Below are 57,671 nucleotides of genomic sequence, written 5' to 3' on the forward strand. Positions count from 1 at the left end.
GCTCCCTTCATGTTGAAAACACACATATTCTTAGTATTGTTTATCTTTTCACCTTATTTATTAGCAAATAACATGCCAGAATCGTATCTATCTGATAATTAGAAACATTGAATAAACCAGACATGTCCGATAGTGGACAGTTGCCCGGTTTTGCTTATTGTATATCCGGCAACGCCATTTATATTGCAAATGGCGTGCCAAAATATACAAACACCTATTTATCAAACACATAAACATTATACACAAATCCTAATATGTCCAATTATTAGACACTGATGTACAAAATTTAGACAGTTATTACCTTACATCATATCTTGTAAAGAAATAAAAACAAGCCATAAACAGGACAGCAATTGTTATTATCATAGCAATCAGGTATCCGCTGATAAATTCGATACGCTGGCCGAACGATGCAATCTGTTCCTGATATTGCGGAATCTGGTCTACAGCGACGGACTTTTTACTGGTTGAATAATCTTCATAAGGATTATACCAGTGCGGACTACCTGAATCATTCGCATCTATATCTTTAAACCATTGCAGGAACCGTTCCTGAAAAGCATGCAGGTCATTCCAGTTCTTCTGAAAACGCAGGTAACCGCCTCCCAGGAAAGCTTCATTCATATAATCGAACTGGGCAATCGGCGAAAGCAACGTAAAATTACGGGTCTGCTCGAACTGACGGAACTGCTGCAAATAATAGGCATCATTAAACTTTTTATCGTTATTCATCAGGTTTGTCTGGTTCTTTGCACGTAACTCATGGCGAGGGAAAAACGCATCGCCACCATTGGACGACCAACTGCCCGGAGGCGCATTACGATTAATGTCGTCACTCGCTTCCCGGCGCTTACGGTCTACCTCTTCTGAAGCCGGTATGCCGAATAGTTTTTTTGCCCAGAACACAGATGTATTAGGAATAATAACCGCAGCAAACAACCAAAAGCAAAGAGATATGAGCAGACTGATATTGGAATAACGCGTTACGACCGACGATAACAGACCGAATACTGCGAAAGTAGTGATAAACAACAGACTGATCAACACAAACCCGCCCGTCTCCATCAAAAAGCTTCCGTTCAGCTGCACCTGTCCCGAAACAGCCAGAATAAGCAAACTGATTATTATACCGACCAACTCCATCATTCCCACGATCGTAACGATACTGAGCAATTTACTGCACAGGAAAGTACGCCGCGGCACAGCATTGGAAAAGACCAGTGCCAACGTCCTCTCCTCCTTCTCGCCCGATATCGCATCAAAAGCAAAAAGCAACGTGATAAAACTCAGAAACATAGAGACGATAAACGACCAGCTCAGGCTGTCCCCACGGCTTAATAACGGATTGTTGCTATCGTGACGCACCGAATAACCGAACACATTGTAAGCACTATATTCGATACGGTTAGGCAAATAGCTCTCTTTACAATCTGCAATTACACTGTTTTCACGCGGAGAAGTCACAAAACTACTCGGTTGAGTCGCTACCTTCGACACATTCTCGGCACGTTTAGCCAATGACTCCTGTTGAGCCTGGTTGTATTTGGCGTAATTATCGTGCATACCTTTAAAAGAAGAAACAAATGAAACACTTCCCAAACTAAAGACTAGCACAACAATTACAAAAGAAACCTGAAAACGCAGACTATATAAGTAGTTCTGCAATTCCCGTATATATAAAGTTGTAAACATAACTGTAATTATTTATTATCTGACATCATATTTCATAAACGACACGATTGTTCCGACCAACAATACGATCGCCAACCCCAGCAAGGCACATAAGCGTCCCAATGCATCGCCCAAAGCAGCAGAAAGTGCTACCGGCTGAGGGACATAACGAGGTACACCGCTGGTATCCAGATATGGAAATTCACTGTTTCCCCTTTCATATCTCCTATGGGCATCTTGATCTCCTGCATCCAATTCGGCACGGGTAGGAAAATCCTCCAGTTTCTGTCCCGTAAAGTAAGAGATAGATTCAAACAACTTATGATCCTTGAAATAAGTAATAAGGCTCTCCCGGTAATTGCGAAGACTCTCCATATATTTCAGGAAACTATTCGCATTGGTATGACACAAAGCATCTGTTGCCTGGCCAAACAATTCGGAAGGAGACAACCAGGCAATAACCTGTTGCAAATGTTGCTGCCGCATCAGTCCATCCAGGTAATCGCGTTGCAAAGCCCACTTCTTATCCGCATTATTCAACATGACAGGGGTTGACCAAATCTGCATTTGCTGATGGAATAAGGGAGTTTCGCGCGGTCCTCCTGCCAGTTCCAGATATTCCACACCATCTCCATTACAATTATTATAACTCAACCCACGCATATTGACCCGTTGGGCTGCACGCGGCCATTCTTCCCCATATTCTTTATAATACGTGTCATCATAATTATTCATCGCTGCCTGTACATTATCATACAGAGGTGCTTTAGAGATACTCTGAGAAAGATAAGTGGCAATATTAGGCATGAGGAAAAGAAACCAGATCCAGCACAGCAAGCTAATGATGATGGATGATGACGAATGCGTGACCCTGCTGGAGATAAACATACCCAACAAAAGAAATACCATCATATAAATAACAGATGTCAGGAAAAGCAATGCCACTCCGCCCCAATCGGATGCAGAAAAGGATATTCCCGGATTGACCACGATAATCAGGCAGGCCAACAGATAACAGAACAACAATATAGGAAGCAATATCAGCAACAGTCCCAACAACTTACCCATCAGGAAGGAAATACGGCTCACCTGTCCGGTAAATGTCAGTTTCATCGTCCCGTCTTCCCGTTCGCGGGTGATGGCATCGTACGAAAAGACAAGTGCCAACAACGAAATAAGGATAGCAATTACCTTTGAAAAGTCTATCGAGAAGAAGGCATTCAACGACGGATTATCACGGGTAATCGTATGGCCCGAAGGAAACAACGGATATTCCCAGAAGGCGATCTTTACCTTGTTTCCCACATTCGTCATTATACCCGTACTAAAAATACTCAGAGGTTCAGGCTCCTGTACGATGGTAGGACGTACCGCCGACCACACCCGGCTCTCTTTCAATTCCCGATCCGCCTGCGCCTGTTCGATCTTATAGACGCGAACCTGGTTCTCGTAATTATCCACACTGACGATGATCGTAAACGGGATCACCAGGAGGCAGAGCACAAACCCTATAATAAACCTGACTGACAACAAGTTCAGCAGGAAATCTTTCTTTGCTATTAACCAAATCATATTATTTATCGTATTAGACAGTTTGTACTCTTATTCTAAAATAGCTTCCTGCATATAATCCAGATAGATCCGTTCCAGATCATCCTGAAGGAACTCTTCCCGGCTACGGAGCATGACAAGACGCCCTTCCTTCATAATACCGACACGGTCGGCCACCGCTTTGGCACGGAAGAGGTCGTGGGTGCACATCAGGATACTTTTACCGGCATTGCGCAGGTTGATCAATATCTGCATCAGCTCGGCAGCACTCTTGGGATCGAGTCCGGTAGTCGGTTCGTCCATGACGATGTTGTTGGCATCTTTGATGATAGCGATGGCAAGACCTACTTTCTGGCGCATACCTTTGGAGAAGGTTTTCAACTTGCGTTCGAAGGCTTCTTCCTGAAGTCCGACACGGCGCATGACGTTATAATAATCGTCTTTTGTCAGATTCGTCTTCCCTCCCAGGCGGGCAAAGAAATCGAGATTCTGACGGGCGGTGAAGTTACCGTACAGCATGACGTTTTCAGAAACGAAAGCGACATGATTCTTGGTTTCCAACGGATTCTCCATCACGTCGATACCGTCGATCAGGGCATGGCCCGAAGTCGGTTCGATAAAGTTCAGGAAGATATTGATGGAGGTGGTCTTTCCGGCACCGTTAGCTCCCAACAGGAAGAAAATTTCTCCCGGTTTAATTTCCAGATTCAAGGCATCCAAAGCCAGGTTGCCGTCTTCGTATCTCTTTGTTAAATCGATTGCTTGTAACATAGTGTTCTTATTTATATTGTTATTATTATTTTATTTCTACTTAAGTGACTTAACCATTACAGGTTCATTTGCCGTCGGTTTTAACCGACGGTTTACAAATTGTTTCTCTTCTTCGGCTTTAGCCACATTCCTCTTAAATAGAGAGACTGTTTAAAATAGGACTAAAGTCCAAGAGATAGATCATTTACCAGTCCGTCAGCTAAAGCAGACGGCAAATAAACCTGTAACCAAGCATGTCCCATTTATAATTGATGCCCTATGCCCGGATAGGCTCAAATCTTTATAACTTACCGTTTACTAAGCTTCATCCCGAACCAGACAATTCCGCCTACAAAGCCAATTAGCAACAGGATTAAGAAGATTGTTCCGAAGATAGATGTAGCGGCGTTAACCTGGATGCGGACTGTCTTATCCTCTGTATCCACCTTGCGGTTATCCGCCATGGCTTCCGTCTTGATCTTTACTTCCTGGGCACCTACTCCACCGTCTTTCGGCGGGATGATGGTTACCTGTACGGTCATTTCCTTTTCCGGTTCCAGACTGCTGATCACATCCGGTTCGATGCGGGTATCCCAACCCAAAGGCCTCTCGGCAGTCAGCTTGATGTTATCCAGGCGACGGCTACCACCGTTACGTACGGTCACATCCATTGTCACTTCTTTTCCTACGGTTGTTTCGTGGTAGAGGTTGTTTGCACGCACTTCGATCTTTCCTTTTCCGCGAGGGATGATCTCCAGATTTTCGTTACCGGCCTTCTCGCCGTTAGAGGCAGAAACAGTCTGAACCTGGAACTTGATCGGTTTGTCAATCACTACTTGCTGGTCGTCGCGGTCAGGTAAATATACCTGCAAAGATAACTTCTTTATGTTTACGCCCTGCGCAAATTTGATCTGGGTCACTTTACTTTCTCCGTCCATAAAGTCGTAAGTGATCTGACGCGGCAGGTCGAGTACTTCCAAACGATATACATCGTCCGAAGTAGAGAAGCGTTCGAGTGTCAGATCATACGTGGCCTTACTGCTCAGGTCCGCTTCCTGGCTGAACTGCATGGAGGAAATATCGATCACATTCACACTGGCATCTTTCTTCAGATAGATATTCTTCTCATCCTTGCGGTTATTGTAGTTCAACGACACCGTAAGGTTCTCCGCATCTTTCAGCAATTCAAAATCGGCAGTCGCCACCTTTCCCAGTTCGATAAACGGCACACGGTACTCGTACGGCGAACCGATAATCGTCTTCGATTCGTTATCGACCAGCGATACATATATATTATATATTTTACCGGAACGCATCTCGGGCGTAAAAACATCGAAATGTTCTTTGAACTGGCTCAGATACTCTTCATTCCCTTCCAGCGCACTTTTCAGGGTGATCTTTACCTTGCGTTCGCCACGCTGGTCTTGATATTTCACGGCACGTTCCACCGTGATGTAACTCTGTTGCGAGATCAGCTTCAGGATCAGCTTCTGATAATCCACTTCCTTACTCAGCAGCTCATTCTTCGAACGGTTGAAATCATTAGCGGAGATGGCTTTCTCATTATACAACTTCGTGTCGTTCTGAAACTTCTGTTTCGCTACTTCATAGTCGGCACGTGTCTTCTTCAGGTCGAGTAACAAGGCTGCTTCGCTGTCACCTTCCGCCCGGACGGTAAAGGGCATCAGTAAAATGACCAGCAGTACCGTGATAAAACTTTTCATGTGTTCGTTCATTTGTTCTTCTTATTATTAGTTATTTCAATTTCGTTCCTAAGTTTCTTTTAATTTCCTGCAATGGAAACTGGAGTTTCTTCGGCAGGAAACTGTAATTTCCTCCGCAGGAAACCGGAGTTCCCCAGGCAGGAAACTGGAGTTTCCAAAGCAGGAAACTACGAGGAAACTGTATTCAATTATATATCATACTACTAACTAAAAACAGCTTTCCTACGATTCAGGCAGGAAACTGCGGTTATGTTCAAAGTCATACATCGTCTTACGGTTCAGGTCAGCTACCGATAAGCGGTAAGTGATATAACTGTCGATGTAAGCCAACTGCACCTGCGAAAGACGCTCCTGTTCGATGGAAAGTTCCTGGCTCGTCATATCGCCGTTTTCAAAACGCATCTGGCTGATCCGGTAACTCTGTATGGCAACCTCCTGGTTCCGGCGGTTGATGCGGTAACGCTTCTCGGCCTCATACACGCTACGGACAATCTCACGTATCTCCTGTTCGATAGTACGTTCGGTATTGTCAAGATCCAGTTTGCGTTGTTTCAGGCGGACTTGTTCGCGGCGGACCTGATTTCTGGCACGTCCCCAGTCCAGAAGCGGATAAGAGACAGTCAGGGCAATCCCACGGTTTGCAGGACGGTCGCGCATATTGTCAAACGAAGAACCGACCAGCTGACCGACCGTACCGTCGCTGCGCGTACTTAATCCGGTAAAATCATAGTAAGCGGATATATTCCCCTTAAACTCCCGTTCCCGTTTAGCACGTTTCACTTCGATGGCCTGCAACTCGATATCGAGATTGTTTTCCTTGATCTCCATACGGTTGCGCAATGCCTCGTCGATGGCCTGCTGCATATCGACAATAAAAGCCTCGAACTCCATCTCTGCTTTCAAATCGATCTCCTCCCCGAGAGGTAAACCGATCAATAGCTTAAATTGGTCTTTAGCAGTAGATAGCTTTCCTTCGCTCTCCATTACACGGGCCTCGTCCTGCGCTACGGTAATCTCGGCAATCAACATTTCCCCTTCGGGAAGATTACCCGTTTCCTGTTTCAGCTTGGTGATGCGATAAGCCTCACGGGAATTGACCAAACGGTCCTGGTTGATCTTATGTTCGTACGCCAGTTTATATACAGTATAAAAGCTCTCCGTTACATTATATACTATATTCATCTGCACACGGGTGAAATAACAGGTACTTTTCTTATAATCCAGTTCCGCCACCTTCATATTCTCTTTCAGCTTATTGGCTGTAAAGATGGGCTGGTTGAAAGAGAGGGCGAAACGGCTGTACACCTGGTCGCGTTCCAGTTCCTCATAATCCTGTTGTGAAAGCGTAGTCCGGTAATTCTCCCAATACATTTTAGAGCTGAGGGCAAAATTACCTCCGGTGGGTAATACATAGGTAAAGTTCAGATTCCCTCCCACCTGCAGGGAACCGGTGGAGTTATAAACCGGCAGACCGTTGGCTTGCGAGATTTCCGTCAGCCCTTCCGTCCATGAAGGCGTAAAGAAATCGAAATTAAGCAACGGTTTGAACTGTGCCTTTGTGTAAAGATAAGAATAGCGGGTGGCATCCATGTCTTCCTTATAATATTTCACCGTATAACTCTCACCCAATGCGATACGAATCGCTTCATCGTAAGTAATCATCCGGGGCGTTTCCGTTTCAGCATGCCCTGCCAAAGCAAATCCCATTAACAGAGATACCAGTAATTTTCTTTTCATACTATATCGAATTAAGTCTTTCCGGGTAATAGATTACCCAATTATCTTCTTTTATTTATATATTCACATATAGTAAGGCAAACGGCGTGCCAAAATCATAACAGACTGATTATACGCGCCTCGCTGAAATGGGTAAGATTTTACTCATGGGTAACCGCCTTTATCTTTACCCAAATTGGGTAATTATTTACCCATTTGCTATACATCAGAAGATAATACAACCTATTCATCAGAAAGTTATAATCCTAAATAAGAGAAAACTCATACCTTTGCCTATCTGAAATAAATAAGTAATGCCATGAATATAAGAAAAGTAGCACGTAACATATTCTTATCTCTCACGTTCCTTACCACGCTGGCTTCTGCAACGGCCAAAGAACCTGTCGACTACGTGGATATGTTTATCGGAACATCCAACTCCCGGTGGATGCTGGGGCCTTATGCCCAGGAGCCGTTCGGGATGGTACAACTCGGACCGGACAATCAGGGAAATGTCTGGATGGGCGGATACGAATACGCCATCAACAGCATTTCCGGTTTCAGCCATCTGCATGCCTGGACAATGGGCGGACTGATGATTATGCCGACAACAGCCGATCTAGCCCTGTCGAATCCGTCTTCCGACTCTCCCTACAAGGGAGCAAACGCAGGGTATCATTCCCGTATCCTGAAAGAAACGGAAAAGGCTTCGCCGGGATATTATTCCGTTTATTTATACGACCATGAAGTGAAAGCCGAACTTTCCGCCACTACTCGTTGCGGTATCCACCGGTACACCTTTCCCGAAAGAAAGGAGTCAAGGATATTGATAGACCTTCTGTTCCCTACCGAATGGGATTACGGATTCAGCGTAAAAGATGCCTGCATCACCCGGGTAAGCGACACGGAGTTGGAAGGTTATGCCGACTGCCAATCCGGATCATGGAGCAGGTGGAATGATTATAAGCTGCATTTCATCATTCGCTTCAGTAAACCGTTTTCCCGGCTGAACGGCTGGAATGAGGGGAAAGAAGTCGATGATATACAAGCCATCTCCGGCAAAAACGACATCGGAGTCTATGCCCTTTACACTACGAAAGAAGGAGAAAGCATCACCGTCTCTACCGGCCTGTCGCTGGTCAGCATCGAGCAAGCCCGTTTAAATATGGAAGCGGAACTGGCTCCCCTAGAATATGACTTCGACCGTGTAGCAGCGCAAACCCGTACCAAATGGAACAAACTGCTTGGGAAAATAGAGATAGAAGGACAGAACGAAGTGGATAAAACAAAGTTCTATACCAACCTCTACCGCGCTTATGCCGGAAAACAAACCTGGAACGATGTGAACGGCCAATACCGCGATGCCTGCGAAAACGTACAGCAACTGGATCACGGCAATATGTACGGTGGCGATGCTTTCTGGAACAGTTTCTGGAACCTGAACGGCCTTTGGTCGATCATCTCCCCTCGCATCGTTGACGATTGGGTAACCACCCAGCTCGAAATGTTCAAACACACGGGATGGACAAGCAAAGGTCCGGCAGGCTTGGAATATTCGGGGATCATGGAAGGTTCGCACGAAACTGCGCTGATGGTGGCGGCTTACCAGAAAGGGATACGCAAAGACGGAGAAGACATTTACAAAGCCGTCATAAAAAATGTAACGGAGACGGGTATCAACCATCCCTGCGGCGGTAGTTGCGGCAATCCTTTACTGGATGTTTACATTAAGTATGGTTATATGCCGATGGAAATGGGCGTTGTATCCAAAACACTCGATTATGCTTACGACGACTGGTGCGTCGCCCAGCTTGCCTTTGCCCTCGGAAAGAAAAAAGAGGGAAAAGCATTGCTGGCACGTTCCATGAACTATAAGAATGTATTTCATCCGGAGAAGAAGTTTGTCATGCAGCGGGACAGTCTCGGCAATTGGGATCCCGACTTCAACGTATTCTCCAACAATGGGTTTATCGAAGGGAACAGCTGGCAATACTCCTGGTATGTACCGCATGATATTCCGGGATTGGTCGATCTGCTGGGGAAAGATCTTTTCAACAGCCGCCTGGAAGAAGGTTTTATCAAATCGGAAAAGCATAAGTTCGCTGCTCACGTCTTCGACCGTACGATGGGGCAGGCAGCCGAATTTTATATCAACCAGGGGAATGAGGTCAATATGTGTACGCCGTTCCTGTTCAACTATTCCGGCAAACCGTGGCTGGCACAGAAATGGTCGCGTGCCATCCTGGATAGTTTCTACGGTTCGACTCCCTATCATGGCTGGGAAGGTGATGAAGACGAAGGACAGATGGGCGGCTGGTATGTGATGAGTGCCCTCGGCCTGTTCGAAATGAACGGAGGTGCTTCCCTACGGCCGGAACTGGAACTGACCAGTCCGCTCTTCAACAAAGTAACCATCCATCTGGATCCGGATTATTATAAAGGGAAGACTTTCACGATCGAAGCCCGTAACAACTCAAAAGAAAATATCTATATCCAGAAAGCATACCTGAACGGCAAAGAATTGAAACAGCCGCGAATCCCCTTTACCGCAATAACTGCCGGCGGGGTACTTTTACTCGAAATGGGCGATAAACCGGGGTATACATGCTTCTGAAACAGCTCCATGTTGCCGGACGAAATCATTATTCTATGTAACCGTCCGGCAAATTCATCTGTTTTTTATACTTTTGTACAAAGATCAGAAACAACATGCCACTATTCAGAAAGAACGAACGACCCGCGCAACCCAATCTGGAACAATTGCTTTCAGAGTTCAACCAGTCACTTACGTTGATTGTCGACAAACAATTGCTTATCGGCAACATCGCCGCCAAAGTGAAACAAATATGCCCTGTCGAGAGTATCTATATTTTCCTTCTGGATGAGAACACCGGGAAATACAAACAACAGAACGAAGCAAAGAACAAACCGGTGACCCTGACCAAACGAAGCCGCCTGACCAGCTGGCTATCGGTAAACGAAAAACATCTGACCGTGTCCGAACATCCGGATATCATCGCTTACTTCCCTCCGGAAGAACAGGAAATAGTACGTCAACTGGGCGCAGAACTGATCTTCCCGCTAAAGGTGATGAACCAGATAAACGGAACGATCTTTATCGGAAAGAAAACCGACGGAACCGTTTTCACCCCACAGGAACTGAAATTGCTTTCCATCCTGATCAACCAGGCGACTTTTGCCATCGAACATGCTTCGCTGTACGAGATACAGACCGAACGCCTGAAAAAGATGTACCGCACAGATCGTCTGGCAACTTTGGGAGAACTGGCTGCCGGTGCCGCCCATGAGATACGGAACCCGCTGACAGCCATCCGCAGTACGATCCAGTATCTGAGTAAGGATTTCAATGCCGACCCGACCAAAAAAGAGATGATGGATGAACTGATCTCGGAAGTGGAACGTATCAATAAGATCGTACAAGGCTTGCTGTCGTTCGCCCGTCCGTCGGAGTTGAACACATCGGAGGTAAACATCGAGCAACTGATCAACCAGACGCTTTTGCTGGTGACAAACACTTTACGTAAACAGGATATCGAAGTAGAGTTCGAATACTTCACCGACAATACGACCCTACAGGCTGACACGGAACAACTGAAACAGGTCTTCCTGAACATTATTCTAAATGCAGTCGAGGCCATGAGCAAAAATTCTTCCGGCCACTCGCGTACATTAATAATAAGTATAGAAAAGGGAGCACCGATCAATACGCATTCCCGTTATCTGATCGTCTCGTTCGAGGATACCGGAAAAGGGATCGAACAGAAAGACATCGAGAATGTATTCAACCCGTTCTTCACGACAAAAGAAGAAGGGACCGGATTAGGATTAGCCATTTGCTACGGCATCGTGAAACGCCATGAAGGCGAGATCGAGGTAAAAAGTACGCCGGGCAAAGGCACTTGCATAAACATAAAACTACCGCAACGTATATGAAAGCAAAAATAGTAGTAGCCGACGATGAGCCGCGCATCCGTAAAATGATCGCCCGCCTGCTGACAGACGAGGGATACGAAGTCATGCCCGTCGAAAACGGACGGGAAGCGGTAGAGGCACTTCTCTCCTTCCACCCCGATGTGATCTTGCTGGACCAGCAGATGCCGGTACTGACAGGTGTGGAAGCATTGGAAGAGATCAAACGTATTTCCCCCAACCAGGTCGTCCTGTTCGTTACGGCCTTCGGTTCCATCTCCCTGGCCGTCGATGCCGTTAAGAAAGGAGCTTACGATTTTATCGAAAAGCCGTTCGATAACGACAAGCTGGTGCTCACTGTAGGCCGTGCCGTTGAACACAGCCGGATGAAAGGTGAACTATCGACGCTGAAGAAGACACTGGGAGAGAAACAAAGCTCCGTTATCGGAGAAAATACCGGACTCAGGCAAACCATGATACAGGTCCGCCGGGTAGCTGAAACGAATGCCACCGTCCTGATCCACGGAGAAAGCGGTACAGGTAAAGAACTGATCGCCCGTGCCATCCATACCAATAGCCTGCGTGCTAACGGCCCGTTCGTTGCCATCAACTGCGGAGCTATTCCGCTTACATTGATGGAAAGTGAACTGTTCGGCCATGAACGGGGTGCCTTTACGGATGCCAAAGAGGCCAAGGCTGGAACTTTCGAGCAGGCAGACGGCGGAACTCTTTTCCTGGATGAAATAGGCGAACTGCCTTTGGATGCCCAGGTGAAACTACTCCGCGTATTGGAAGAACGAAAAATCACCCGTATAGGAGGGAAGAAGGCAATCCCCGTAGATGTCCGTATCGTAGCAGCTACCAACCGCAACCTGGACGATGAAGTGAAAGACGGCCGTTTCCGTCTCGACCTTCTCTACCGCCTGAACGTTTTTACCCTTATCCTCCCGCCACTTCGCGAACGGAAAGAGGACATTCCGCTGCTGACCAATTTCTTTATCCGCAAATATAACCGGACATTGAGCCTCGACGTACAATCCATTACACCGGAAGCCGTGAAGTTGCTCGGCTCTTACGGCTGGCCCGGCAATGTCCGCGACCTCGAGAATGCCGTACAAAGTGCCATGATACTGTGTACCGACGGTACGATCCGTCCCGAACACCTGCCCGACCGGGTGAAAGGATACGAACTGGCAGAGGAACAATCCGTAGCAGGAAGCGGCGGAAACAGTATCCGGGAGATCAATGCGCAAATAGAAAAAGAACTGATACTCGAAACGCTCCGGAAACATAGTTTCAACCGGACACTGACTGCCGAAGCACTCAATATCAGCCGGAAAACACTATTCAACAAAATGAAACGGTACGGACTGGATTCAGCAACAGACAAGTGATAACAGGATAATTAACAAGCGATAACCGACTATTGGAAGTCGGCAAGCGACAGTTTAAAAATCAATGTGTAAATTATTAAACTGTCACCTTCCGACAGCCATCCGTCAACTAAAAAACAAAACAACCCTTGTTTTTATAACATTAGTTCTTAACTTTGTAGGTCTTACACGACATAAAACATAATTAGTTATACTATGGCAAAGATAAAAGGAGCGGTCGTTGTTAACCAGGAACGCTGCAAAGGGTGCAACTTATGTGTAGTTGCCTGCCCCAGCGATGTACTGGAATTACACCCGCGTGAAGTAAACAACAAAGGGTACCATTATGTGTACATGAAAAACCCTGATGCTTGCATCGGTTGCGCCAGTTGCGGATTGGTTTGTCCCGACGGCTGTTTAACCATCTACAAAGTAAAAATATAAAACAAATATGGCAGAAGAGATAAAATTAATGAAGGGAAACGAAGTCGTCGCCCATGCAGCTATACGCTACGGTGTAGACGGATACTTCGGATATCCTATCACTCCGCAGTCGGAGATCCTGGAAACCCTGATGGCCGAAATGCCGTGGGAAACAACCGGAATGGTAGTACTGCAAGCCGAAAGTGAAGTAGCAGCTATCAACATGGTGTATGGTGGTGCCGGTACAGGCAAACGTGTAATGACTTCATCTTCCAGTCCTGGTGTCAGCCTGAAACAGGAAGGTATTTCTTATATCGCAGGTGCCGAACTGCCTTGTTTAATTGTAAACGTAATGCGTGGCGGTCCCGGTCTGGGAACGATCCAGCCGAGCCAGGCAGACTATTTCCAGACAGTGAAAGGTGGCGGACACGGCGACTATCGCCTGATCACCCTCGCTCCTTCTTCCGTACAAGAAATGGCTGACTTTGTCGGATTAGGATTCGACCTCGCTTTCAAATATTGCAATCCAGCTATTATCCTTGCCGACGGTATCATCGGCCAGATGATGGAAAAAGTGGTTATGCCTCCTTTCCGTCCGCGTAAGACAGAAGAAGAGATCATCGCCGAATGCCCGTGGGCTGTACAAGGTAAAACGAAAAATCGTAAAGCCAATGTGATCACTTCACTGGAACTCGATCCGGCGAAGATGGAAGAAAACAACCTTCGTTTCCAGGCTAAATACCGCAAGATTGAAGAAAACGAAGTACGCTACGAAGAGTTCCAGTGCGACGACGCAGAATATCTACTGGTTGCTTTCGGTTCTTCTGCCCGTATCTGCCAGAAAGTGGTAGAGATCGCACGTGGAGAAGGCATCAAACTCGGGTTGTTACGTCCGATCACGTTGTGGCCGTTCCCGACAAAAGCGATTGCCGCTTATGCCGATAAGGTAAAAGGTATGCTTTCTGTCGAATTGAATGCCGGCCAGATGGTGGAAGATATCCGCCTGGCTGTTAACGGAAAAGTAAAGGTTGAACACTTCGGCCGCCTGGGTGGTATCGTGTTTACTCCGGATGAAGTACTGAATGCGTTAAAAGAAAAGTTATTTTAATTTCTATGATACGCGGAAGTAAAACAGACAGCATATTGACAATCCTGTTCATGGTATTGGCAGCAGCAGCGATCGTTTGCTATTTTGCAGTCGACGATCGCCATGTATTCCTCTATTGCGGAGGGGCTGCCATATGCTTCAGACTTGTTCAATATCTACTGAGATTTATTAGTTAATTAAGCAACAATTATGGAACTCAACGAAATAATTAAACCGGAGAATCTGGTCTATACAAAGCCGGAATTGATGAACGACAATCCCATGCACTACTGTCCCGGTTGCAGCCACGGTGTGATACACAAGCTGATCGCTGAAGTGATCGCCGAAATGGGAATGGAAGAAAAAACAATCGGTGTCTCCCCGGTGGGTTGCGCCGTATTCGCATATAACTACCTGGATATCGACTGGGAAGAAGCTGCTCACGGACGTGCACCTGCCATCGCAACAGCGATCAAACGCCTGAATCCGGAAAAGATGGTCTTCACTTACCAGGGCGACGGCGACCTGGCCGCTATCGGTACAGCCGAAACCATCCATGCTGCCAACCGCGGCGAAAACATCGTGATCGTATTCGTGAACAATGCAATCTACGGTATGACCGGAGGTCAGATGGCGCCTACTACACTGGAAGGCATGCCGACAGCGACTTGCCCTTACGGACGTAACATCGCCCTGAACGGCTATCCGCTGAAGATCGGCGATCTGCTGGCTCAGCTGGAAGGTACTTGCCTGGTTACCCGCCAGAGCGTACAGACTGCCGCCGCCGTTCGCAAAGCCAAAAAGATGCTTCGCAAAGCTTTTGAAAACTCAATGGCAGGCAAAGGGACTTCAGTTGTCGAATTCGTTTCCACCTGTTCATCCGGTTGGAAGATGACTCCTGAGAAATCAAATAAATGGATGGAAGAGAACATGTTCCCGTTCTATCCGCTGGGAGACTTAAAGAACAAAGAATAAGTAAATACAAAAACGACATGAAACAAGAAATAATTATAGCAGGCTTTGGTGGACAAGGTGTTCTGTCGATGGGTAAGATACTTGCTTATTCAGGCTTGATGGAAGGCAAGGAAGTTACCTGGATGCCTTCATACGGACCCGAACAACGCGGTGGTACAGCCAATGTAACAGTAATCCTGAGCGACGACCCGATCAGCTCCCCGATCCTGAACGAATATGACATCGCTATCATCCTGAACCAACCGTCTATGGATAAGTTCGAAAGCAAAGTGAAACCGGGTGGTATCCTGATCTACGACGGCTATGGTATCCATACACCGGTAAAACGTACCGATATCAGCGTTTATCGTGTGGACGCGATGGATGCAGCCACGGAAATGAAGAATGAAAAAGCATTCAACATGCTTATTCTCGGCGGTCTGCTGAAGATCGTTCCGATGGTACAACTTGAAAACGTGTTGCTGGGTCTGAAGAAGTCCCTGCCCGAACGTCACCACAAGCTGATCCCGATGAACGAAGCGGCCATAAAGAAAGGCATGGAGATCATACAGAAAATGTAATCTTGCAAAAAGAATATAAAGAGGGGCGTTTCTTTCGTAGAAATGCCCTTTTGTTTTATCTTTGCAACCCATGAAGCATTGCTTATACATATTATTGTTGCTGATAGTATCTGCCGTAACCGTTCAGGCACAACGCGAAGGAGGCCGGGCAGATCAGAGAGGTGGAGGAAGACGTGGCGGCTTCTCCCTGTCGAACCTGACATCATCGCAGAAAGATATACCGGACAGTCTGCTGGTTGCTGATAGTGCCGCTTTGAAATCCAAACGCATTACAGCCTATCGGCTCACTCCCTTTCTGGGTGAACCGTATGTAGCACCTATGGATACGAATAAACTGAATTTCAGTAATTCGACATTGGTGGAAAGTAAATCGCTTGCCGTCGGCTACCTGGCAAACCTGGGCTCTCCGGCACAAACCAAAATATTCACCGAACGACAGGAAGCACGTGATTTCATCTTTGCCGATGCATATGATTATTATATCACGACACCTGAAAACGCCTATTTCTACAACACAAAAATCCCTTACACCAACGTTATGTACACCACTGCCGGCGGTAGCACGAACAAGGAAGAACAGTTGAAAGGGACAATGACCATGAACTTCGGCAAGAAGATCAATGTGGGTGCCGATATCGACTATATCTATGGCCGCGGACATTATAAAAATAATGGTAACAAACTATTAAGCTATCGCTTCTTCGGCAGTTACCAAACCGACCGTTATGAATTGCATGCTTCGCTAAGCAACTTTAACTTTGTAAATTATGAGAACGGAGGGTTGGAAAACGATTCTACCATCAACCATCCGGACGAATATTTCCCGGAAGGACGTCCGTCCGATACCAAATCGTATGATATCCGTTATCTGACAAATGCATGGAACCGTGTACGTGGAAAACGCTATTTCCTGACGCAACGATACAATCTCGGTTTCACACGTGAACTGGAAGAAACGGATGAAGAAGGGAACCCGAAGGAAGTGTTTGTGCCGATATCCAGTATTATCCATACGATCGATTATGAAGATAACCGCCGCCGGTTCATCGCTGACAACACGGCACTGATGGATTCGTCCTATGTGGTCGATGATAACGGTTTGCGTTTCCCGCGTATCTATGGATTAGGGGCTGCACTCAACGATCAGACATCTGCATGGAATCTGAAAAATACGATCGGCCTTTCGTTACGGGAAGGTTTTCAGGACTGGGTGAAATTCGGTCTGACCGCTTTCGTCAGGTTGGAAAAACGCAGGTTCAAACTGGAGCCAAGGATAGAAGGACTCGACTACGGCGAATACGGCCGAGGCCCTTACTTCTCTGTAGACAATATCGACCTGAAGAATTTACCCACAGCAGAGATTTATGATGAGTTCTCCACCTATGTCGGAGCGGAACTTTCCAAACGCCAGGGTAGTATCCTGACTTATAATGCACGAGGTGAACTATGTATGGTTGGTAGTGATGTAGGTGAGTTTCGCGTGACCGGAGATTTGCAAACCCGTTTCAAGTTATTCAATAAAGATGCCGTTATCAAAGCAGACGCTTACATCAAGAATACAACACCGGCTTTCTACCTGCGCCATAATCATTCCCGGTACTTCTGGTGGGACAATCCCGGCTTTAACATGACCCAGCAAATCTATGCGGGAGGTGAAGTTTATCTGGAATCTTCAAAGACGACATTAAAAGCGGGTGTAGAAAGTATCCAGAATTATATTTATTTCAATAAGGAAGGATTCCCGGTACAGCATGGAAGCAACTTGCAGGTTGTCAGTGCACGTATCAAACAAGACTTCCGTTTCCGTGCTTTCGGATGGGAAAATGAAGTTTGCTGGCAATTAAGCAGTGATAAAAGTGTACTTCCTCTTCCATCGATAAGCGCTTACTCGAACATGTATCTGGCAGTTAAGCTGGCAAAAGTACTGACCGTTCAATTGGGAGCCAATGTGTATTATAACACGGCTTACTACGCTCCTTATTACGAACCGGCCACCCAACAGTTCCAGGTTCAGGATGAAGTAAAAGTAGGTAATTATCCTTTGGTCAATGCGTATGTGAATTTCCACCTGAAACAGGCCCGTTTCTTTGTGATGGCGTATAACCTGAGCAGCAAGTTTGCTGATCCTAACTATTTCTCTCTGGCCCATTATCCGTTGAATCCGATGGTACTGAAAATGGGTATTGCTGTTACATTCAATAACTAAGCCGTATGAACTCCCGGAAGTTACTGGTCGTTTATGTCATCCTGTTGGTATGTGTACTGATAGTCATGTTTCGTCTGTGGCCGTATAAGAAGGCGCCTGTCGCTCCAAGGGACTATCCGGAAATCAAGGCAGAGGGTATCCTTCGAATGGTTACCGAATATAATCAATCCGGTTATTATGTAGCCGGCGATACGATAGAGGGGTTCCAATATGAATTAAGCCAGGCAATCGCCGCCTTGTCCGGTCTGGAAGTTCAGACCCAGCTGGAAATGAGCCTTGCAGAAAGTTTCAAGGAATTATCGGACAACCAATGCGATGTCATAGCCCGCAATATTCCGATTAACAGTGAAATAAAAGAGAACTACCTGTTTACCGAACCGATCGTTTTTAACAAGCAGGTATTGGTACAACGCACGGAAGAATCCAACAACGGCATCAAACCGATCCGGAATCAGCTCGACCTGGCACAAAAGACATTGTATATCCCCAAAAACTCACCGGCTTTGCTGCGTCTGCAAAACCTGGCACATGAAATAGGCGACACCATCTATGTAAAAGAAGACGAACTTTATTCCAGCGAACAATTAGCCATCATGGTAGCCAAAGGGGATATCGACTATGCCGTATGCGATCAGCAAATAGCCCGTCTATCCAAAGACAATCTGCCCGAAATAGATATCGATACGGATATTAGTTTCACCCAGCTTCAATCGTGGGCCGTACGTAAAGACTCCCCTATCCTGCTCGACAGCCTGAACAGCTGGTTGTCACAAATTAAGCGGAGCGGTTTGTATGACCAGATTTACAAACGCTATTACGGAAAGAAATAATTACTTCAAAACAACTCTTTACCAGGCATGTGAAGGCAGAATGAACGAAAAAGTCGAACCTTCACCCAGCCGCGATTCAACCCGGATAGTACCTCCCATCTTCGTCACAAGTCCTTTACAAATAGCTAATCCCAAACCGATACCCTCCACATAGTCATTGACCTTGACAAAGCGGTTGAACAGGTTCTGCAATTGCGCCTCAGCGATTCCCTGTCCGGTATCTTTGACATAAAAGTTCAGTTTACCATCCCCCAGAGATTCATAGCCCATCGTAATGCTCCCCCTTTTGGTATTCTTGATCGCATTATTGACCAGGTTATTGATTAGCTGGAGCAAACGGATATAGTCGGCACCAAAAGTACATCTATCCAGTCCCTTTTCCAGGATCAGTTTCACATCTTTCGGCATACGGGGCCTTATGGAAGCATAAGTAGTATCCATCATCTCGTTCAGGTCGATCGGTGCATAGCTGATCTTTATCGCATCCGCCTCAATCTTCGACAAGTCGAGAATATCATTGATCAATTGCATGAGCAACTGATTATTGGCTTTTATTATCTCATAATAAGACATACGTTCTTCGTCCGAATCCGCAAAGGCCATCATTTCCGAAAAACCGGTTATTGCATTCAAAGGCGTACGGATCTCATGGCTCATATCTGCCAGATATTTAGATTTCAGCTTGTCTGCCATTTCCGCCTTATCACGCTCATCTTCCAAGCGTTTTTCTATTGCCCGTTTCACTGTAGCGTCACGCCACAATGCGAGTAACAGAGGTTTTCCGTTACTTAAAGAAATCGGATACTTAGCAACCTCAATATATTTAGTCTCTCCGGAAACAGTCTTGAGCCACCCATGAAATTCGGCCTCTTTTCCCGAACGAATCACCTGTCTATCAACCTCCAGGCGTTCCTCTGCCGACATTAAGGCATTAAAATTCACTTCAGAGTCATCGTGTCCTTCGATCTGGGATGTATCAATACCCGTTATCTCTTCCATAAATTTGTTCCAGTAAAGATAATTGAAATGATCTTCCGGATCTTTTACAAATACCCCCAGAGGCAAATGATCCAATATTGTATTAAGTAACTCATGAACTGTATCCGACTCATTTAAGGTTACTTTCTTTTGAAAGCCGTTAGAGCTATCATTTATTCCCATAATAACTTGCCATTTTTCCAATACGGGCATAAAGATATTAATTTTTATGGTACAGCACCATAGATAAATATGAATTTTCAAAGCTTACAGAAAAATACAAGACATTTATTACAAGAGCCAACATTAGTAGTATAGAATTTGACAAATATTATTTACCTTTACGGTGAATTTAATGATAGAAGATGAGATTTGACGAATTGGATTTGGAAGAGGCCGTATTAGACGGACTCGATGCTATGAATTTTCAGGAAACGACACCTGTACAGGAATTAACGATTCCGGTAATATTAGAAGGGAAGGATATTATCGCCTGTGCACAAACCGGCACAGGAAAGACGGCGGCATATGTACTGCCTCTGATCAATGAATTAAGTAAGGGAAATCATCCTGACAATGCCGTTAATGCCGTTATTATGGCACCAACCCGTGAGCTGGCCCAACAGATAGACCAGCAGATAGAAGGATTCACTTATTTCGTTCCGGTATCGGCTGTGGCCGTATACGGCGGAACTGACGGGGTAGCCTGGGAACAACAAAAACGAGGTATGGAAATGGGTGCCGATATTGTTATCGCCACTCCGGGACGTTTATTATCGCACCTGAAACTAGGGACTGTAGACCTTTCACAGGTTTCCTATTTCGTGCTCGATGAAGCCGACCGCATGTTGGATATGGGATTTTACGACGACATTATGCAGGTATATAAACAACTGCCTCCTACGTGTCAGACTATTATGTTCTCCGCCACCATGCCTCCCAAAATCAGAACATTAGCAAAAACAATTCTGAAAAACCCCGAAGAAGTTAAAATCGCCATCTCACGTCCACCGGAAACAATCATGCAAACGGCTTATATTTGCTACGATCCTCAAAAACTAAAGATACTTGAAGATCTGTTCCAGCAAAGCCGTCCGCAGCGTGTCATTATTTTCTCTTCCTCCAAAATGAAAGTGAAAGAGCTTGCCTCTACCCTGAAACGGATGAAGTTCAATGTAGCTGCCATGCACTCCGACCTGGAACAGTCTCAGCGCGAAGAGGTGATGAAAGAATTTAAAAACGGACACATCGACATACTGGTCGCTACCGACGTTGTTTCACGCGGTATCGATATCAATGACATCAAACTGGTAGTCAATTATGATATACCTCACGATCCGGAAGATTACGTACACCGCATTGGTCGTACTGCACGCGGTACCGGCGGCGAAGGATTAGCTATCACATTTATCAGTATAGAAGAACAGGCACAGTTCAAACGCATCGAGAACTTCCTGGAAAAAGAGGTTTACAAAATCCCTATCGATCCGAAGTTTGGCGAAACACCCTTGTACGAGCCTGAGAAATATGGAAATATGCGTCGCGGACGCGGACGTCCACGTAAAGAAGGTAACAACGGTGGAGGAAGAAATCAGGGAAACCGTCCGGGAGGAAAACCCAATAACGGAAACCGCCGCGGAAGACCTAAAAAAGAATCCTGAAAGAATATCAAAATACAGGTAAACAAAAAGGGATGCATTTAATATGCATCCCTTTTTTATATGTTTCTGTTTTGAATTATCCGTTCATGGAAGCCAGGAATTCCATATTATCATAAGTCTGTTCCATACGTTTCTTCACAAACTCCATCGCTTCGATCGAGTTCATATCCGACAGATATTTACGAAGTATCCACATACGGTTCAATGTACTTTCATCCTGCAACAGATCATCGCGGCGAGTACTTGAAGCTGTGATATCGACAGCCGGATAAATACGTTTGTTAGACAACTTACGATCCAACTGTAACTCCATATTACCTGTACCTTTAAACTCTTCAAAGATCACGTCGTCCATTTTTGAACCGGTTTCTGTCAATGCTGTTGCCAGGATCGTCAGGCTACCGCCATTCTCAATGTTACGGGCAGCACCGAAGAAACGTTTCGGCTTCTGCAGCGCGTTCGCATCCACACCTCCGGAAAGAACCTTACCGGAAGCAGGCTGAACTGTATTGTAAGCACGTGCCAGACGAGTGATAGAATCCAGAAGGATAACAACATCATGGCCGCATTCTACCATACGTTTAGCCTTGTTCAATACGATCTCGGCAATCTTCACATGACGTTCTGCCGGTTCATCGAAAGTAGAAGCGATCACTTCCGCATCTACACTACGAGCCATATCAGTTACTTCTTCCGGACGCTCATCGATCAACAGGATGATCATATATACCTCCGGATGGTTCGCTGCAATTGCATTGGCGATATCTTTCAGCAACATAGTCTTACCGGTCTTAGGCTGTGCCACGATCAGACCACGCTGACCTTTACCGATCGGAGAGAACAGATCGACTACACGAACTGCTATATTATCATATACTTTCGGAGCTTTACGAGCCGTCAGCATAAACTTTTCATCCGGGAAAAGCGGTGTCAGATGATCGAAAGGAACACGGTCGCGCACATCTTCCGGCGAACGGCCATTGATCTTATCGACTTTTACCAGCGGGAAATATTTTTCACCTTCCTTCGGAGGACGGATAGCACCTTCCACCACATCACCGGTCTTCAGACCAAACAATTTGATCTGCGATTGTGATACATATATATCATCCGGAGAAGTCAGGTAGTTATAATCCGAAGAACGCAGAAAACCATAACCATCCTGCATCATTTCCAAAACGCCCGTACCGATCAGAATTCCATCGAACTCGTACTGTTTTTCCTGCGATGCGTTATTGTTGCGCTGATTATTGTGGTTATTCTGATTGTTCTGTCTGTTATTATTCTGACGAGGAGCGTTTTGCTGCGGCTGTGCTTGCTGCGGCTGCTGAGGAGTATTCTGCTGTTCAGGCTGTTGCGGAGCAGCTTTTTCCGGTTTGGCCGGCGAAGGAGAGAACGGGAAAAGTTGATCGAGTACCGACTTGGTGTCAGGATGTCTGAATACAACTCTCTTGGGTTCGTTTGCTGCCGGGGTTTCAACTGCCGGGACTTCAGGGGCTTCCTGTACCGGTACTTCCGGAACTTCAGGAGCGACTTCTACTACCGGCAATTCCTCCGGAGCACCTTCAACCACAACCGGTGGTAATAAAGGCTTTTCCACAACTACTTCCGTAGAGACAGTTTGAGGAGTCTTAGTAACTTTCACCTCGTCTGTCTGATTAGCCGGAACAGCTGCACCTGCCACTTTTTCTTTCTTTTCAATGCGTACTCTTTTCTTACGCTCGGGTTGTTCCTTCTTTTCCGCAACAACCGCTGCTTTCTTTTCTGCAACCGGCTCTGTGGCTTCAGGAGCTACAACCGCAGCCGTTTCGGACTTTGCAGCTTTAGGTTTGCTTTCGGCTTTCGGAGCTTTTGCAGCAGCCGTTTTAGAAGGTTTCTTCGCTTTCGTCTGCTTTTCAGCTTTCTTAGCTTCTTTTTCTTTCTCCTTTTCTGCCTGTAAACCTGCATAAGAGATAGCCTGTTCATCAAGAATACGATAAACAAGTTCTTCTTTTTTCAAAGAACTTATCTTCTTAATTCCCAACTCTTCCGCTATACTCTGCAATTCAGGAAGGAGTTTTTCATTTAGTTCTAGAATGTTATATTTCTGCATATTGAGAAGTGAGTAATAAAAACGGCACACGATGAAAGATTGTACAACACGTGCTTACCGCTATCATTGTATCTTAATAGTTTTTGATAATAAAAATTTCAATGTAAAAACCGGATTGTCTAGCTAATTTGAATCATTAGTAACACATCTGCGGAGTAAATCAGTGCAAATGTAAAAACATTTTTAGTTATTCTGTCATTTTTGTCGAAAAAAAATTCACAATTAGCACACTCTTAGTCGTTTTGTCGAAACAAAAGCGGTTATCGGAGCGCTCTCCTACAATCCAGATAATGTTTTCGCCGCTACAAAGGAGCCACGTCCGCTCCTTATCCATACGGCTGAATTTATGATCGGAAAAATAATCACTCAGTTTCTTACGGCCTTTCATCCCAAAAGGAATGAACCAGTCTCCTTCTTTCCATTTACGTAATGTCAGGGGAAAAGAGAGTTTGTCGTAATCGAAATAAGCGATATGCTTATCTTTCCGGATACTGAAGTCAGTAGTAATAACAGATTTAAAGAAAGAAAGTTCAATCGGACCGTGCCAGATATCTTCCATAATATCTTCTGCCGTAAACACATATTCCATAGTCTCCCCCTGACCTTTGGGCTCCAACAGCAAATACTCACGATCTTTCAATAAACAAAATCCGGGAGAATAAAACATTTTACCCGACTCTCTCTCCAATGAACGGAATACATCATCGGCTACCTGGCGGGAAAAACCATAAGGCTTCAACAACTCATATAAAATCGTTGCAGGAGAAGGATATCGGAGCAAGCGGGCAATCGGGATACGGTTCCCCTCTTTCATCAGTTCTTTACGGGCTTTTTCCACCTCATGCAAGTAGATGGTTTCGGTTTCTGCCAAATGGTCGGCAGTGCGCGCTATAGCCGATTTGACGGAAGGATTCAATTCTTCCAGCAAAGGAAGTACACGAAGACGAATAAAATTACGTGTATAAGCATCCGAGAGGTTTGTGCTGTCGGTAACATACGGCAATTGCTGTTCTTCCAGCCAGTCCAGTATCTCACTACGGCTGACCGTCAGCAGCGGACGCACCACATGGCCGTTTTTCGGACGAATACCACCCAGTCCCCGGATCCCTGTCCCCCGCACCAGGTTCATCAACACAGTTTCCACGCTATCGTCGCGATGATGGGCCACAGCGATAGCCTGTGCACCCAAACGTTGCCGCATCTTTTCAAACCAGCTGTAACGGAGTTCACGGGCTGCCATCTCGATAGAGAGATGGTGCTCTGCCGCATAAGCAACGGTATCAAAATCTATTTTATGAAAAGGCACCTGCAGCCTGCAGGCCATATCTTCGGCAAACTGTTCATCTCTGACAGACTCATCGCCACGCAAATGAAAATTACAATGCAGAGCCATACAAGGATAATCCAGCTGTACGAGCAAAGCAAGCAAAGCAACCGAATCAGCTCCTCCACTCAACCCGACCAGCACAGGCTTGTCCCCCGACAACAACTGCTGTTTTTCGATATATGCACGAACAATATTCCTCATCTGCCGTATAAAATTATGGCTTTAGCCAAACATATTATAATTCAGCTAAAGCCATAAGCTTTTATCTACTGTATCAGTTTTATTCTTCCACACCTGCCAGTTCCGGGTCGATCATGATACGTCCGCAATATTCGCAAACAATCACTTTCTTACGCAACTTGATATCCATCTGTTTCTGGGGCGGGATCTTGTTGAAGCAACCACCGCAGGCATCACGCTGGATATAAACAACAGCCAAACCATTGCGTGCACCCTTACGGATACGTTTGAAAGCAGTAAGCAAACGAGGCTCGATCGTTGTCTCCAACTTTTTAGCCTTTTCGCGTAATCTTTCTTCTTCCTGCTTGGTTTCGGAAATAATCTCTTCCAGTTCGCTCTTCTTCTGAACCAGGTCAGCTTTACGGCCGTCCAGTCTTTCAGAAAGCTGGGCAATCTCTTCTTTCTTATGGTTAATCGACTCACCGAATTCACGTATCTTCTTTTCAGAAAATTCGATCTCAAGTCCCTGGAATTCGATTTCCTTCGACAAGTTATCAAATTCACGGTTATTGCGCACGTTATCCAGTTGCGATTTATATCTCTCGATCAGTCCGGTAGATTCTGTAATTCTGTGTTTCTGTTCAACAACAGCATTCTCATAATCCTGGATCTCCGACTGATAGTTCTGAAGACGGGTTTCCAATCCTGCAATCTCATCTTCCAGGTCCTGAACTTCCAGGGGAAGCTCTCCACGAAGCGTTTTGATCTTATCAATTTCAGTCATCATCGTCTGAAGTTGATAGAGCGTAGAAAGCTTTTCTTCAACTGTATACTCTTTTTCAGCTGATTGTTTATCTGTAGCCATTCTATAAATATTTTACCGGGTTTGAATTAACATTCGAAAAATGTACGGCAAAGGTAGGGAATTTTTTCGATATTATGTTATAAAAGATGTCTTTTGTACATACTTCGGATTCATAGTGGCCTATTACAGCCAGCAGAATACGATCCTCCACATCATAAAAGTCATTGTATTTAGCCTCTCCTGTAATGAACACGTCGGCACCGTACGCAATCGCATCTTTCACAAGGAACGCGCCGCTGCCACCACACAACGCCACTTCACGTATCGGCTTGCCGGTGAAGGCGGAATGCTTTACGCAACCGACCTGAAACAGGTCTTTTATCCGTTGCAGAAAGGCCAGTTCATCCTCTTCTTCCGGCAACTCGCCCACTACGCCCGAACCGACCTGTTCCCACGTATTGTTTAAAGGGTAAAAATCGAATACCGGCTCCTCATACGGATGAACGGAAAGCAAAGCGCGTGTTATCGTAGGCTTACGGAAAGCAGGCAATATCGTTTCGATACGGATTTCGCGTTCAACATGCAACTCCCCTACTTCACCGCAAAACGGATTTGTACCTTCTCCTGCACGGAAAGTTCCGCTCCCCGTCAGGTTAAAACTGCACGAATCATAAGCCCCGACAGTTCCGGCACCTGCGTTGAACAACGTGGTTCGCACCAGTTCGGCATAAGCTTCAGGCACGAATGTAACCAGTTTCAACAAAGCGCCTTTCTGCGGACTCAACACACGCACGTTTTCCAAACCGATCAGTTCGGCCAGACGAAAATTCACACCGCCTGCAGCATTATCGAGATTGGTATGGGCAGCGTAGACCACCAGGTCATACTTGCATGCCTTCATCATACAACGCTCGATATAAGTCGAACCGGTCAACGATTTGAACGCTTTAAAGGCTAAAGGATGATGAGAAATAATCAGATTACACCCCAGTTCTATCGCCTCATCCACCACCTCTTCAGTGACATCGAGGCAAAGAAGCGCACCGGTGGCAAGCTGGTTTACATCTCCAACCTGTACACCTGCATTGTCAAAGCTTTCCTGCAATGGCAACGGAGCGTATTGCTCTAATTCTTTCAGTACATCCTTTATCCGTATCATAAGCAATAAATTATTCTTTTACGTCTACTTTCAGGCACAGCTCATCCAATTGCGAATCGTCGATAACCGACGGAGCATCGAGCATGACATCGCGACCGGAGTTGTTCTTCGGAAAGGCGATGCAATCGCGAATCGAATCGAGACCGGCAAACAAAGACACCCAACGGTCGAGACCATAAGCCAGACCTCCGTGAGGGGGTGCACCATATTTGAAAGCATTCATCAGGAAGCCGAACTGAGACTGTGCTCTCTCTTCGGTGAATCCCAACAACTGGAACATCTTATCCTGCAATTTGCTGTCATGGATACGGATAGAACCTCCACCCACTTCAACACCATTGATAACCATATCGTAAGCATTGGCACGTACAGCACCTGTATCACTATCCAACAGCGGAATATCCTCAGGCTTCGGAGAAGTAAACGGGTGGTGCATCGCATAAAAACGCTGATCTTCTTCACTCCACTCAAACAACGGAAAGTCTACAACCCACAGGCAGGCAAACTTATTCTTGTCGCGCAATCCTAACTGGCTTGCCACTTCAAGACGTAATTCGCAAAGTTGTTTGCGTGTTTTCATTGCATTATCACCGGAAAGAATCAGGATCAGATCGCCCGGTTTTGCACCGAAGGCATCTTTCATCTGCTGCAACGTTTCCTGTGTATAGAATTTGTCTACACTCGATTTTACGTTACCGTCGGCTTCCACACGGGCATACACCATGCCCTTTGCTCCCACCTGCGGACGTTTTACAAACTCGGTCAGCGCATCCAATTGCTTACGTGTATAAGTTGCTGCCCCTTCGGCGCAGATACCGCCGATATAAGCTGCATCGTCGAATACCGAGAAACCATGACCTTTCATGATATCCATCAGTTCGACAAACTTCATACCGAAACGCAAATCGGGTTTATCGCTTCCGTAATATTTCATTGCATCGTGCCAGGTCATACGCTGGAACGGTTCTTTAATCTCAACACCACGAATTACGTTGAACAGATGTTTCGCCATTCCTTCGAAGATATTCAAGACATCTTCCTGCTCAACAAAACTCATTTCACAGTCGATCTGTGTAAATTCCGGCTGACGGTCGGCACGCAGGTCTTCGTCACGGAAACATTTAACGATCTGGAAATAACGGTCGAAACCAGACACCATCAGCAACTGTTTCAAGGTCTGCGGAGACTGTGGCAATGCATAGAACTGTCCCGGATTCATACGTGAAGGAACCACAAAATCGCGTGCACCTTCGGGAGTAGAATTTACCAGAACCGGAGTTTCCACTTCAAGGAATCCCTGTTTATCCAGATAGTTACGAACCTCAAAAGCCATGCGGTGACGCAATTCGAGGTTCTTGCGAACAGCATTACGACGCAAATCCAGATAACGGTATTTCATACGCAGGTCATCGCCTCCGTCCGTTTCGTCTTCGATCGTGAAAGGAGGAGTAACAGCCGCATTCAATATATTCATTTCCGAAACGATCAACTCGATATCTCCTGTCGGGATATTTTTATTCTTGCTGGAGCGTTCTCTAACCGTACCTGTTACCTGAATAACATATTCACGTCCCAGTTTATTTGCCTTTTCGCAAAGATCTGCATCCACTTCCTGATTGAATACCAACTGGGTTATACCATAACGGTCGCGGAGATCGACAAATGTCATACCGCCCATCTTACGAGTTCTCTGCACCCATCCGGCTAAAGTAACCACCAGACCTTCGTCTGCCAGGCGCAAGTTTCCACATGTTCTTGTTCTATACATCTTAAATAAGATTTATTTGTTTTAATTCCATGAATCAAAAGTATACATACAATGCATCTGTAAAATACTATTGTACTCTACGCGCAGCCGGTTTGCAAAGATAATACTATATTCATTAACTGTAATAATTTCATTGAAATTAAAAGAAAAACAGGACAACCGGACCAAAGATACTTACGATTATTTAATGCAAAACAACTGTCATACTATCATAACATACACATTACACATTGATATTCAGCACCATGACAGCATGATAGTTAAGATGATACAGATCAATACAACCATCATACTATCATAAATACACCTGGATTTTACCACGTAGTATATTGTTTATTTTCAATAACATAACGACTTATTTCCGTTGAGACCCGGGTCTGTCAACCCTTTACACCCGGGTCTCGGCACCGTTCAAACCCGGGTGTAAAAAGCATTCAAATGAGGGTCTCGGAGAAATAATCCGCTTACTCTTCGCAAAAAATCCTATTACATCACTAAAAAAAGAAACCTGTTTAATATAAAACAACCCATCGACTACACTTTCAGGTACCTTATTTTTTCGATAAACGGGAAGATATGACAGTTAAATGAGGATTATGATAGTTGCCATGATAGCTATTTCAAGCAACTATCATAGATATATGCATTGACTTTCAATCCACACGAAAGAAAAATGAGAGTATGATAGTTTATTTTCAAAAAACAAATCAGGGAAAGAGAACTTCCGGATAAGATATATTATAGAGATTTAAAAATAAAAAAGAGAGCCAACTAAACCGTTGATTCTCTTTCTCTGTCGGGGTACCAGGATTCGAACCTGGGACCCCCTGCTCCCAAAGCAGGTGCGCTAACCGGACTGCGCTACACCCCGTTTTACAACCCCTTTATTGTTGATTGCGGTGCAAAGGTAAGCATTTATTTTTATCTTCCAAATATTTCGTGTTCTTTTTTAATTGATTATTTTCGCATCTGTTTATTTACATGATTTAAAGGAAAGGAGGAAAAAGCAGCAGAAAGAAGAAGAATCGAACATGAACATATTGCAAACCAATATGTTATAATATAAACGTATCAACATTGAAAACAGTATGATAATTGCCTATACACGAACATATTCAAACAAGCAACAAAGTGACAATCAAAAAAATGCGATTGAACAGTTTGCCGCGAACAATAACATAATTATCGACAAATGGCATAAAGATACCCGTACAACCTCCTCACGACACAAGAACAGGCTTGAAGATATAATCAAGAATATGAACGCTGGCGACACACTGATTGTAGCCGATGTTACACGCCTGAGCCGAAGGTTGATGGAAATTATGCATTTGATCTTATTATGTATTGAGAAAAAAGTAACCCTTCATTGTCTTAAGGAAGGCTATACTTTTGAAAATAATGTCGACAGCAAAACATTAGCATTTACTTTTGGGCTCGTTTCGGAAATAGAAAGTAAACTAATCTCGACCCGAACAAAAGAATCGTTAGAGATAACCAGAAGCCGGGGTAAAGTGCTCGGGCGGCCGAAAGGAACACCCAAAATGGATCACCTGCTCTCACAAAAAGAACAGATCGAAAAAGAACTCAACGAAGAGAATGCGACTTATGCCGAACTGGCCGAATTTTACCAGGTATCGCTGAGTAGCTTTAAAAAGTTTGTCAGAGACAATATTTCACCTTCACTTCCCGGACGGAAAAAAAGAGGAAGAAAACAGGCAGAATAGAGACTATATATTAAGGGGAATTGAAACAAATCGACAGGCTTATGTTTTCAATTCCCCTTTTTTATTTGTCTGTTGTTATTTCTCTATCCTGATGCGGGCATCTACCGCAAACAATCCCCGGTCGGTTGCTACCAGCGGATTAATATCCATTTCTTTTATCTCGGATGCAAAACGGAGCAAAGTGGAAAGGCGGACGATGATATCAGCATATTGTTGTTCATCGATACCTTTTTGACCACGCGTTCCCTTAATGATCGGATAACCGCGCAAAGAGCGGATCATGGAATAGGTTTCATCATATGATAACGGAGACAAGCCATAAGAGACATCTTTCAATACTTCGACAAAAATTCCTCCCAGTCCACACAGGATGACATGGCCGAAACCTTCCTCATATTTAGCTCCCAGGAATAACTCCTGCCCTTTCAGCATGGGCTGCACCATAACGGCCGTCACATCCGGCAAACGCATCATACGTTCAAATTCGAACAACAGATGTTCTTCACTACGAATATTCAGGGCTACACCTCCAATATCACTTTTATGTACCGGACCTACGACTTTGGCTACTACAGGGAATTTTACCCGTTTGGCAAAAGCGATCAATTCGTCTTTGTCGGTCGATGTAAATTCATCCACAAGCGGAATATTGGCAGCACCCAGTAAAGTACGAACCTGCTCGGGAGCCAAATATCCGTTTGAAGGAAGCTGGTCGATGATGCGGCGTACCTCAGGCACATTGACCCCATACAGTTGTATATCGGTACTCATCGGCTTCGGCGTATTGATCACACGTGAAAGGGCTGTTCCCAACGTCACTTCATCTGAGAAATTCACATGGCCTTTTTTAACAAAACTGCGAACCTCCGGTCCGGCTGTCACAATAGAAGGGAGCACCGGGAAGATCGGTTTTTTACATTCTTCCATCTTCTTATGAAGCACTTCATAAGCGTCATACAATTTCACCAGTCCCGGACTTCCGAAGATGACCATCATCAGATCGATTTCCTCAAAATGATTTTCGCAATAATCGATCGCGGTAGCCAGATGTTCCGGTGTTCCCGTTCCGATAATATCGATCGGGTTGCCCACTGCAGCCCCCGGATATAATTTAGATTTCAGTTCGGTAGCGACAGGCCCTTCCAGGTTCGGAACATTCAGACGGCCTTTGGAAAGCGCATCGGCCAACATAACTGCCGGACCTCCGGCATGTGTGATGATAGCACAGTTCTTTCCTTTTACATCCTTCAGGGTAAAGATACTGGCAACAGTCGTCAGTTCTTCACGGCTGAAACAACGTACGATGCCCGCCTTGCGGAACAAAGCCTCAACTGCCGAATCAGAGCTGGCAATCGCACCGGTATGCGAAGAGGCCGCACGTTTTCCGGACTCTGTACTTCCTGCCTTGATCGCTGCAATATGGCATCCTTTACGAATCAATGAAGAAGCATGATAAAGCAGTTTATCGGGATTCTTGATCTGCTCGATATACAGCATTTTTATTTTTGAGTCGAGTACAGGATCAAAATGACGGTCCATATATTCGATCACCTCCTCCACTCCGATCTGTTTGGAGTTGCCGACAGACCAGACAGACGAGAAGCGCAAGCCTTTAGTCAGCGCCGATTCGATAATGAAAAGCGCCGTACCGCCTGAACTGGAGATAAAATCCACTCCATCCGGATGAAATTCGGGTATAGGTTGCGTAAATACGCCATGGAAATTCATATTCATCAGTCCGATACAGTTCGGACCGATCATGGATGCTCCCGCTTCATTCACACTTTCGAGCATCTGATTTTCCAGAATGGCCCCTTCGTGAGTCTCCTCTCCAAATCCGGCAGAGACTACAATAAAGGCTTTTACATTCTTCTGTTTTGCCAATACATCGACAGCTTCAGGACATGAAGGACCGGGAATTGATATAATAGCCATTTCCGTATCCGGTATATCGTGTACGGAATGATACGATTTCAGACCTTGCACGTCGTCTTCCTTGGCATTCACGACATACAACTCTCCTTTATATTTACCATCGAGGAGGTTTCGTACCAAACGCCCACCCGGCTTGTGTACATTATTCGAGCCGCCTACAACGACTATGCTCTTCGGGTCGATTAATTCTCGGTTAATCATAACATTTTGATTATTTAATTCAATGAACCGGAACAAATATAGCTTTTTTCATCTATTTATTCATCGGATTCCGGGTTATTTATTTACATTTTGCACATTCCAGACACAACCAGTCACACCAGGCATCCATACCGTCGCCTTTCATAGCCGATACTTCAAAAACAGTTAAATGGTGATTCACCTTTAAAGCATTATTTTTCAATGTCTCTATATCTGTATTGAGATAGGGTGCAAGGTCTGTCTTGTTAATCACACAGACATCTGCTTCTGCAAAGATATGCGGGTATTTCAAAGGTTTGTCATCTCCTTCGGTCGTACTTACAATAACCACTTTCTTCGCTTCACCGAGATCGAACATGGCAGGGCAAACCAGATTGCCGACATTCTCGATAAACAAGATCGAGCCGTTTGCCGGAGAAAGATGTTTCACCGCATGATTTACCATATCAGCCTCCAGATGGCAACCCGTTCCGGTATTTACCTGGAAGACAGGGATATTCAGAGCGGCAATACGATCTGCATCATTGGAGGTCTGCTGGTCACCTTCGATAACATACAACGGAAGTTTACCATTCAAACGGCGGACGGTCTCTTCCAGCAATGTCGTCTTTCCGGAACCGGGCGAACTCATCAGGTTCAGGCAGAATATTTCTTTTGCTTCAAAATAACCGCGGTTACGTTCTGCCAGCAGATTGTTTCGCTGGAGAATATCCTGTTCGAGTGTTATTACCTTATCCTCATCGTGGTGGTGATGATGATGTTCATGGCCATGATCATGATGATGGTCGTGATGGTCATGTTCGTGATGATGGTGTTCTCCACACCCGCAAGTTCCACACATAAGCGTTTTGTATTTATTATTTAATAACAATCGATTTCACACGAAGTTCTTTTCCTTTAATGATTTTAACACAATAAGAACCGCATGCCGGACAAGGCGTGAATAAAGCCTCCATTGGAAAGAGCTTTCCGCAATCCGTACAGGTTCCCTCACCGTCAATAATATGACGGATGATCGAAGCATGTTCGAGCATGGAACCTTTCACCGCACTTTCAAGGGCGAAATCAAGCGTATGTAATTCCACACCGGCCAGACGCCCGATTTCCAGTTCCAGTTCTTCGACTGCTTCCGAATGACGGCTGCGCGCCTGCTCTTCCGCCAGTTCGACTATACTTTGAGCAATAGACATTTCATGCATAATCAGTACTATTTTTCCGGGAAGCAGCAATGGCCAGCTGACCGACTGCGACTCCCCCATCATTACAAGGTATACGGCCCGGGACATACAAAGGAATATCTTCATTCGCAAATAAACGTTGCAACTGTTCCGTCAACCGTTTGTTTTGAAAACAACCGCCGGAGATAACCACCCGTGTCGCCCCGGTCTGCTGCAGATAACGTTTAGCTTCTGCCAGCAGAAGAAATGCTATTGCATTATGGAATTTTGCCGCTATATCAGCGACAGAGACTCCGGAAGCCAGATCGTTCAGCAATCCTTCAAACATAGGGTGGAAAGAGACAACCCCTTCTTTTATTATAACCGCATACTGCGCCGACTGTTCACTTCCTGCTGCTTGTTCCAACCGCACGGGAGCCTCAGCCTGATGCGTCGACACGTCACAAAGCCCAAGCAAAGAGGCGACAGCGTCAAATAACCGGCCGGCGCCCGATGTATAAGGCGTATTAATGCCCTTTTCCATCATCGTTACCAGCAACCGGATCTTATCTGCACCTATCCGTTCAGTAAACCCTTCCGGAAAACGGGCGGCATCTCCCCAGTAATGCCATAAATAAGCAACAGCCATCCGCCAGGGTTCTACAGCTGCTTTATCGCCACCGGGCAAAGGGACATATTCGAAATGTGACAGGCGGTGATACACCTTCCGGTCACAGAGGAAAAACTCACCTCCCCACACTTTCCCGTCATCCCCCAGACCAGTCCCATCCAAGACGATAGCAACGACTTTTTCATGTAAGCCATATTCCAGCATACAAGCCGCAGCATGGGCATGATGGTGCTGTACTTTCAGCAACGGCAAGCCGGAACATGCAGTTACACGCTCCGCCTCCCGGGATGATAAATAATCAGGATGCATGTCACATACAAGCACAGAGGGGGTAAAGCGAAAAAGATGCCGGAAACGTTCCAGCGATTCTGTATAAAAACTGAATGTTTCCCAGTTCTTCAAATCACCGATATATTGGCTTTGCAAAACCGTATCCCCTTTCCCCAAAGCAAATGTGTTTACCTTTTCCGCACCAAAAGCCCATATTCCTTCTACCGGAACATCTGCAAAGAAAGGCTCCGGCACATAACCCCGCGAACGACGGATCAGACAAGGCTGGTCACCGCAAACCTGAAGAACCGAGTCGTCCACCCTGTTATGAATATCCCTGTTGTGATGAAGTAACAGGACGACTTTACCGGATAGTTGTTCCTCTGCCTCAGCAGGCGTTATGGCAATCGGCCGATCACTCAGGTTTCCACTGGTCATTACCAAAGCCGGAGTGCCGAGGGCAGCAAACCAATCGTAATGCAGGGGCATATAAGGCAGCATGCAGCCTAACGTTTGCATATCGGGGTTTATATCGGCGGCAAGCCTTCTCTTTTGTTTCAGCAATACGATCGGACGCCGCCAGGAAAGCAGGCAATCTTCTTCGACCGGATTTACTTCTACATATTGTTTCAACTGTTCCATATCACGGAACATAACGGCAAAAGGTTTACCGTCACGCTGTTTTATCATCCGTAAACGGGTTACGGCCCGGTCGTTCAGGGCATCACATATCAAATGGTAACCACCGATACCTTTTGCTGCGATCACTTCTCCTTCACTAAGCAGGCGGACGGACAGATCGAGCAACTCATTATAGTCTTCCGTCTTTACATTATTATATATAGCATAATAAAAAGGCCCGCAATGATTACAGGCCACGGGTTGTGCATGGAAACGGCGGTCGCTGACTGTCGTATATTCCTTCCGGCAATCCGGACACATGGCAAAGGCAGACATGGTTGTCTGCTGCCGGTCGTAAGGAAGATCACGAATGATAGAAAAACGCGGACCGCAATGCGTACAATTAATAAAAGGGTACCGCAGACGATGCGGTTGTATCTTTCTGTCGCGAAGACATTCGGGACAAACGGCAATATCAGGTGCCACCTGTGTTACTTCTTCCGAATCGGAACGGCTGGGAATAATGGTTAAACCGGCCTGTCCGATATCTTCATGCTCCGTTTCCGAAATTTGTATGCTATGGATAAAAGCTACCGGAGGATGCTCTTCTCTGATCCGGGAAATAAACGTCTCCTGTTGCTCCGGTGTCAGAACAGCATGAATGCAAACACCGTTATTCCGGTTGTCTACTTCCCCTCTTATCCCCATCTCGTTTGCAATACGATAGATAAACGGACGAAAGCCAACCCCTTGCACCAATCCACGGATTATCAATTTCGATATCTTCACCCTTCCTTGTTTTACAATCCGAACAAATATAGAAGGTTTAACCAGAATAAACAAACCATACCCTCGACAAAGCAGATAATTTTTATTTATCACTTAATAGATAATATGTATCATTTAACACATCTTTTCCCGAACATATTGGCTACTTTTGGAGTTGTTAATAAAAAACAAATAAGCTTATGTGTCTTGCTGTTCCTGGTAAAATAATAAGTATAGACCGATCTGTGCCCGACCTGGCAATGGCTAAGGTCGATTTCAGCGGCGTCACGAAAGACATTTGTATCCAATGGGTGGATGCGGCGGAAGGCGATTATGTACTGGCGCATGCCGGGATGGCGATCTCTGTCGTCAATGCCCGGGAAGCAGAAGAGACGCTGGAAGACCTCAAAAAACTGGAGCGTATATGAAATACGTTGACGAATATCGCAACAACGAGCAGGTGCAGGCGCTTGTCCGGGCCATCCGTAAGGTGACGACCCAGACGTGGCATATCATGGAAATATGCGGCGGACAGACGCATGCCATCGCCCGTTACCGTTTGGAAGATATGTTGCCGGAACAGGTCCGCCTGCTTCATGGCCCCGGTTGTCCGGTCTGTGTTACGCCGGTTACTCTGATAGACCAGGCTCTGGAATTAGCCAAACGCCCCGATGTCATACTGGCTTCGTTCGGAGACATGATGCGTGTACCGGGAACCCGTGAAGACCTGTTGCAGGTAAAAGCACACGGAGCAGATGTTCGTATGCTTTACTCACCACTCGATGCGGTCAGGCTGGCGGAGACTAATCCGGGAAAGGAAGTCGTCTTCTTCGCCATAGGTTTTGAAACGACAGCACCGGTACATATGATGGCATTGAAGGAAGCGCAACGGAAGAAATTATCCAACTTCTCTTTACTGACTTCGCTATTCACCGTTCCGCCCGCAATAGATGCGATCCTTTCCGATCCGGAAAGTAAAGTAGACGGATTCCTGACAGCCGGTCATGTTTGTGCTATCACCGGAAATTCAGCCTATCATCAATTAGCAGAAAAATATAAGACACCGATGGTTGTCACCGGTTTTGAGCCGGTCGACCTACTGTTAGGTATTTACCGTTGCCTGCTGCAACTGGAAAACGGAAGCTCTTTTGTTGAAAATGCTTATCGCCGTGCCGTGCCGGAAGAGGGTAACCCGGCTGCTCGCGCATTGATGGAGGAAACACTTGAACCATGCGATCAGGAATGGCGCGGAATCGGCGTAATTCCCGGTAGCGGTTTACAATTGAAGAAAACGTATGCAATCTATTCCTCCCGGGAGAAATTTCCATTCCTTCCGAGAGAAACTGAAATTTCATCCGAATGTATTGCCGGAAACATCATGAGGGGCGTGAGCCAACCTTCCGACTGTCCTTTCTTCGGAAAAGCCTGTTTGCCGGAACGCCCGATGGGGGCACCGATGGTTTCTTCGGAAGGGGTTTGCGCGGCATACTATAAATATAGTTGACAGTTGACAAGTGACAGTTGACAGGTTTCAGACGCGAAGCCTAAACTGTCACTTGTCAACTGTCAACTATCAACTATAAAGATATGAAGAACGAAGATTTTAATTGTCCGGTTCCATTTAATGACTCCGACTGTGTATTAATGGCACATGGCGGAGGCGGACGGATGACACATCGGTTGATAAGCGATATTTTCTATCCGGCATTCCGCAATCCGTTACTGGAACAGGATCATGACGGTTGCGTGTTCCCCGTTCAGGAAGGACGCATGGCCTACTCGACCGACTCATTTGTTGTCGATCCGATATTCTTTCCCGGCGGCGATATCGGCGACCTGGCAGTGAACGGTACGGTAAACGATCTGGCATGTTGCGGTGCCCGGCCGCTTTACCTGACAGCCGGGTTTATACTGGAAGAAGGTTTGCCATTATCCGACCTGCAACGCATCGTCCGCTCCATGCGGAAAGCTGCCGATAAAGCCGGAGTACAGATCGTTGCCGGCGATACCAAAGTGGTGGAACGCGGCAAATGCGACAAACTGTTCATCAATACCAGCGGTATCGGAGTCGTGCCGGAAGGCATCCGTATCGCTCCCGACCGTGTACAACCCGGAGATGTCATCATCTGTAGCGGTCCGATCGGAGCGCACGGTATCACGATCCTTTCCGCCCGCGAAAGCCTCGGTTTTGAAACAAATCTGAAAAGTGATACAGTTTCGTTAAACAATATGCTTTCTCAGTTGTTAAAAAATATAGAGGAAGTACATGTGCTTCGTGACCCGACACGCGGCGGAGTAAGCGGAACACTGAACGAGATAGCGAAAGCAGCCCGTGTTGAAATTGTTTTGGATGAAGCATCCCTCCCCATCCCCGATGCCGTGAAAGGTGCTTCGGAAATACTGGGACTCGACCCGCTTTATATTGCCAACGAAGGATTGGTGCTGGTCATCCTGCCGGAAACCCGGTCACAAGAGGCTCTCGCTGTGATGAAAAGCTTTCCGGAAGGAAAGGATGCAACAATCATCGGTCGTATAACCGGAGAGGATAATGCAATCGTAAAAATGAAAACGCCGTATGGCAACTACCGAATCGTCGATATGCTGAGCGGTGAACAGCTACCACGTATTTGCTGAAAAGAAAACCAATAAATTGCGAAAATATGGAAAATAAAAGACCTACCGTCTACGAAGAATGCCGGCAAAAAGGCATCTCTCGAAGGGATTTCCTGAAATTCTGTACCACCATGGCGGCCCTTATGGGACTGGAATCCTCCGGTGTGGCCCAGGTTGTCAACGCACTGGAAACCAAACCGCGCCTGCCGGTTATCTGGCTTCACCTCCAGGAATGTACCTGCTGTACTGAATCGTTCATCCGTGCTGCGCATCCGATCGTGGCAACACTTCTACTCGACAAGATTTCACTCGACTATACGGAAACGTTGATGGCTGCAGCCGGTGAACAGGCTGAAGCAGCTAAGGAAGAGACGATGAAAAAGTATTACGGTGAATACTTGCTTATGATCGAAGGATCGATCCCGACAAAAGACGAAGGTTATTGCTGCGTAGGCGGCAAAAGTGCTTTGCAGATCACCGAAGAGGCTGCCAAAGGTGCAAAAGCGATCATCGCCTGGGGTAACTGTGCATGCGCCGGTTGCGTACAGGCAGCCAACCCGAACCCGACAGGGGCCAAAGCGATCCATAAAGTAATCAAGGGTAAACCTATTATTAATGTACAAGGCTGTCCTCCTATCGCAGATGTGATGGCCGGTGTCATCATCTATATGCTGACATTCGAACGTATGCCGCAACTCGACGGCCTAGGACGTCCCAAGATGTTTTATTCCCGCCGTGTACACGACTCCTGTTACCGCCGTGCCAACTTCGATGCCGGTCTTTTCGTGGAAAGCTTCGACGATGAAAATGCCAAACATGGATACTGCCTCTACAAAGTCGGCTGCAAAGGACCCAGCACTTACAATTCGTGCGGGATCATCAAATGGAATGAAGGAACCAGCTACCCGATCCAGAGCGGTCACCCCTGCCTGGGTTGCAGCGAGGAAAACTTTTGGGACAACAGTCCGTTCTATAAACGAATGCCCGACGTCCACGGTTTCGGAATTGAAGCGACAGCCGACCAGATCGGCCTCGCCCTGGGAACAGCCACAGCTGCCGGTATAGCCGTCCACGCCGTAGCAACCAATATCCGTAAAAAGAAACTCATCGATAATGAGGAACCGGAAAGTACATCTAACATCTAAATTTGCAATACCATGTCAGAAAGAATCGTTATAGATCCTATCACCCGTATCGAAGGCCATCTCCGGGTAGAAGCAGCCATAGAAGGCGGCAAAATCAAAGATGCATACAGTTCCGGAACAATGGTTCGGGGAATTGAAAATATAGTCCGTAACCGCGATCCCCGCGATGCCTGGGTATTCGTCGGACGCGTCTGTGGCGTATGTACCTCCATTCATTCGCTCTGTTCTGTCCGAGCGGTGGAACAGGCGTTGGATATCACCATCCCTCCTAACGCGGAAATGGTTCGCAATATTATGGAAGCAGTGCTTTACATGCACGATCATACGGTCCACTTCTACCAGTTGCATGCACTGGATTGGGTAGATATCGTATCGGCCCTGAAAGCTGATCCGAAAGCTGCCGCCCTCCTCGCCCAGCAATTATCGCCGTGGGCTAAAAACACGGAAGGCTATTTCAGAAACACCCAGGAACGCCTGAAGAAATTCGTAGCCAGCGGACAGCTCGGTATCTTTGCCAACGGCTATTGGGGCCATCCTGCCTATAAATTAACGCCGGAACAGAACCTTATCGCAACCGTCCATTACCTGGATGCACTGGAATGGCAAAAGGAAATCGTCAAAGTACATGCCGTATTCGGTGGTAAAAACCCGCACCCGAACTTCCTGGTGGGCGGTATGCCGTGCAGCATCGACCTCAACGAAGCGAATGCGATCAACGCCGAACGTCTGGCACTGGTTAAACAGAAGCTCCAGGAAGGGAAAGACTTTATCGACCAGGTATATATCCCTGACCTGCTGATGATCGCCGAAGTCTATAAAGACGAATGGAGCAAAATCGGAGGCGGCGTTAGCAACTATCTGTCTTATGGAGATTTCCCATTGCACGGATATGCCGGTATAGAGGATTATCTGAGCCCGCGGGGTATCGTACTCGACCGTGACCTGAGCAAGGTCCATCCGGTAGACGCCAACTCTTCGGAAGAGATAAAAGAATATATCTACCATTCCTGGTATAAATATACAGAAGGCGACAAAGCCGGTTTGCATCCGTACGACGGAGAAACAAATCTGGAATACACCGGTCCGAAACCTCCCTATAAATATCTGGATGTAGAAGATAAATATAGCTGGATCAAAACGCCGCGCTGGAAAGGCCAGCCGATGGAAGTAGGTCCTCTTGCCCGTCTGATCGTAGCATACGCAGCAGGTAAAGAACCGCAGAAAACAGCTGTCGACAATGTTTTGAAACAGCTTAATCTTCCGGCTGAAGCCCTCTTCTCCACACTGGGACGCACAGCCGCCCGTGGTATCGAGACACAGCTTGTTGCCGGTTGGTCGCTCGAGTTCTTCGACCAGTTAATGAAGAACCTGGAGAACGGAGATTCTCGTATGGCTAATCCGGTGATGTGGGAAAACGAAAACTGGCCGAAGAAGGCGCAAGGCGTAGGACTGACAGAAGCTCCGCGCGGTGCTCTCGCCCATTTCATCGTGATAGAGAACAACCGGGTGAAAAACTACCAGATGGTAGTTCCTACCACCTGGAACGCCTCGCCCAGGGATGAAAACGGCAACCTTTCGCCCTATGAATCGGCCCTGATCGGCACACCGATACACGATGCCAACCAGCCGCTCGAAATCCTCCGGACAATCCATTCCTTCGACCCGTGCCTGGCTTGCGCCGTGCATCTGTATGACGAGGAAGGGAAGTATGTGCACCAAATGGATACGTTTTAAATAGTATTGCTATGAAAAGTCGTAAAAAACGTCTTACTGAAGTATACGTATGGGAACTTCCCGTACGTATCTACCATTGGGTGAATGCCTTGTGTATCGTCATACTGTGCATCACCGGATTCATTATTGCCGATCCGCCAGCCATACTGAACGCTTCGGAAGCCTATTTCAGCTATTGGTTCGGCGTAGTCCGTTTCATCCATTTTGTAGCGGCATTCGTGTTCTTCTTCAACTTCGTGTTCCGCCTGTACTGGGGATTCGTGGGAAACCGCTTTGCCCGGTGGACAAACTTCATTCCATTAAAGAAATCACAGTGGCAGGAAGTACTGGAAGTAATAAAGGTCGACATCCTGATGATAAAGAACAAACCAGTAGAAAGCATCGGCCATAATGCGCTGGCAAGCCTGATCTACTTCGGTACGTTCTGGGCATTCCTGTTGCAAAGTATTACAGGTTTCGGATTGTATGCCAAGATGAGCCAGTCGGTCTTCCCCCAACTGTTTGCCTGGACCATCCCGTTGATGGGCGGCGATTTGATGGCACGCCAAATCCACCATTTCCTGATGTGGTTCTTTATCCTCTTTGCCATTGTCCATGTATATCTGGTATTCTACCACGATTACATCGAACAACGCGGTGAAACATCCTCGATCATCGGTGGCTGGAAGTTTATTGAAGAAGATATCGCCGATAAGGAAGAAATAACGGAGACTGCCGAAGCAATCACCAAGATAGCTAAAAAAAATGACTGATATTGCAGACTGACATACAGGCATATGCTTGTTCCTCATACCCCCGTATCTCAAACTGCAATATATCCTACAAGGAAAAGAACTATAGAATGGAAAAGAAAACTCTTATATTAGGTGTCGGCAATTTATTGCTGAAAGACGAAGGAGTCGGTATCCACGTGATCCGTGCTCTGGAGAAAGAGACGCTTCCCGCCCATGTCACCCTGATGGATGGCGGGACGGGAGGCTTGCATTTGATCAGCTGGCTGACGGGATATGACCATATCATCATGGTAGATGCCACCCTCGACACTCATCCGCCGGGAACGGTCCGCCTCATCCGTCCGAAATACGCCAGCGATTATCCACCCTTGATGAGTGCACATGAAATCGGTCTCCGCGACATGATCGAAACAATGATCCTGACCGGCGACCTGCCGGAGGTCCATCTTATCGTCGTATCGGCCGCCAATCTGAATGAAGTAAATATGGAACTGACTCCGAAAGTAGAAGCCTCTATTCCGGAGGTTATAAAAGTGATACGGGAACTGATTTAAAAATACTCCTGTGCACGAATCGACAACCATACAGGTCAGTAAGGCGAATTACTATCCTGATATTCCCGGACATTCTCTTTATTCACGACTGTTGCAGGCATCACGATTTGCTTTTCTTCCGGAGACTTACCTTTCAGTATATCATCCGCCAGATCTATACATTTGGTAATCATGGACGGAGAATAAAGCGTTGTCGCTACATCCGTGACCGTTGTTGAAAGGATCAGTGAAAAGAAAGTCTGCGATCCGCCGCAACCAACAACTACTTTGATATCGTTACGGCCAGATTCACCGATGGCTTCAATCACACCTGCCGCCACTTCATCGTCCTGAGCATAAAAGGCATCTACAGACGGATCACTGGCTAAAATACCGGCAGCCGCAGCCTTACCATCGGCACTTGTGTATAATGACAGGGATTGTGTTGTCACCTGAGTAGAAGGTGATTTGGCCCCCATCTCCTCCGTAAAAGCACCGACACGGGCATCACTCGATGCCGGATCTTGTGTTACTTCGAAAGCAACCACATGCACAGCTCCTTTCGATGCTATATAATCGGCAGCATTCTTTCCGGCTGCCCCGTTATCACCCTGCACCAGGGCAGCGTATCCGTCTGTGATTCCATCCTCAAACATTATAACCGGAATCCCTGCCGAAAGAGCGACATCGAGTACCTCTTTACCGATGCCTTCGGGAACCACCACCAATGCCCGGCAACCGGATTCCACAGCCATCTTGATCTGATGAGCTTGCTGTGCGGCATCTTTCGCCACGTAGGTAGAATAAGTCAGCCCCTTCGCTTCGAGCTGGTTTGTCGCATAGTAACTCAAAGCAGTACGCCAGCTATTTGTCTGGCTTTTCAAACAGACAGCCACCTCAGGATGCTGTGCAGGACACGGCTCGTCATCATCGCTGCAAGCTGTAAATAAGATCATCACTGAAAAGATAACACTGGTAATAGTTAACAATCGCCTTAATAAAGATAATCTGCTCAAATTTGAAAATGTAATAGTTTTCATGTTCGCTAATTTTAATTCATATTTAGTGGTAACTATGATTCAGGTTCATATACAGAAAACGAAGCTATATAAAGTCAATGCCATTTCCTAAAAACGGCAATAGACAATTCAATAGACAATTGCAACTGTAAAGAATAAGGCTCTGATTTATAATTTTTCAGAGACTGTCTATATAATCTTCCAGCGATACCTCCTTTTCAAGTCCCAGCTTCTTCCGGAAACGGAAACGGGATGTATTCACACTTGCCCGGTTATTTCCTAAAGCGAACGCTATTTCATCGGAGGATAGATGCAGGCGGACAAGCATCGCCAACAATTCCTCACTACGAGTCACTGTGGGACAAACCTTCCTCAACCCCGACAGGAAGGATGGATATAGAAGACAGAACTGACGCCGGAACTCCTGTTCTTCTTCGTTAGTCAGTAGACGGGGAGACAGACTGTTGATCACCTCCTGCATGGTATGTTGGGCATCAGCCTTTTCTATCTGCAAACGGAGTTCCTCGTTTTTACGGTTCATATTTTGCCACTCGGCTAACATCTGACGAAGATTCGACTCATGGCGCAACCGCAAAGCACGATGGCGCAGGATCAACCAAAGCAAGAAAGCCGTACCCAGCAGAAAGGATACTATACCGATCAGTACATAATATTGCGTGGTACGTTTCTGTAGTTGCAGTTCAGAACGTAACAACCGGTTATCCTGTTCCTTTTCCCTCGTTTCATATCTGACCCGGAACTGCGACATCAGTCCGGCATTCCGTCGTTCTGTGAATACCAGTCCAGCCTGGTGAGCCATCAAAAGATAACGGGAAGATTCGTCCGGGCGCTTTGTTTCTGCGTACAATCTTCCCAATGCATAATAAACCAGGCGTTGCTGATTGACCAATTGATTCTTTTGAATATAATCTGTACAAGCCAGATAAGCATCAATCGCCAATTCCCGCTCTCCACCTTCGGCCAAAACATCACCCAACAAACGATAAGTCAGGACCGACAGGTTGTTCAGTGGTTTATCTTTCAGCTGTCCGATCAATTCTCGTGCCCTGATAACCGCCTGAAGATCTTTCCCCTTCGTTTCACCTACAGCCAGGATACAGGCATAATTATCATAAAACTCATGATAAAACGAATTTTGTGAACGGTCCGGTATACGAACCTGCATACTATCCAGTAAAACACGGGCTTTATCATATTCCTCACTTTGAAGGGTATAATAAACCGACAAGTTATCCACCCGCAGGAAAGCATCGGGAACACCGCTCCGTTCGGCAGCCTCACGGGCCTTATCGAGATGAACCGTCACTTCTTCCTCCAATCCCCATTCGTCATAAAGATGAACTATGTTAGTCTCGGCAGCACATAGTCCGTAAGGATTCTTTTCCCCCTCACCGGATACCAATAAAGCATCATAAACAGCAAGAGCTTTTTCAAATTCGCCAATCTGCTGATACTGATAGATTAGATTACCCAGTACAAATACAATCTTTGACTGATCATCCAAAGTCCTTATGATCTCCAGACTCCGTTCTCCACAACTAATCGCCTTACGTATTTCACCAGCCTGATTGTAAATGACGGAGGCAATTCCGTTGTCCACATAAAGTTGTTCATTTTTTCTGCCTTCCTCCTCGCGGGATAAGGCACGGTCCACCAAAGCAACGGCTTCTTCCAGACGCGTAGCTTCATAGAGGGAATAAGCTGTACAGATTTCCACACTACGAGGATGATTCCGTACAAACCAAAATTTCTTTTCTTTATATATACGGTTGAAATAATCTGCTCCATCCTTCCGTTGCCCGGCAAAGATATAGCAATAGACCAATTGCAGAAATCCATCGTCCATCAAAGCGACGACCGGCTTCATGTCATTATCCGTCGGTTCCAGAGAAATGAGCTGTTGATAAGCTGATATGGCTGCGGAGTAATTTTCGCCTTGCTGTTGTTCACGGGCTTCATCGAACAGTAATTGCGCCCGATTATGAAATTCAGATAATGAATCCGGAGACAAAACGGCTTGGTCACCTGGGCTATTACGATTTCCACATCCGGATAGTATCAGACAAAGGGCTAAAATCAAAGTGGCTATTCTCATTTCAATATACTTAAGTTGAATCTGGTTATCATTCCTCTTTCGGAATAATATCACGAATATACCACTTTTATGTATAAAATAAAAGAGCTTCGATACTCTATTTCAGCACATAATAAAGCATCGCAGCCAGGGCAGATCCTACAAGCGGTGCAATTCCGGGGATCCAGGCATATTCCCAGTGGCTGCTTCCTTTTGCTTTGATCGGGAGAATCATGTGCATAAAACGGGGAGCCAGGTCACGTGCCGGATTAATGGCGTATCCCGTCGGGCCACCTAACGAAAGGCCGATCACCCAAACGGTAAAAGCAACCGGAATAGCTCCCACCGACCCCAGTCCTATAGGTAAAGTACTGTTACTGTCGTAGGTCAGCTCTCCATCCGTTATATAGAAAACGACAAACATCAGGACGAATGCTCCCACCATCTCCGTCAGGAAATTGATCAGCGGATTACTAATAGCCGGATTCGTACAGAAGACCCCCAGTTTTATTCCCTGATCATCCGTCGCATCAAAATGATCTTTATAAACGAGCCAGACAATCAAAGCTCCGGCCGCTGCCCCCAAAAACTGCGCAAGGATATAAACAGGCACTTCGCTCCACGGAAAAGTACCCCCGATCGCCAAACCGATCGAAACGGCAGGGTTCAGATGGGCACCGCTATAAGGTCCTGCCACAACGACCCCGATAAAGACACCTAACGCCCAGGCTGTAGTGATAGCCAGCCACCCGGCACCATACCCTTTGGTCTTCGCCAGGCAAACATTGGCCACCACGCCTCCTCCCATCAGGAGAAGCAACATCGTCCCTATAAATTCTGCAAAAAAAGGTGTCATCTCTTTTATATTTCGCTGTCCATCGCCCAATTCATCGTCCGGCCGACAGCCTTATGCCAGTCTGTCAGCAAAGCCAGAGCTGTTTCAGGCTTCATCTTGGCGGTAAATATGGTATCGAGCGACCATTGTTCTTTCAGTTCATCCATATCTTTCCAATAGTTCACAGCCAACCCCGCCAGATAAGCGGCTCCTAAAGCCGTTGTTTCAATGATGCTGGGACGCACCACGGGACACCGGCTGATATCTGCCTGGAACTGCATCAGGAAATTATTCGCAATCGCACCGCCATCCACACGGATCTCCTTTGGTTTGGCATGAATATCATTCTCCATCGCGATCAGGACGTCGTATACCTGATAACAAATACCTTCCAAAGCTGCACGTGTCAGGTGCGCTGCCGTCGTGCCCCGGGTTATGCCTATGATCGCACCACGTGCATACTGGTCCCAGTAAGGGGCTCCCAAACCAGTCAATGCCGGAACAAAATAGACACCGCCGTTGTCGGGAACCGATTTTGCCATCTGTTCCGTCACCGGGGCATTCGGGATCAACCCGATACCGTCACGAAGCCACTGGATAGCTGCACCACCGACAAACACGCTTCCTTCAAGTGCATACGTTACCTTATCGCCTAACTTCCAGGCAATCGTCGTCAACAGGTTATTCTGTGAAAGTACCGGCTTGTCCCCGATATTTACGATCATAAAACAACCGGTCCCGTAGGTCGTCTTCATCATTCCTTCTTCCAGGCATAACTGGCCGAACAAAGCCGCCTGCTGGTCGCCCGCCATTCCGGAAACCGGAATACCTGTCTTGAATATAGGTGAAGATGTCTCACAATACACCTCACTGCTGCTCTTAACCTCCGGCAGCATGGAAGACGGGATCGTGAACAGATCGAGCAACTCCTGATCCCACTGCAAGGTATTTATATTAAATAACATGGTCCGGGAAGCATTCGTAACATCGGTTATGAACTGCGATCCCCGCGTCAGTTTCCAGACCAGCCAGGAATCGACCGTTCCGAAACAAAGTTCTCCCCGCTCCGCCCGTTCACGAATACCTTTTACATGATCCAGTATCCACTTGACTTTGGTTGCCGAAAAGTAAGCATCTATCACCAATCCTGTCTTTTGCTGGATAAAATCGGAATAACCTTCCGCCTTCAGCTCCTCACAATAATCAGCCGTACGACGATCCTGCCACACGATCGCATTGTAGACAGGAAAACCCGTCTCACGATCCCAGACGATCGTTGTCTCTCGTTGGTTGGCAATGCCTATACAGGCAATATGGGTATCCGTTACGTCGGCTTTTGCCATCGCCTCCTTGATCGCAAGCGATTGTGTATACCAGATTTCGTTCGGATCATGCTCTACCCAGCCCGGCTTAGGAAAGTACTGCTGGAATGTTTTCTGGGAGAGTGTGATGACCTGTCCCTGACGATTAAACAGGATGGCCCGGGAAGTTGTCGTTCCCTGATCGATTGCCAATACATATTTGTGTCTGAAATTCATGTTATATCACTTTATAATCAGTAAACCACTTTCCTTAGGAATAAGTTCAGTTTATCCTAAAAAAGGAACTCCCGCAAATCTAATAAATAATTTAGATTTGCGGGAGTTGTATTTCAGGTAATCCAATCTGCTATTCAAACATTTTATCGATACCGCCGACATCCGTCGGAATACTCTTGCGTTCTTCCTCTGTCGCTGTTTTACAAGGATCGGCATATTGCTCTGGAACATCAAAATCTTCCTCTTCCGAATAGCCGAGCGTCTTGTCGGCATATACTTTCTGCATGAACAAACCATAGATAGGCAACGCCATACTTGCTCCCTGTCCTTCCGACAAACGATCGAAGTGGATAGAACGTTCTTCGCCACCGACCCAACATCCCGAGACCAAGCTGGGTGTAAAAGCCATGAACCAACCGTCGGAGTTGTTTTGCGTCGTACCGGTCTTACCACCCATAGGTGCCTTGATCCCATAACGGAAACGGATACGGCCGCCTGTTCCCCCATCGATCACATCCTTCAACATATGAAGCATTTTATAAGAAGCATCTTCCGTCAACACCTCGCTCATCTGAGAATTAAAGCTGGCAATCGTATTTCCATAGGAGTCCTCGATACGGGTCACATAGATCGGCTCCGAACGAATACCTTTATTGGCAAAGACGGAATATCCGCTTACCATCTCACTGACCGAGACGTCCGGTGTACCGAGACAAATCGAAATCACGGGGTCCATCTGATTCTTTAAACCAAAAGAGTGAAGCAAGCGCACGAAGGTATAAGGAGACATCTGGCTCATCAGCCATGCCGTCACCCAGTTATCCGAATTCTGTAAGCCCCATTGAATAGAGACCTGTTCACCAACCCGTTTAGCACTGGCATTACGTGGAGTCCAGGGAATACCATTCTCGTCAAAATAGGTGTTTTGCACATGCAACATTTCATCACACGGGCTGAATCCTTCAATCATAGCCAGCGAATAAAGGAATGGCTTAATGGTCGAACCTATCTGACGACGTCCGCCATTCACCATATCATACTGAAAGTCATTATAATCGATACCACCTACATAGGCTTTTACATAACCGGTACGCGGGTCCATCGACATAAAACCAGTACGCAGGAAACTTTTATGGTAACGGATAGAATCCATCGGCGACATAATCGTATCGATCGGTCCGCTCCATGAAAACACACGCATATCAACAGGTGTATTGAACACTTTACGTATCTCATCCTCCTTCTCTCCAGCCTTTTTCATGGCCCGGTAACGATCGGTCTGATGCATAGCACGCATCATAATGGTATCTACTTCACCCGGACGAAGGTCTATGGAGAAAGGAGCCTGTTTCTTCTTTTTGTTAGCCTGGAAGAAAGCAGGTTGCAAATCTTTACTGAAATGTTCGCGAACGGCTTCTTCCGCATACTGCTGCATACGGGAATCGATCGTTGTATATATTTTCAAACCATCCGTATAAAGATTATAATACTTACCGTCCACAGCTTTCTTATTCTTGTTACACCAGCCATACAGCGGATTGGTTTCCCAAGCCAGAGAATCTTCATAAAATTGCTGTTTCTGCCATCCTCTATACTCACTACGATCCGGTTTATTGCGAGTCATCAGAATACGCAGATATTCACGGAAGTAAGGAGCCGGACCATCCTTGTGATCCATACGGCTGAAACGAAGAGTCAACGGCAATGCCTTTAACGAATCACATTCGGCACGTGATATATAACCGGCCTTTTCCATTTGTTCCAGCACTGTATTACGGCGTCCGCGTGTACGTTCATTCTGACGCTTCGGATTGAAATAAGAAGGGTTTTTACACATTCCGACCAGTGTCGCGGCTTCTTCTATTTTCAGATTCTTAGGAGTCGTTCCAAAATAGACACGTGCAGCCGATTGAATACCAACCGCATTATACAGGAAGTCAAATTTATTCAGATACATGCTGACGATCTCTTCCTTCGTATAATTACGTTCCAACTGAACGGCTATTACCCATTCGATCGGCTTCTGGAACAGACGTTCCATAAAATTGTCAGCACTTGGTGAAAAAAGCTGCTTAGCTAACTGCTGGGTGATGGTACTACCGCCTCCACCACTCTTCTGCATCAGGAGACCACGTTTTACAACAGCACGGAACAATCCCTGCGCATCGATACCGCTATGCTCTGCAAAACGGATATCTTCAGTAGCGATCAGGGCTTTCACCAGGTCGGGCGAAAGGTCTTTGTAATTTGCCATAATACGGTTATCCTGACTATGCGCATAACTACCCAACGTTTTTCCATCTGCAGAAATGATCTGGGAAGCGAACTTGTCGATAGGATTTTCCAGCTGTTCCACACGGGGCATATACCCGATCGAACCATTTGCAATAGCTGTAAACAACAGGAACACAGTCCCTACTACTGCAACGAACAGCACCCAAAACGAAATTATAATGCCTTTTGTTACTTTTGAAGCCATAATATTTAATCAGTTGACAACTGACAGTTGACAGTTGATAAATAACAGCCGGCAGGTCGTAACCATTTCTTACTGTCAATCATCAACTGTCAACTGTCAACTTTTGAGGGGCAAAGGTAATAAAAAACAATTAAACCAACATTATTACCCCTAAACTGATCAATCCGATAAATACCCAAAGAATAACTCCCTGAACCATCGGACGAACTCCGACCTGCTTAATTACTTTTCTCGATAGCCCCGCCCCGATCAGAAACAGAGTAACTGTCAACCCTTTCTTTGCCAACCAGACCAACGAACTCGTTATCGTTTCAGGAATTGTCAGGAAGGTATTTGCCACCATAGCCAAAATAAAGAAAAAGATAAACCAGGGGATACTGATCTTCGCACCTTTCTGTTTAAAAATAAACATAGTAGCAATTGTCACAGGAATGATCCATAACGCCCGCGTCAACTTAACCATCGTTGCTATTTCAAGCGCTTGTTCACCATAAGCGGCACCGGCTCCTACCACCGAGCTTGTATCATGTATGGCAATAGCCGCCCACATACCAAACTGTTCCTGGCTTAATCCCAGTAAATGACCGATAGGCGGAAAGATAAACAACGCAATCGCATTTAGAATAAAAATAGTCCCTAACGACATCGACATCTCGTTATCATTGGCTTTCACTACCGGTGCAACGGCTGCAATAGCACTTCCTCCGCAAATAGCAGTCCCGGCAGAGATCAGATAGGCCGTTTTACGATCCATCATCAACCTTTTACCCAGATACATACCTAACGCCAAAACTGCAACAACCGACACGACAGTGAAAAGCATCCCTTCTTTTCCCGTTCTCAGCGATTCATGCAGATTCATTCCGAATCCCAGACCAACGACAGAGAACTGCAATAAATATTTAGAAGTCTTCTTACTGAATTTCGGGAAAGGTTGTCCGGCTGTCATTCCCAGCGCAAGCCCCAGGAACAGGGCAACTGCAGGTGAAACAAAAGGCATCAGACAAAAAATAAAAAGAAGAATGAAAAGAGATTTGTTATACTTCGTAAGTACTTGTTCAATTGTATTCATTACTATAATATCTTAGTTATCCTTTATTTTTGATGGCGCAAAGGTAGACTTAAAAAAGATATCGCACCAATCACATTATGGAATAGCTGATAACTTGAAGTTATAACATTCCCCTCTTTCCAATTGTTCAGATTTTAGCAAGCGCTTCCTCCAGATCTGCAAGCAAATCATCTATATGCTCCGTTCCGATCGATAAACGAACTGTTCCCGGATAGATTTCCTGATCGGCAAGTTCTTCGGCACTAAGTTGCGAGTGTGTCGTACTTGCCGGATGAATAACAAGGGATTTAACATCGGCAACGTTTGCCAACAAAGAGAAAATCTCCAGGCTGTCGATGAAACGGTGCGCTTCCTCTTGTCCTCCCTTTATTTCAAAGGTAAAAATAGAACTGCCACCTTTCGGGAAATACCGCTTGTATAAAGCATGGTCGGGATGATCCGGCAATGACGGATGATTCACTTTTTTCACTCTCGGATGGTCTTTCAGAAAATTCACAACCTTCAGGGCATTTTCCACATGACGTTCCACACGTAATGAAAGCGTTTCCAGTCCTTGTAATAAAATGAATGCATTGAAAGGACTGATGCAAGCCCCTGTATCACGCAGTAAGATGGCGCGAATACGGGTCACATACGCCGCCGGACCTGCTGCATCGACGAAACGTACACCATGATAACTCGGATCCGGTTCCGTCAGTTGCGGGAATTTACCGGAGGCTACCCAGTCGAATTTACCGGAATCAACAATCACACCACCTAACGATGTTCCGTGACCACCTATAAACTTTGTTGCAGAGTGTACCACAATATCAGCACCGTACTCAATCGGGCGTATCAGATAAGGAGTACCGAAAGTATTATCGACGATCAAAGGGATTTGATGACGATGAGCGATATCAGCAACAACTTCTATATCTATAATATTGGAATTCGGATTTCCGAGAGTCTCGATGAAAATAGCCTTCGTATTCGGTTGAATAGCTTTCTCGAAATTCGACAGATCGGCAGGATCGACAAAAGTTGCAGTTATTCCATAAGTAGGCAACGTATGTGCCAACAAATTATAACTTCCCCCATAAATAGTTTTAGCAGCGACAATATGGTCACCGGCACGGGCAATGTTTTCAAATGCATATGTAATAGCAGCCGCACCGGAAGCTACAGCCAACCCGGCCACCCCCCCTTCAAGAGCGGCTACACGTTGCTCGAAAACACCTTGTGTCGAATTGGTCAGACGTCCGTATATATTACCCGGATCCTGCAAACCGAAACGTGCAGCGGCATGTGCCGAGTTATGGAATACATAAGAAGTTGTCTGATAAATGGGCACTGCACGTGAATCTGTTGCCGGATCGGCCTGTTCCTGCCCTACATGAAGCTGTAATGTCTCGAAATGTAATTCTCTTTTTGCCATGATCTTATTCTTTTCAGTTTGATTTATTATCGAATTATTTTCCAGCAAAGTTATCATACACGGAAATATCAAACAAGAAATATCATAAATACAGAAAATAACCCTATTTTTGCAGTATCATACAGAATAAACGAACCAGACAACAGTTAAAAAAGATCAGATAAAAGAATTTTATTCTATGGAGACTTTAGATAAAAAGGATTTACAAATCCTCCGTACGCTACAAGAAAATGCACGACTAACGACCAAAGAGCTTGCCGCCCGGGTAAACCTTTCGTCGACACCCGTCTTCGAACGCCTCAGACGCCTGGAGAACGGAGGGTATATAAAGAAGTATATTGCCGTATTGGATGCAGAAAAACTGAATCTGGGTTTTGTCGTCTTTTGCCGGGTCAAACTCAGTAAGCTCAACAAAGAGATAGCGACCGATTTCACACGAGTCATACAAGATATTCCTGAGGTAACCGAATGTTACAACATATCGGGCAGTTACGATTACCTGCTAAAGATACATGCTCCCAATATGAAATACTATCAGGAGTTTATCCTGAACGTTCTGGGGACAATCGACAGTCTCGGATCGCTGGAAAGTACTTTTGTGATGGATGAAGTGAAACATGATTACGGCATCCATATCTGATATCATTTATATGCCTGCATATACCGGATAAAACTTTCTTCCAACCCTCCGCTTTGCCCCTGCAATTGTACAAAGGAGAACATACGTTCGGCAGAAAAATTCGTGATATCGATCACTTTCAAGGTACCTGACATCAACTCGCGGGTAACGGCACGCACCGATACGATAGCCAAAGCATCCGAGTTTTCAAGAAATAACTTGATACTTTCGGTACTCCCTAACTGCATCAGCACATTTAACTGCGATAATTTGATCTGATGTTCGGCAAGCGTTGATTCCAAAACCGCCAATGTTCCGGAACCATTTTCCCGGAGTACCAGCGGAAGTGTGCAAAGTTGTTCCAGCGACAGTTCTTCAAAATGAGCCAGTTTACTACCGGTATGCGTAATCACAACCAATTCGTCTTTCATAAAAGGCGTATAATGAAGAGAACTTTGGCGGGCATTTCCTTCCACCAGCCCCAAAGTGATTTTACCCTCACACAAAGCCTTTTCAATATCATGGCTGTTACCGTTCAGTAAAGAAGCACGAATATCGGGGAACTTCCTGATAAAAGTAGATAATATAGGTGGTAAAACATATTGGGCGATCGTAGTACTGGCCCCCAGGCGCAGGTCGCCACATATATTATCGGTCAGCAGATTCATCTCGAAGTCCAGTTGCCGGTAAGCGGCAAGCAGCGTATTGGTATGCGACAACAACAGTTCTCCGGCCCGCGTCAACATGATACGGCTGCCTGTACGGTCGAACAGAGGCATCTTATATTGCATTTCCAACTCATGAATATGCTTACTTATAGCAGGTTGACTTATATACAACTCTTTTGACGCTTTCGTAAAGCTCAGGTTAGTCGCTACGCTGTAAAATACCTTCAGACGAAAATCCATATTCCTATATTCTTTTAAATAAACTTATCAGGTACAAAGATATGGGTTTATTTACATACTTTTGTATGACCAATACATGAAGACAATATGAAGATCAATAAAAAATTAGTTACAACCATTATCGTTATCGCCGTTACCCTGTTCTTTATCCTTCCGGGTATCGGGTTCAGCATTCTGAATTGGGGTGTCCTCCCACCGGAGAAACTGACCCCGCTTGTCATCGAACAGACTAATAAATTTCTCAATGCCCACCTGGATTGCGAACGGATCGAACTGACTTATTTCGAAACATACCCGCATCTGGGCATCCGGCTTACGAACGGTCATCTGATCTCACATGCAGCAGAAGACTCTACAGCACATAAAGAAAAACTGGCTATCTCCTCCGATTCGTTACTTGCATTCAAAACGGCTGTCATCTCCCTCCGACCGACCGACTACCTTTTCGGCGGCAAAATAACCATAGGCGAGATCAGCATTGATGAACCCCGCTTCTATGGATATGTCAATAAAAAAGGAGCGGCTAACTGGGATATTTATTCCAGCAAAACGGATTCTGCCGAGACCGACAAAAAACCGTTGCCTCCCATCGACCTGCAAAAAGTCCGTATCTCAAACGGCCGTTTCACTTACGACGACCATGAAGCAGATTTATTTGCCGAAATCAATGGCTTTTTCCTCAATCTCGACGGCTCACTAACCAACGGAAAAAACAAACTGGATATTGAAACAGGTTCTACCTCCATCCTGTTCAGCAGCCCGACTTATACATTGGAAAACAAACTGGCATTAAAACTAAAAAGCCAGCTCTTACTTTCTGACAACTTCAATACAATCACATTGAACGATGCCGAACTACTGGTAAACGACCTGCCTTTTACGGCTAACGGCTCTGTCAGCAGTGTACCTCCGCTAAAACAGACTAAAATAGACATGGAGGTAGGGCTCAAAGTATCTGACATGAACGATTTGCTGAAATTCATTCCCGATGCTTATTTTCAGAACAGAGAAAAAACACTGGCAAAAGGAGCAATCGTTGTGGAAGGCAACATACATGGTTACCTCGGCGACAGCATTGTGCCCTCTGTAAACCTATGCTGCAAAATAGAGAATGGCTCCTATCACGTCAAAGGTCTCAAACAAGGGATCGACACCATACAGATGGATATGGATCTTCACCTGAACGGTATGTATCCCGACTCTTCTTTCATGTCATTGGAACAACTGACATTAAAAGGTCTGACAACCTCCCTGGACATGAGCGGAAAAGTCACCAACCTGCTGACGTCCCCCAATATAGATGCGAATATAAAAGGGAAGATCGATTTTACACGACTGGCAAAAGAGTTTCTGAACCCGGACACATTGCTCCTTCAGGGAACTATGGATGCCGACCTTTCCGCCTCATTCAATGTCGACGATCTACTGAACAGCCAATACGGGAAGGTACATGCATCCGGTCGTTTGAATATTGATACGTTGAAAGCCTATAGCAAGCCGTTAGGAATGGATGTCTTTATTACTAATGCCGGTTTCTCGGTCGACTCGACACAGCTAAGCAGTTCTTATCTGGAAAATAAAGATTTGTTAAGCACGACTTTATCGGTCGATAGCCTGAACATCAAATACCAGGATGCAATCAGCACAAACATCAGCCGATTGACTATACAGGCAAAAACATCTCCTGTCATAGATACGACGGCTGTTATCCCGATGACTGCTCAACTGAAATTTGACTATCTGCGTACCCGCCTCCCCGATTCCGTATGGCTGGTTGCCGGACAAACAGTCATGAAAGGAGGGATCAAATCATCCGCATCCAACAAACGTATACCGACTGCCGGTGCTACCATCTCAGTCGATACCCTTCGTTATTTCATTCTACCGATGCGTACCGGAATGATCCTTTCCGGAAATACATTTAATATAGAAGCACTCCCCTACCGCGATGCAATGCGTCAACGCTGGCTGGCACGGACCGATACGACTACCCATACCACAACCGCAAGAGCGACACGTACGCGCCGTCCAAGAACACCTGACCAGACACAGACAGACACGACTGATGTAACGACACAGTTATTACGCCGTTGGGAAGTCCGTGGCAGTCTTTCTTTCAACAAAATGCGCGGATTCAGCCGTCTTTTACCCGTTCCCATGAAAATGGACCAAACCACCATGAAGTTCAATACCAACGATATTACCCTTACCAATGCTCACCTGCATCTGGGTAAAAGCGATTTCATGCTGAACGGAGAAATAAAACGTATTCGCCAGGCGATGTTACGCGGAGGGAAATTACAAGGAAACTTCTCCCTGACATCCGACTATATCGACTGCAACCAGCTAATGAAAGCGATGAACTCAGGCATGCAATATACAGAGCTACATTCCGCAACTACCGACCAGTCAGTTATTGACGAAGAAAATCTAGTCACAATGGATACCCATGCATTACAGGATTCCATTGCTACAGCAACGTTAGACACAACAGACCGCGTATTCGTTATCCCAGCCTATCTGGATATGACGCTTCACACAGATGCAAAAAAGATAGATTTCAAAGATGTCGAACTTAGTAACGTTCTCGGTGAAGTGATCATCCGTGATCAAAGCATCAACCTCAGTAACCTCAAGATGGATTCGAATATCGGTCGTGGACATATGACCATGTTCTACACAGCTAAAGATGAGAGCGGCGCTTCTGCCGGTTTCGATATTGATATGGAAAATGTGATGGTCGAGAAACTGATCGGGTTATATCCTGCCATCGATACCCTGGTCCCTATGTTACGTTCTTTTGAGGGGGTAGTCGACTGCCAGATAACAGCTACTTGTAAAATGGATTCGGTAATGT

43 protein-coding genes and 1 tRNA gene (1 of these 44 only partly in view) are annotated in these 57,671 nt (G+C 46.0%); 20 read left to right on the plus strand and 24 right to left on the minus strand.

Annotation, left to right across the window (positions count from 1 at the left end; all coding sequences use genetic code 11):
• Positions 1-297 precede the first annotated feature (297 nt).
• The 5 genes from DWX23_RS10375 to DWX23_RS10395 all read right to left on the minus strand — a co-directional run bounded on the left by DWX23_RS10375 (position 298) and on the right by DWX23_RS10395 (position 7,433).
• On the minus strand, positions 298-1,692 hold the full coding sequence (locus DWX23_RS10375) for an ABC transporter permease (RefSeq protein WP_122351569.1): 1,395 nt from the start codon (positions 1,690-1,692) through the stop codon (positions 298-300).
• A 15-nt stretch (positions 1,693-1,707) separates the two neighbouring features.
• On the minus strand, positions 1,708-3,243 hold the full coding sequence (locus tag DWX23_RS10380) for an ABC transporter permease subunit (RefSeq protein WP_122374453.1): 1,536 nt from the start codon (positions 3,241-3,243) through the stop codon (positions 1,708-1,710).
• A 30-nt stretch (positions 3,244-3,273) separates the two neighbouring features.
• Positions 3,274-3,993 (minus strand): ABC transporter ATP-binding protein, encoded by a 720-nt coding sequence (locus DWX23_RS10385; protein WP_122351571.1) that lies wholly within the window; start codon positions 3,991-3,993, stop codon positions 3,274-3,276.
• A 287-nt stretch (positions 3,994-4,280) separates the two neighbouring features.
• Positions 4,281-5,696 (minus strand): NEW3 domain-containing protein, encoded by a 1,416-nt coding sequence (locus DWX23_RS10390; protein ID WP_233564238.1) that lies wholly within the window; start codon positions 5,694-5,696, stop codon positions 4,281-4,283.
• Positions 5,697-5,918: 222 nt separating this feature from the next.
• Positions 5,919-7,433, minus strand: coding sequence for a TolC family protein (locus DWX23_RS10395; RefSeq protein WP_122374454.1), 1,515 nt, complete (start codon positions 7,431-7,433; stop codon positions 5,919-5,921).
• A gap of 298 nt (positions 7,434-7,731) precedes the next feature.
• Between DWX23_RS10395 and DWX23_RS10400 the strand changes: the two genes are divergently transcribed.
• The 9 genes from DWX23_RS10400 (at position 7,732) to DWX23_RS10440 (ending at position 18,796) form a co-directional block, all read left to right on the plus strand.
• Entirely contained in the window at positions 7,732-10,026 is a 2,295-nt protein-coding gene (locus DWX23_RS10400; protein ID WP_122374455.1) for a GH92 family glycosyl hydrolase, read from the plus strand.
• A gap of 95 nt (positions 10,027-10,121) precedes the next feature.
• A complete protein-coding gene (locus DWX23_RS10405) occupies positions 10,122-11,366 on the plus strand; it encodes a GAF domain-containing sensor histidine kinase (protein ID WP_122351575.1) in 1,245 nt (414 codons plus the stop codon).
• The gene (locus DWX23_RS10410) at positions 11,363-12,736 is read left to right on the plus strand and encodes a sigma-54 dependent transcriptional regulator (RefSeq protein ID WP_122374456.1); all 1,374 of its coding nucleotides are present in this window, start codon (positions 11,363-11,365) and stop codon (positions 12,734-12,736) included. Before DWX23_RS10405 ends, DWX23_RS10410 begins: the two co-directional genes overlap by 4 nt.
• Before the next feature lie 195 nt (positions 12,737-12,931).
• Positions 12,932-13,159, plus strand: coding sequence for a ferredoxin family protein (locus DWX23_RS10415; protein ID WP_007653280.1), 228 nt, complete (start codon positions 12,932-12,934; stop codon positions 13,157-13,159).
• A 7-nt stretch (positions 13,160-13,166) separates the two neighbouring features.
• Positions 13,167-14,246 (plus strand): 3-methyl-2-oxobutanoate dehydrogenase subunit VorB, encoded by a 1,080-nt coding sequence (locus DWX23_RS10420; RefSeq protein ID WP_122351577.1) that lies wholly within the window; start codon positions 13,167-13,169, stop codon positions 14,244-14,246.
• Between the two features lie 189 nt (positions 14,247-14,435).
• Entirely contained in the window at positions 14,436-15,200 is a 765-nt protein-coding gene (locus tag DWX23_RS10425) for a thiamine pyrophosphate-dependent enzyme (protein WP_122351578.1), read from the plus strand.
• A gap of 17 nt (positions 15,201-15,217) precedes the next feature.
• Complete coding sequence (locus DWX23_RS10430; protein WP_122351579.1) at positions 15,218-15,760, plus strand: 2-oxoacid:acceptor oxidoreductase family protein; 543 nt, start codon at positions 15,218-15,220, stop codon at positions 15,758-15,760.
• Between the two features lie 70 nt (positions 15,761-15,830).
• A complete protein-coding gene (locus DWX23_RS10435; protein WP_122351580.1) occupies positions 15,831-17,966 on the plus strand; it encodes a putative porin in 2,136 nt (711 codons plus the stop codon).
• Positions 17,967-17,971: 5 nt separating this feature from the next.
• The gene (locus DWX23_RS10440; RefSeq protein WP_122374457.1) at positions 17,972-18,796 is read left to right on the plus strand and encodes a transporter substrate-binding domain-containing protein; all 825 of its coding nucleotides are present in this window, start codon (positions 17,972-17,974) and stop codon (positions 18,794-18,796) included.
• A gap of 18 nt (positions 18,797-18,814) precedes the next feature.
• Here DWX23_RS10440 and DWX23_RS10445 read toward each other — a convergent pair whose 3' ends face one another.
• Positions 18,815-19,957 (minus strand): ATP-binding protein, encoded by a 1,143-nt coding sequence (locus DWX23_RS10445; protein WP_122374609.1) that lies wholly within the window; start codon positions 19,955-19,957, stop codon positions 18,815-18,817.
• 182 nt (positions 19,958-20,139) lie between these two features.
• On the opposite strand from DWX23_RS10445, the gene DWX23_RS10450 reads away from it, so the two are divergent.
• On the plus strand, positions 20,140-21,435 hold the full coding sequence (locus DWX23_RS10450) for a DEAD/DEAH box helicase (protein WP_122351582.1): 1,296 nt from the start codon (positions 20,140-20,142) through the stop codon (positions 21,433-21,435).
• A gap of 76 nt (positions 21,436-21,511) precedes the next feature.
• Here DWX23_RS10450 and rho read toward each other — a convergent pair whose 3' ends face one another.
• From rho to DWX23_RS10480, 6 genes are all read right to left on the minus strand, one after another.
• Entirely contained in the window at positions 21,512-23,527 is a 2,016-nt protein-coding gene (gene rho, locus DWX23_RS10455) for a transcription termination factor Rho (protein ID WP_122374458.1), read from the minus strand.
• Between the two features lie 187 nt (positions 23,528-23,714).
• Entirely contained in the window at positions 23,715-25,055 is a 1,341-nt protein-coding gene (tilS, locus tag DWX23_RS10460) for a tRNA lysidine(34) synthetase TilS (protein ID WP_122374459.1), read from the minus strand.
• A 79-nt stretch (positions 25,056-25,134) separates the two neighbouring features.
• The gene (locus tag DWX23_RS10465) at positions 25,135-25,899 is read right to left on the minus strand and encodes a zinc ribbon domain-containing protein (protein WP_122351584.1); all 765 of its coding nucleotides are present in this window, start codon (positions 25,897-25,899) and stop codon (positions 25,135-25,137) included.
• Between the two features lies 1 nt (position 25,900).
• Positions 25,901-26,998: a Nif3-like dinuclear metal center hexameric protein gene (locus DWX23_RS10470; protein ID WP_122351585.1), complete on the minus strand. Its 1,098-nt coding sequence runs from the start codon at positions 26,996-26,998 to the stop codon at positions 25,901-25,903.
• Between the two features lie 10 nt (positions 26,999-27,008).
• A complete protein-coding gene (aspS, locus tag DWX23_RS10475; RefSeq protein WP_122351586.1) occupies positions 27,009-28,766 on the minus strand; it encodes an aspartate--tRNA ligase in 1,758 nt (585 codons plus the stop codon).
• A 796-nt stretch (positions 28,767-29,562) separates the two neighbouring features.
• Positions 29,563-29,637, minus strand: a tRNA-Pro gene (locus tag DWX23_RS10480).
• 217 nt (positions 29,638-29,854) lie between these two features.
• Between DWX23_RS10480 and DWX23_RS10485 the strand changes: the two genes are divergently transcribed.
• On the plus strand, positions 29,855-30,493 hold the full coding sequence (locus DWX23_RS10485) for a recombinase family protein (RefSeq protein WP_122374460.1): 639 nt from the start codon (positions 29,855-29,857) through the stop codon (positions 30,491-30,493).
• Positions 30,494-30,568: 75 nt separating this feature from the next.
• Here the strand turns inward: DWX23_RS10485 and DWX23_RS10490 are convergent, their stop codons facing one another.
• The 4 genes from DWX23_RS10490 to hypF all read right to left on the minus strand — a co-directional run bounded on the left by DWX23_RS10490 (position 30,569) and on the right by hypF (position 36,097).
• Complete coding sequence (locus tag DWX23_RS10490; protein ID WP_122351588.1) at positions 30,569-32,629, minus strand: acetate--CoA ligase family protein; 2,061 nt, start codon at positions 32,627-32,629, stop codon at positions 30,569-30,571.
• Between the two features lie 79 nt (positions 32,630-32,708).
• A complete protein-coding gene (gene hypB / locus DWX23_RS10495) occupies positions 32,709-33,470 on the minus strand; it encodes a hydrogenase nickel incorporation protein HypB (protein WP_122374461.1) in 762 nt (253 codons plus the stop codon).
• Positions 33,471-33,486: 16 nt separating this feature from the next.
• Entirely contained in the window at positions 33,487-33,828 is a 342-nt protein-coding gene (locus DWX23_RS10500) for a hydrogenase maturation nickel metallochaperone HypA (RefSeq protein ID WP_122374462.1), read from the minus strand.
• Entirely contained in the window at positions 33,821-36,097 is a 2,277-nt protein-coding gene (hypF, locus tag DWX23_RS10505; protein ID WP_122374610.1) for a carbamoyltransferase HypF, read from the minus strand. Before hypF ends, DWX23_RS10500 begins: the two co-directional genes overlap by 8 nt.
• Before the next feature lie 179 nt (positions 36,098-36,276).
• Between hypF and DWX23_RS10510 the strand changes: the two genes are divergently transcribed.
• From DWX23_RS10510 to DWX23_RS10540, 7 genes are all read left to right on the plus strand, one after another.
• The gene (locus tag DWX23_RS10510) at positions 36,277-36,504 is read left to right on the plus strand and encodes a HypC/HybG/HupF family hydrogenase formation chaperone (RefSeq protein WP_122374463.1); all 228 of its coding nucleotides are present in this window, start codon (positions 36,277-36,279) and stop codon (positions 36,502-36,504) included.
• Positions 36,501-37,580: a hydrogenase formation protein HypD gene (gene hypD / locus DWX23_RS10515; protein WP_122374464.1), complete on the plus strand. Its 1,080-nt coding sequence runs from the start codon at positions 36,501-36,503 to the stop codon at positions 37,578-37,580. The genes DWX23_RS10510 and hypD overlap by 4 nt, the downstream gene beginning before the upstream one ends.
• A gap of 83 nt (positions 37,581-37,663) precedes the next feature.
• On the plus strand, positions 37,664-38,710 hold the full coding sequence (gene hypE, locus DWX23_RS10520; protein WP_122374465.1) for a hydrogenase expression/formation protein HypE: 1,047 nt from the start codon (positions 37,664-37,666) through the stop codon (positions 38,708-38,710).
• A 26-nt stretch (positions 38,711-38,736) separates the two neighbouring features.
• Entirely contained in the window at positions 38,737-39,834 is a 1,098-nt protein-coding gene (locus tag DWX23_RS10525; RefSeq protein WP_122351594.1) for a hydrogenase small subunit, read from the plus strand.
• Between the two features lie 12 nt (positions 39,835-39,846).
• Positions 39,847-41,568, plus strand: coding sequence for a nickel-dependent hydrogenase large subunit (locus tag DWX23_RS10530; RefSeq protein WP_122374466.1), 1,722 nt, complete (start codon positions 39,847-39,849; stop codon positions 41,566-41,568).
• 11 nt (positions 41,569-41,579) lie between these two features.
• Complete coding sequence (cybH, locus tag DWX23_RS10535; protein WP_122351596.1) at positions 41,580-42,320, plus strand: Ni/Fe-hydrogenase, b-type cytochrome subunit; 741 nt, start codon at positions 41,580-41,582, stop codon at positions 42,318-42,320.
• Between the two features lie 89 nt (positions 42,321-42,409).
• Positions 42,410-42,856 (plus strand): HyaD/HybD family hydrogenase maturation endopeptidase, encoded by a 447-nt coding sequence (locus DWX23_RS10540; protein ID WP_122374611.1) that lies wholly within the window; start codon positions 42,410-42,412, stop codon positions 42,854-42,856.
• A 35-nt stretch (positions 42,857-42,891) separates the two neighbouring features.
• Here DWX23_RS10540 and DWX23_RS10545 read toward each other — a convergent pair whose 3' ends face one another.
• The 7 genes from DWX23_RS10545 to DWX23_RS10575 form a co-directional block, all read right to left on the minus strand.
• A complete protein-coding gene (locus DWX23_RS10545; RefSeq protein WP_229801043.1) occupies positions 42,892-43,791 on the minus strand; it encodes a substrate-binding domain-containing protein in 900 nt (299 codons plus the stop codon).
• 241 nt (positions 43,792-44,032) lie between these two features.
• Positions 44,033-45,970, minus strand: a complete 1,938-nt coding sequence (locus tag DWX23_RS10550; protein ID WP_122374468.1) for a hypothetical protein — start codon at positions 45,968-45,970, stop codon at positions 44,033-44,035.
• A 97-nt stretch (positions 45,971-46,067) separates the two neighbouring features.
• Positions 46,068-46,805: an MIP/aquaporin family protein gene (locus DWX23_RS10555; protein WP_122374469.1), complete on the minus strand. Its 738-nt coding sequence runs from the start codon at positions 46,803-46,805 to the stop codon at positions 46,068-46,070.
• Between the two features lie 5 nt (positions 46,806-46,810).
• Positions 46,811-48,322 (minus strand): glycerol kinase GlpK, encoded by a 1,512-nt coding sequence (glpK, locus tag DWX23_RS10560; protein ID WP_122374470.1) that lies wholly within the window; start codon positions 48,320-48,322, stop codon positions 46,811-46,813.
• 130 nt (positions 48,323-48,452) lie between these two features.
• Positions 48,453-50,801, minus strand: coding sequence for a transglycosylase domain-containing protein (locus tag DWX23_RS10565; protein WP_122374471.1), 2,349 nt, complete (start codon positions 50,799-50,801; stop codon positions 48,453-48,455).
• 130 nt (positions 50,802-50,931) lie between these two features.
• On the minus strand, positions 50,932-51,873 hold the full coding sequence (locus DWX23_RS10570; protein WP_122374472.1) for a YeiH family protein: 942 nt from the start codon (positions 51,871-51,873) through the stop codon (positions 50,932-50,934).
• A gap of 127 nt (positions 51,874-52,000) precedes the next feature.
• Positions 52,001-53,287 carry an O-acetylhomoserine aminocarboxypropyltransferase/cysteine synthase family protein gene (locus DWX23_RS10575; protein WP_122374473.1) on the minus strand — a complete coding sequence of 429 codons (1,287 nt, stop codon included), beginning with the start codon at positions 53,285-53,287 and terminating at the stop codon, positions 52,001-52,003.
• A 178-nt stretch (positions 53,288-53,465) separates the two neighbouring features.
• On the opposite strand from DWX23_RS10575, the gene DWX23_RS10580 reads away from it, so the two are divergent.
• Entirely contained in the window at positions 53,466-53,927 is a 462-nt protein-coding gene (locus DWX23_RS10580; RefSeq protein ID WP_122351605.1) for an Lrp/AsnC family transcriptional regulator, read from the plus strand.
• A gap of 2 nt (positions 53,928-53,929) precedes the next feature.
• Here the strand turns inward: DWX23_RS10580 and DWX23_RS10585 are convergent, their stop codons facing one another.
• The gene (locus tag DWX23_RS10585) at positions 53,930-54,814 is read right to left on the minus strand and encodes a LysR family transcriptional regulator (RefSeq protein ID WP_122351606.1); all 885 of its coding nucleotides are present in this window, start codon (positions 54,812-54,814) and stop codon (positions 53,930-53,932) included.
• Positions 54,815-54,901: 87 nt separating this feature from the next.
• Here DWX23_RS10585 and DWX23_RS10590 point away from each other — a divergent pair, with 87 nt between their 5' ends.
• Positions 54,902-57,671 carry the 5' portion of an AsmA-like C-terminal region-containing protein gene (locus DWX23_RS10590; protein WP_122374474.1) on the plus strand. Its footprint extends 530 nt past the window's final position, so the window shows 2,770 of its 3,300 coding nt (coding positions 1-2,770); its start codon is at positions 54,902-54,904; its stop codon lies beyond the right edge, outside the window.

This window comes from Parabacteroides sp. AF18-52, from assembly GCF_003479145.1.
In the GTDB taxonomy this organism is placed as follows: Bacteria; Bacteroidota; Bacteroidia; order Bacteroidales; family Tannerellaceae; genus Parabacteroides; species Parabacteroides faecis.

What these genes read in the sequence shown, in the direction of transcription:
- DWX23_RS10375 (WP_122351569.1), bottom strand. Translation starts at nt 1,692, where the DNA reads ATGTTTACAACTTTATATATACGGGAATTGCAGAACTACTTATATAGT.
- DWX23_RS10380 (WP_122374453.1), bottom strand. Translation starts at nt 3,243, where the DNA reads ATGATTTGGTTAATAGCAAAGAAAGATTTCCTGCTGAACTTGTTGTCA.
- DWX23_RS10385 (WP_122351571.1), bottom strand. Translation starts at nt 3,993, where the DNA reads ATGTTACAAGCAATCGATTTAACAAAGAGATACGAAGACGGCAACCTG.
- DWX23_RS10390 (WP_233564238.1), bottom strand. Translation starts at nt 5,696, where the DNA reads ATGAAAAGTTTTATCACGGTACTGCTGGTCATTTTACTGATGCCCTTT.
- DWX23_RS10395 (WP_122374454.1), bottom strand. Translation starts at nt 7,433, where the DNA reads ATGAAAAGAAAATTACTGGTATCTCTGTTAATGGGATTTGCTTTGGCA.
- DWX23_RS10400 (WP_122374455.1), top strand. Translation starts at nt 7,732, where the DNA reads ATGAATATAAGAAAAGTAGCACGTAACATATTCTTATCTCTCACGTTC.
- DWX23_RS10405 (WP_122351575.1), top strand. Translation starts at nt 10,122, where the DNA reads ATGCCACTATTCAGAAAGAACGAACGACCCGCGCAACCCAATCTGGAA.
- DWX23_RS10410 (WP_122374456.1), top strand. Translation starts at nt 11,363, where the DNA reads ATGAAAGCAAAAATAGTAGTAGCCGACGATGAGCCGCGCATCCGTAAA.
- DWX23_RS10415 (WP_007653280.1), top strand. Translation starts at nt 12,932, where the DNA reads ATGGCAAAGATAAAAGGAGCGGTCGTTGTTAACCAGGAACGCTGCAAA.
- DWX23_RS10420 (WP_122351577.1), top strand. Translation starts at nt 13,167, where the DNA reads ATGGCAGAAGAGATAAAATTAATGAAGGGAAACGAAGTCGTCGCCCAT.
- DWX23_RS10425 (WP_122351578.1), top strand. Translation starts at nt 14,436, where the DNA reads ATGGAACTCAACGAAATAATTAAACCGGAGAATCTGGTCTATACAAAG.
- DWX23_RS10430 (WP_122351579.1), top strand. Translation starts at nt 15,218, where the DNA reads ATGAAACAAGAAATAATTATAGCAGGCTTTGGTGGACAAGGTGTTCTG.
- DWX23_RS10435 (WP_122351580.1), top strand. Translation starts at nt 15,831, where the DNA reads ATGAAGCATTGCTTATACATATTATTGTTGCTGATAGTATCTGCCGTA.
- DWX23_RS10440 (WP_122374457.1), top strand. Translation starts at nt 17,972, where the DNA reads ATGAACTCCCGGAAGTTACTGGTCGTTTATGTCATCCTGTTGGTATGT.
- DWX23_RS10445 (WP_122374609.1), bottom strand. Translation starts at nt 19,957, where the DNA reads ATGGGAATAAATGATAGCTCTAACGGCTTTCAAAAGAAAGTAACCTTA.
- DWX23_RS10450 (WP_122351582.1), top strand. Translation starts at nt 20,140, where the DNA reads ATGAGATTTGACGAATTGGATTTGGAAGAGGCCGTATTAGACGGACTC.
- rho (WP_122374458.1), bottom strand. Translation starts at nt 23,527, where the DNA reads ATGCAGAAATATAACATTCTAGAACTAAATGAAAAACTCCTTCCTGAA.
- tilS (WP_122374459.1), bottom strand. Translation starts at nt 25,055, where the DNA reads ATGAGGAATATTGTTCGTGCATATATCGAAAAACAGCAGTTGTTGTCG.
- DWX23_RS10465 (WP_122351584.1), bottom strand. Translation starts at nt 25,899, where the DNA reads ATGGCTACAGATAAACAATCAGCTGAAAAAGAGTATACAGTTGAAGAA.
- DWX23_RS10470 (WP_122351585.1), bottom strand. Translation starts at nt 26,998, where the DNA reads ATGATACGGATAAAGGATGTACTGAAAGAATTAGAGCAATACGCTCCG.
- aspS (WP_122351586.1), bottom strand. Translation starts at nt 28,766, where the DNA reads ATGTATAGAACAAGAACATGTGGAAACTTGCGCCTGGCAGACGAAGGT.
- DWX23_RS10485 (WP_122374460.1), top strand. Translation starts at nt 29,855, where the DNA reads ATGATAATTGCCTATACACGAACATATTCAAACAAGCAACAAAGTGAC.
- DWX23_RS10490 (WP_122351588.1), bottom strand. Translation starts at nt 32,629, where the DNA reads ATGATTAACCGAGAATTAATCGACCCGAAGAGCATAGTCGTTGTAGGC.
- hypB (WP_122374461.1), bottom strand. Translation starts at nt 33,470, where the DNA reads ATGTGTGGAACTTGCGGGTGTGGAGAACACCATCATCACGAACATGAC.
- DWX23_RS10500 (WP_122374462.1), bottom strand. Translation starts at nt 33,828, where the DNA reads ATGCATGAAATGTCTATTGCTCAAAGTATAGTCGAACTGGCGGAAGAG.
- DWX23_RS10510 (WP_122374463.1), top strand. Translation starts at nt 36,277, where the DNA reads ATGTGTCTTGCTGTTCCTGGTAAAATAATAAGTATAGACCGATCTGTG.
- hypD (WP_122374464.1), top strand. Translation starts at nt 36,501, where the DNA reads ATGAAATACGTTGACGAATATCGCAACAACGAGCAGGTGCAGGCGCTT.
- hypE (WP_122374465.1), top strand. Translation starts at nt 37,664, where the DNA reads ATGAAGAACGAAGATTTTAATTGTCCGGTTCCATTTAATGACTCCGAC.
- DWX23_RS10525 (WP_122351594.1), top strand. Translation starts at nt 38,737, where the DNA reads ATGGAAAATAAAAGACCTACCGTCTACGAAGAATGCCGGCAAAAAGGC.
- DWX23_RS10530 (WP_122374466.1), top strand. Translation starts at nt 39,847, where the DNA reads ATGTCAGAAAGAATCGTTATAGATCCTATCACCCGTATCGAAGGCCAT.
- cybH (WP_122351596.1), top strand. Translation starts at nt 41,580, where the DNA reads ATGAAAAGTCGTAAAAAACGTCTTACTGAAGTATACGTATGGGAACTT.
- DWX23_RS10540 (WP_122374611.1), top strand. Translation starts at nt 42,410, where the DNA reads ATGGAAAAGAAAACTCTTATATTAGGTGTCGGCAATTTATTGCTGAAA.
- DWX23_RS10545 (WP_229801043.1), bottom strand. Translation starts at nt 43,791, where the DNA reads ATGATCTTATTTACAGCTTGCAGCGATGATGACGAGCCGTGTCCTGCA.
- DWX23_RS10550 (WP_122374468.1), bottom strand. Translation starts at nt 45,970, where the DNA reads ATGAGAATAGCCACTTTGATTTTAGCCCTTTGTCTGATACTATCCGGA.
- DWX23_RS10555 (WP_122374469.1), bottom strand. Translation starts at nt 46,805, where the DNA reads ATGACACCTTTTTTTGCAGAATTTATAGGGACGATGTTGCTTCTCCTG.
- glpK (WP_122374470.1), bottom strand. Translation starts at nt 48,322, where the DNA reads ATGAATTTCAGACACAAATATGTATTGGCAATCGATCAGGGAACGACA.
- DWX23_RS10565 (WP_122374471.1), bottom strand. Translation starts at nt 50,801, where the DNA reads ATGGCTTCAAAAGTAACAAAAGGCATTATAATTTCGTTTTGGGTGCTG.
- DWX23_RS10570 (WP_122374472.1), bottom strand. Translation starts at nt 51,873, where the DNA reads ATGAATACAATTGAACAAGTACTTACGAAGTATAACAAATCTCTTTTC.
- DWX23_RS10575 (WP_122374473.1), bottom strand. Translation starts at nt 53,287, where the DNA reads ATGGCAAAAAGAGAATTACATTTCGAGACATTACAGCTTCATGTAGGG.
- DWX23_RS10580 (WP_122351605.1), top strand. Translation starts at nt 53,466, where the DNA reads ATGGAGACTTTAGATAAAAAGGATTTACAAATCCTCCGTACGCTACAA.
- DWX23_RS10585 (WP_122351606.1), bottom strand. Translation starts at nt 54,814, where the DNA reads ATGGATTTTCGTCTGAAGGTATTTTACAGCGTAGCGACTAACCTGAGC.